At 54.1% G+C, this 52,256-nt stretch carries 36 protein-coding genes, 1 pseudogene and 2 riboswitches; of the genes and pseudogenes, 10 read left to right on the forward strand and 27 right to left on the reverse strand.

What is annotated here, in order from left to right; genetic code table 11:
* Nucleotides 1-389: pseudogene (locus M891_RS25820) on the forward strand (transposase); the annotation flags it as partial.
* 669 nt (nucleotides 390-1,058) lie between these two features.
* Here the strand turns inward: M891_RS25820 and M891_RS24675 are convergent.
* Together M891_RS24675 and M891_RS0113520 are read right to left on the reverse strand one after the other, a co-directional pair.
* A complete protein-coding gene (locus M891_RS24675; RefSeq protein ID WP_051416990.1) occupies nucleotides 1,059-2,768 on the reverse strand; it encodes a GDSL-type esterase/lipase family protein in 1,710 nt (569 codons plus the stop codon).
* 42 nt (nucleotides 2,769-2,810) lie between these two features.
* A complete protein-coding gene (locus M891_RS0113520; protein WP_028539222.1) occupies nucleotides 2,811-3,845 on the reverse strand; it encodes an AraC family transcriptional regulator in 1,035 nt (344 codons plus the stop codon).
* Nucleotides 3,846-4,001: 156 nt separating this feature from the next.
* Here M891_RS0113520 and M891_RS0113525 point away from each other — a divergent pair, with 156 nt between their 5' ends.
* Nucleotides 4,002-6,137 (forward strand): glycoside hydrolase family 52 protein, encoded by a 2,136-nt coding sequence (locus M891_RS0113525; protein ID WP_028539223.1) that lies wholly within the window; start codon nucleotides 4,002-4,004, stop codon nucleotides 6,135-6,137.
* 57 nt (nucleotides 6,138-6,194) lie between these two features.
* Here M891_RS0113525 and M891_RS0113530 read toward each other — a convergent pair whose 3' ends face one another.
* The 9 genes from M891_RS0113530 to M891_RS0113570 form a co-directional block, all read right to left on the reverse strand.
* Nucleotides 6,195-7,370 (reverse strand): GGDEF domain-containing protein, encoded by a 1,176-nt coding sequence (locus tag M891_RS0113530; RefSeq protein ID WP_176222386.1) that lies wholly within the window; start codon nucleotides 7,368-7,370, stop codon nucleotides 6,195-6,197.
* 167 nt (nucleotides 7,371-7,537) lie between these two features.
* A complete protein-coding gene (locus M891_RS0113535; protein WP_232228344.1) occupies nucleotides 7,538-8,554 on the reverse strand; it encodes a DMT family transporter in 1,017 nt (338 codons plus the stop codon).
* 134 nt (nucleotides 8,555-8,688) lie between these two features.
* Nucleotides 8,689-8,845, reverse strand: a riboswitch (FMN riboswitch).
* 106 nt (nucleotides 8,846-8,951) lie between these two features.
* Nucleotides 8,952-10,238, reverse strand: a complete 1,287-nt coding sequence (locus M891_RS0113540) for a LysM peptidoglycan-binding domain-containing protein (protein ID WP_028539226.1) — start codon at nucleotides 10,236-10,238, stop codon at nucleotides 8,952-8,954.
* A gap of 108 nt (nucleotides 10,239-10,346) precedes the next feature.
* Nucleotides 10,347-11,216 carry a MetQ/NlpA family ABC transporter substrate-binding protein gene (locus M891_RS0113545; protein ID WP_016313246.1) on the reverse strand — a complete coding sequence of 290 codons (870 nt, stop codon included), beginning with the start codon at nucleotides 11,214-11,216 and terminating at the stop codon, nucleotides 10,347-10,349.
* 17 nt (nucleotides 11,217-11,233) lie between these two features.
* A complete protein-coding gene (locus M891_RS0113550) occupies nucleotides 11,234-11,902 on the reverse strand; it encodes a methionine ABC transporter permease (RefSeq protein WP_036625446.1) in 669 nt (222 codons plus the stop codon).
* Nucleotides 11,903-11,919: 17 nt separating this feature from the next.
* Entirely contained in the window at nucleotides 11,920-12,684 is a 765-nt protein-coding gene (locus tag M891_RS23930) for a methionine ABC transporter ATP-binding protein (RefSeq protein ID WP_085278450.1), read from the reverse strand.
* Nucleotides 12,685-12,854: 170 nt separating this feature from the next.
* A complete protein-coding gene (locus tag M891_RS0113560) occupies nucleotides 12,855-13,730 on the reverse strand; it encodes a nucleotidyltransferase domain-containing protein (RefSeq protein WP_028539228.1) in 876 nt (291 codons plus the stop codon).
* Nucleotides 13,731-13,772: 42 nt separating this feature from the next.
* Nucleotides 13,773-14,537 (reverse strand): SDR family NAD(P)-dependent oxidoreductase, encoded by a 765-nt coding sequence (locus M891_RS0113565; RefSeq protein ID WP_028539229.1) that lies wholly within the window; start codon nucleotides 14,535-14,537, stop codon nucleotides 13,773-13,775.
* 58 nt (nucleotides 14,538-14,595) lie between these two features.
* The gene (locus tag M891_RS0113570; RefSeq protein ID WP_028539230.1) at nucleotides 14,596-14,940 is read right to left on the reverse strand and encodes an ArsR/SmtB family transcription factor; all 345 of its coding nucleotides are present in this window, start codon (nucleotides 14,938-14,940) and stop codon (nucleotides 14,596-14,598) included.
* Between the two features lie 139 nt (nucleotides 14,941-15,079).
* Between M891_RS0113570 and M891_RS0113575 the strand changes: the two genes are divergently transcribed.
* Nucleotides 15,080-16,486, forward strand: a complete 1,407-nt coding sequence (locus tag M891_RS0113575) for an MFS transporter (RefSeq protein WP_028539231.1) — start codon at nucleotides 15,080-15,082, stop codon at nucleotides 16,484-16,486.
* 238 nt (nucleotides 16,487-16,724) lie between these two features.
* Here M891_RS0113575 and sdaAA read toward each other — a convergent pair whose 3' ends face one another.
* Together sdaAA and sdaAB are read right to left on the reverse strand one after the other, a co-directional pair.
* Nucleotides 16,725-17,606 (reverse strand): L-serine ammonia-lyase, iron-sulfur-dependent, subunit alpha, encoded by an 882-nt coding sequence (gene sdaAA, locus M891_RS0113580; protein ID WP_028539232.1) that lies wholly within the window; start codon nucleotides 17,604-17,606, stop codon nucleotides 16,725-16,727.
* Between the two features lie 17 nt (nucleotides 17,607-17,623).
* The gene (gene sdaAB / locus M891_RS0113585) at nucleotides 17,624-18,295 is read right to left on the reverse strand and encodes an L-serine ammonia-lyase, iron-sulfur-dependent subunit beta (RefSeq protein WP_028539233.1); all 672 of its coding nucleotides are present in this window, start codon (nucleotides 18,293-18,295) and stop codon (nucleotides 17,624-17,626) included.
* A 163-nt stretch (nucleotides 18,296-18,458) separates the two neighbouring features.
* Nucleotides 18,459-18,585, reverse strand: a riboswitch (glycine riboswitch).
* 483 nt (nucleotides 18,586-19,068) lie between these two features.
* Between sdaAB and M891_RS0113590 the strand changes: the two genes are divergently transcribed.
* Nucleotides 19,069-24,552: a S8 family serine peptidase gene (locus M891_RS0113590; RefSeq protein ID WP_028539234.1), complete on the forward strand. Its 5,484-nt coding sequence runs from the start codon at nucleotides 19,069-19,071 to the stop codon at nucleotides 24,550-24,552.
* Between the two features lie 132 nt (nucleotides 24,553-24,684).
* On the opposite strand, the gene M891_RS0113595 is transcribed toward M891_RS0113590, so the two are convergent.
* From M891_RS0113595 to M891_RS0113615, 5 genes are all read right to left on the reverse strand, one after another.
* Nucleotides 24,685-26,793, reverse strand: a complete 2,109-nt coding sequence (locus M891_RS0113595) for an alpha-galactosidase (protein ID WP_028539235.1) — start codon at nucleotides 26,791-26,793, stop codon at nucleotides 24,685-24,687.
* Nucleotides 26,794-26,795: 2 nt separating this feature from the next.
* Nucleotides 26,796-28,895 carry an alpha-galactosidase gene (locus tag M891_RS0113600; protein ID WP_016313257.1) on the reverse strand — a complete coding sequence of 700 codons (2,100 nt, stop codon included), beginning with the start codon at nucleotides 28,893-28,895 and terminating at the stop codon, nucleotides 26,796-26,798.
* Between the two features lie 171 nt (nucleotides 28,896-29,066).
* Nucleotides 29,067-30,704 (reverse strand): ABC transporter substrate-binding protein, encoded by a 1,638-nt coding sequence (locus tag M891_RS0113605; protein WP_028539236.1) that lies wholly within the window; start codon nucleotides 30,702-30,704, stop codon nucleotides 29,067-29,069.
* A gap of 148 nt (nucleotides 30,705-30,852) precedes the next feature.
* On the reverse strand, nucleotides 30,853-32,679 hold the full coding sequence (locus M891_RS0113610; protein ID WP_028539237.1) for a cache domain-containing sensor histidine kinase: 1,827 nt from the start codon (nucleotides 32,677-32,679) through the stop codon (nucleotides 30,853-30,855).
* Nucleotides 32,657-34,264: a response regulator transcription factor gene (locus M891_RS0113615; RefSeq protein ID WP_028539238.1), complete on the reverse strand. Its 1,608-nt coding sequence runs from the start codon at nucleotides 34,262-34,264 to the stop codon at nucleotides 32,657-32,659. The genes M891_RS0113610 and M891_RS0113615 overlap by 23 nt, the downstream gene beginning before the upstream one ends.
* Nucleotides 34,265-34,534: 270 nt before the next feature.
* Between M891_RS0113615 and M891_RS0113620 the strand changes: the two genes are divergently transcribed.
* Together M891_RS0113620 and M891_RS0113625 are read left to right on the forward strand one after the other, a co-directional pair.
* Nucleotides 34,535-35,506 (forward strand): ABC transporter permease, encoded by a 972-nt coding sequence (locus M891_RS0113620; protein ID WP_028539239.1) that lies wholly within the window; start codon nucleotides 34,535-34,537, stop codon nucleotides 35,504-35,506.
* A 21-nt stretch (nucleotides 35,507-35,527) separates the two neighbouring features.
* Nucleotides 35,528-36,421 carry a carbohydrate ABC transporter permease gene (locus tag M891_RS0113625; protein ID WP_028539240.1) on the forward strand — a complete coding sequence of 298 codons (894 nt, stop codon included), beginning with the start codon at nucleotides 35,528-35,530 and terminating at the stop codon, nucleotides 36,419-36,421.
* Nucleotides 36,422-36,526: 105 nt separating this feature from the next.
* Here the strand turns inward: M891_RS0113625 and M891_RS0113630 are convergent, their stop codons facing one another.
* The 3 genes from M891_RS0113630 to M891_RS0113640 form a co-directional block, all read right to left on the reverse strand.
* Nucleotides 36,527-37,015 (reverse strand): low molecular weight protein-tyrosine-phosphatase, encoded by a 489-nt coding sequence (locus M891_RS0113630; protein WP_028539241.1) that lies wholly within the window; start codon nucleotides 37,013-37,015, stop codon nucleotides 36,527-36,529.
* Nucleotides 37,016-37,116: 101 nt separating this feature from the next.
* Nucleotides 37,117-37,992 carry an AraC family transcriptional regulator gene (locus tag M891_RS0113635; protein ID WP_028539242.1) on the reverse strand — a complete coding sequence of 292 codons (876 nt, stop codon included), beginning with the start codon at nucleotides 37,990-37,992 and terminating at the stop codon, nucleotides 37,117-37,119.
* 112 nt (nucleotides 37,993-38,104) lie between these two features.
* The gene (locus M891_RS0113640) at nucleotides 38,105-38,932 is read right to left on the reverse strand and encodes an AraC family transcriptional regulator (RefSeq protein ID WP_016313265.1); all 828 of its coding nucleotides are present in this window, start codon (nucleotides 38,930-38,932) and stop codon (nucleotides 38,105-38,107) included.
* Nucleotides 38,933-39,155: 223 nt separating this feature from the next.
* On the opposite strand from M891_RS0113640, the gene M891_RS0113645 reads away from it, so the two are divergent.
* The 4 genes from M891_RS0113645 to M891_RS0113660 all read left to right on the forward strand — a co-directional run bounded on the left by M891_RS0113645 (nucleotide 39,156) and on the right by M891_RS0113660 (nucleotide 43,474).
* The gene (locus tag M891_RS0113645; RefSeq protein ID WP_028539243.1) at nucleotides 39,156-40,322 is read left to right on the forward strand and encodes a Gfo/Idh/MocA family protein; all 1,167 of its coding nucleotides are present in this window, start codon (nucleotides 39,156-39,158) and stop codon (nucleotides 40,320-40,322) included.
* A 135-nt stretch (nucleotides 40,323-40,457) separates the two neighbouring features.
* On the forward strand, nucleotides 40,458-41,306 hold the full coding sequence (locus M891_RS0113650) for a sugar phosphate isomerase/epimerase family protein (RefSeq protein WP_028539244.1): 849 nt from the start codon (nucleotides 40,458-40,460) through the stop codon (nucleotides 41,304-41,306).
* A gap of 8 nt (nucleotides 41,307-41,314) precedes the next feature.
* Nucleotides 41,315-42,424, forward strand: coding sequence for a Gfo/Idh/MocA family protein (locus M891_RS0113655; RefSeq protein ID WP_051416992.1), 1,110 nt, complete (start codon nucleotides 41,315-41,317; stop codon nucleotides 42,422-42,424).
* A gap of 18 nt (nucleotides 42,425-42,442) precedes the next feature.
* Nucleotides 42,443-43,474, forward strand: coding sequence for a Gfo/Idh/MocA family protein (locus tag M891_RS0113660; RefSeq protein ID WP_028539246.1), 1,032 nt, complete (start codon nucleotides 42,443-42,445; stop codon nucleotides 43,472-43,474).
* A gap of 139 nt (nucleotides 43,475-43,613) precedes the next feature.
* Here M891_RS0113660 and M891_RS0113665 read toward each other — a convergent pair whose 3' ends face one another.
* From M891_RS0113665 to M891_RS0113690, 6 genes are all read right to left on the reverse strand, one after another.
* Nucleotides 43,614-43,805, reverse strand: a complete 192-nt coding sequence (locus M891_RS0113665; protein WP_016313270.1) for a hypothetical protein — start codon at nucleotides 43,803-43,805, stop codon at nucleotides 43,614-43,616.
* 268 nt (nucleotides 43,806-44,073) lie between these two features.
* Nucleotides 44,074-46,479, reverse strand: a complete 2,406-nt coding sequence (locus tag M891_RS23935) for a glycoside hydrolase family 65 protein (protein ID WP_051416994.1) — start codon at nucleotides 46,477-46,479, stop codon at nucleotides 44,074-44,076.
* Nucleotides 46,476-47,573, reverse strand: a complete 1,098-nt coding sequence (locus tag M891_RS0113675) for a carbohydrate ABC transporter permease (RefSeq protein ID WP_028539247.1) — start codon at nucleotides 47,571-47,573, stop codon at nucleotides 46,476-46,478. The genes M891_RS23935 and M891_RS0113675 overlap by 4 nt, the downstream gene beginning before the upstream one ends.
* Nucleotides 47,573-48,658: a carbohydrate ABC transporter permease gene (locus tag M891_RS0113680; protein WP_371859495.1), complete on the reverse strand. Its 1,086-nt coding sequence runs from the start codon at nucleotides 48,656-48,658 to the stop codon at nucleotides 47,573-47,575. Before M891_RS0113680 ends, M891_RS0113675 begins: the two co-directional genes overlap by 1 nt.
* Before the next feature lie 149 nt (nucleotides 48,659-48,807).
* Entirely contained in the window at nucleotides 48,808-50,229 is a 1,422-nt protein-coding gene (locus M891_RS0113685; protein WP_028539249.1) for an ABC transporter substrate-binding protein, read from the reverse strand.
* Nucleotides 50,230-50,581: 352 nt separating this feature from the next.
* On the reverse strand, nucleotides 50,582-51,610 hold the full coding sequence (locus M891_RS0113690) for a LacI family DNA-binding transcriptional regulator (RefSeq protein ID WP_028539250.1): 1,029 nt from the start codon (nucleotides 51,608-51,610) through the stop codon (nucleotides 50,582-50,584).
* Nucleotides 51,611-52,256 lie beyond the last annotated feature (646 nt).

Here is a 52,256-nt window from a genome sequence, read left to right on the forward strand (position 1 = left end):
TGATTCCGCACAAAAGAGGAGGGGGCGAGCAACAGGCTGACCGGAGCGATCTTGAGACATTCATCAACAAGTATGTCGATGGACAACATACCTCAACCAAGCGGTGGTTTCCTTTCGCTTATCGGATGTATCTGCCCTTGCGGANNGTCGTGAGACAAGCAAGAGACTCGATCCGACGCACGTATGTCTCGCTGGGAATAACGCATTTGCAGGCGTATTTGAATGAGTACACCGTCCGCCGTTACCTGCGCATGACTTGTTCCGAGGAAGAGATGCGCCAAAACCTGCTGCAAATGTGCTTGTCCATTCCTGCCATCCCTTACCGCCAGTTAATCGCCCATGGTCTGAACGCACGCCAGCGGAAGCCGTTCCTTGCAGGTGCAGCGTGAGGCTGCTAACTGAGGTACTATGCGATTTTTATTGAGAAAAGAAAGAATGCTGATCGGAATGCCAAACAACATGAAATCGCCCCTACCTTGACTTTCGAACACAGTTAATCGACTCATTTACAGCTATACCAATTTCAGCATTTCCGCTTCTTATTCAGTATTTTCCCTTTCAGCTCAACCGATTTAAGCTATACCCAAGTTCAATTTATCGTTTTTTTCACAATCTAATCTATATTAACTCAGTGAGTTGTAGCTCAAATGTTCCTACCCATCGGTTTTCTCACATCACTTTTTTATTACTGATCTTGCATACTACTACACTTGTTTATTACTGATCTTTCATACTACTACACTTGGATATTACTTGGATGCTACTTTCTGCCCCCTACTTCCTTCACATTCTCCACCGGCTGATTCAACGGGATAATCGTTAAAAAGGAGGACGAGAACGTATTCCTCCCTCTTGCACATATCCGTACTTATCGGTTTACCGGCATCTTGCTTCAATTTTGCATATCACACTTTCTTTCTCTTGTTTCCATTTCCTGATGCAACGGGATAATCGTTGAAAAGAACGCGGAAAGACTAGGTTTCCCTCCCCCCAAAGGAAGAAGTCTTCCAATTCGAAGCAAAAAACCGTCCGATATCCATCGGACGGTCTATAGGCAGCTATTGTACTCGGTTCGCAGCCGAAGAAAGGACAAACTGCACAATCGGAGTGATGTCGGGCAAGCTGTGCGGGTGATGGCCCCCGCCTGGCTTAAGAATGGTCATCACCGCTCCGCCACATGCCCGGTAGGTGCGCTCAAGCACCGCCCCGTTCTCCTCAAACGGCACGTCGAGATCGGCGTCACCGGAGATGAGCAGCACCGGCACGCCAGCGCTGGCCGGTGCGGTGAGCCCTGCGAGCAGGCGATCCGTCTCCTCGCCGGCGAGCCGGTTGGCCTCCGCCGGAGTGGCTGCTGACTTGGCGATGTCATACACCGCCAAGCAGTCGTGCCACTCCTCCGGCGCGCCCCGACCCGCACCCTGGCCCCCCGGCCAGCTGCGGATGTCCACCACCGGCGCGTCGAGATACAGCGCCGCGACGCGGTCCGGGTACAGCGCGGCGTACCGTAGCGCGTACAGGCTGCCCCGGCTGAAGCCGAACAACACCGGCTTCGGGGCGAGCTCATATTTCGCGGTCAGCCAGGCGCGAAATGCTTCCATCTGCCCGGCGGCGTACGGGCAGCCGTAGAGGTGGCTCAGCCGGCAGTAGGCCACGTGCCAGCCTTGCTCGAGCAGAGCCAGGTCGGCGTCCGCGAAGGCGCCGAAGAATTCGCTCCGCCAAACCCAAGGCCGGCCGGGCGCGGCCTCCCGCGGAGCGACTACCACGCATTCGCGGCCGCCGAAGTAGAAGTCGGTGCGCGCGAACCCCATCCATTCGCGCACCTCCGCGCTCTCTGTGCCGCCTTCCAGCGCAGCGGCACGCTCGATTGCTGGCAGCAGTGCCTCAGCCTGCTGCAGCGCCTCCGCCAGCGGCGGTGTCTCCAGCTTGTTCGGGTTCGTGTGCCCGACATGCTCTCGCCACGCCGCATTCAGCACGGCTCGCCGCTGGCCGACGAGCCGGATAAACTCGCTGTCGCCCCCGTCGACCTCAGCCCAGGCCGGTATCCGCTCCAGCTCCAAATGGAACACACGGCTCAGGATCGTCTGGGCGATTACCCAATGCCCGTCTTCGTTCGGATGGATGCCATCGCCGTAACGATAACCCGCGTCCGCCTCACGACGTTTACGAATCAGTTCACTCAACGGGCGGCGGAGATCTACCACCGTCAGCCCTTCTGCTTCGCCGTACTGCTGCACCCAAGCTGCGTAGCGTTCCAAGACTTCGTTATATTTGACATACGGCCGCTCAAACGAGTATTCATTCATATCCTTCCCGTCTGGCAGCGCCTCTCCGCCAATCGAAGCAACATCAAATGGCGGCGGCGTCATCAGGATGACGCGGGCTCCGACGCTTTGCACCTGTTCCACAGCTTGACGCAACCCATCGCGGTAGGCTTCAAAACGCGCCTCCCCAAACGGATGATAAATTCCGTCGTTCATTCCGTAGCAAATAAACACCCAATCCGGCCGGGTTTCGGCCAAAGCGCGCTCCAGGCGCTCATGCACGCAGGGACGGGGGAAGGGGTGATCTTTTTCGCTGGTTCCCGCTACAGTCTCGCTGCTGACCCCCAAATTGATCCACTCCAGTCGGTGTTCCGGCAGATGCTTCAGGAAAAAAGCCTCCAAGTTCCGGATATACGTACCGTTCTCCGTAATGCTGTCGCCAAAAAAGACAATTCGCTTGCTTCGCGGTACCGCTAACAAGTCAGCGCTTTCATTTTTAGTGATCAAAACAGCAAGCCCCTTTCAAAATAAAATGGATATGACTTCAAGTTAAATATGAAACCGCGCTCTAAACTTGCCGGGTGATTCTCCAGTCCAGCGTTTAAACTGACGGCTGAAATGGGCAATATCCTTGTAACCAAGTCGTATCGAAACGGCTTCCACCGATAACTCCGGCTCCAACAGCAGCAGCTTGGCCTTCTTAAGCTTCAGCGCCGATAAATACTGGCGCGGCGACATCCCGTACACGCTGCGGAAAATCCGATTGCAGGAGGACGCGCTGTACCCAAGTCCGGCAGTGACCGCCGCGACAGTCTCGCGTGATCGATCGGCGTCCAGAACGTCGACGGATCGACGACCGGAGGAGCCTTCATCACGGGAGACACTACCGCGACTAACATTACTGCTGATACCCTTTTCGCCGGTGATGCTGGAACTGCTGTTTCTGGAACTGCTGCTTATGGTGCTTGCGTTCCCTAATGTTGACACGTTCCACGCCGCCCCCGGCTCCTCGACGCTGCGCTCCAGCGCGGCGGCGATCTCCGCCGCGATCCGGTTCATCCGGCTGCTTGGCGCGCCGGCTTCCTGCTCGGCCAACCCTTCGCTCAGCCCTGCAAACAGCTCGAACAGCGCAGCCATCGTCCGCATCTTGTCCGCCACCTTCGTACCTGACCCGTCCGAAGTAAGCGCGATGAGCTTGTCCAAGCTTGGCCGAATAATTTGGGCCAGCGGTCCGTCTGCGGTGTAGAGCGGATTCTCGCCGCGGCACAGCAGCTCGCGAAGCACGGGCTCATCGACGTTAAAATGCAAGCAATAATACGTCATCGACTCTGTTCCCAGCGCCCGGCTTTCGTGCATGTCCTCGGGGCGCAGCAGCAGAAAATCGCCGGGCTGCTGCACATAACATTTACCGCCGACGAGCATCTCTTGACTGCCTGCCAGCAGCAAGTTCACCTCGAACAGCGGGTGGCTGTGGCGCGGATACGACCACTCCGGCGTGACCGTTCGCAAATGCGCGGCAAAGAGCTTAAACGTCGAATCCATATTTGGCAGCATATATTCGGTAACCTGATGTTCTCTAGCCACCCTTATCCCTCCGCTTCTCTTTAATCGCTTTCCCTGCCTCACCGCCGTGCACGTTTTGGATAAATCGATCGGCGGTTTGGACATGGGCGTTCCCCAAAAGCCTTGTTATAATCAAAACTAGCATAACCGCTGTGAATTGAACAGGAGGTAATTAACTTGGGTAAAAATATATTTTTTAACGCGCATCACTCTCCGATGGGAGCGTTTGCCAGCTTTACATTAGGTTATCCCGGCCAAAGCGGCGGCTTCGACCTAGAAATGGCCAGCCCGCCGAACCAAAACATCTATATTGGCCTGCAGGACGATGGGCAAGAGCATTACCGCGCTTTCCCGTTCTTTGGCGAAGGTCTGGACGAGCGTAATCGTTACACGACCGAAGAGAGCAATTCAGGCTCCAGCGAGCGACATTCCGTTCAGCAAGTAGAGGGCGGTCTCATCCTGCCGTACAATCGGAATGAAATCGTCCGCCGATTTGGGGCAGCCATCGACGAATGGCAAGCCGGCGATTTGACGTTCCGCTTAATCTCCCCGTTTGAAGGCGTACCTGATCCCGAGACAGCAACGGAAGAGCAGCTGCGTTTCGCGCTGATGCCGGCCGTGCTTGCCGAGATCACGGTGGACAATACCCGGGGAACGTCGACGCGCAAAGCCTTCTTTGGTATGCAAAACAACGACCCTGTCAGCGCCATTCGTCGCTTGGAGGACGTGACGAGCGGCCGCATTTGCGGCATTGGCCAAGGCCGCCATACCGCCATTGCGGCGAGCGATCCGCGGATTACCAGCGCTGGCTTTTTTACGATGGAATCGATTCTCAAACCAAAGGTTCCGGAAAATCTCCGGTTTGGCCTTGGCCCCGTGGGCGCACTGCTTATGGATACACCGGCTGGCGAGAAAGCCACTTACCGCTTTGCACTTTGCTTCTACCGCGCTGGTTACGTCACAACAGGGATAGATGCATCCTACTACTATACGCGGTATTTCGCGAACATCGAAGAAGTAGCCGAGTATGCGTTAGCACAATTTGACCGTAAGCTGGAGGTTGCCCGCCAAGGCGACGCGCTAGTGAACGACGCTAAGCTAAGCGAGGATCAGAAGTTTATGCTTGCGCATGCCATCCGCAGCTATTACGGTTCCACGGAGCTGCTGGAGCATGACGGCAAGCCGCTCTGGATCGTCAATGAAGGCGAATACCGGATGATGAATACGTTTGATTTGCTGGTTGACCAGTTGTTTTACGAGATCAAAATGAATCCATGGACGGTTAAAAACGAACTCGATTTCTACACCAGCCGCTACAGCTACCGGGATACGGTGCGGTTTCCGGGAGATTCAACCGAATATCCTGGCGGCATCAGCTTCACGCATGACATGGGCGTAAAGAACTCGTTTACCCTTCCTGGCTATTCGTCTTATGAGCTGCATGCGCTCGACGACTGCTTCTCTCACATGACGCAGGAGCAACTCGTCAACTGGGTGTTAAGCGCCACCGTTTACGTCCATCAAACGAACGATCGCGAATGGTTGAAGCAGAACCTGCCGATTCTGGAGCAATGCTTGGAAAGCATGGTGAACCGCGACCATCCTGATCCGTCGCAGCGTACCGGCATTATGGGCCTCGACAGTTCCCGTACAATGGGCGGAGCGGAAATCACCACCTATGACAGTCTGGACGTCTCGCTGGGGCAAGCGCGGAATAACATTTATTTGGCCGGCAAGAGCTGGGCAGCGTACGTTGCCTTAGAGAAGCTGCTTCGTGACAATGGCCGCGAAACGGCGGCTGCGCTGGCCGGACGCCAAGCCGATTTGTGTGCTGCCACGATTACTTCTCATATGCTGCCGGGCGGTTACATTCCAGCGGTCATTCAAGAGAACAATGACTCGAAGATCATCCCTGCGATCGAGGGTCTTATCTACCCGCTCTACACCGGCTGCGAAGAAGCGCTGGATCCAAACGGTCGATTCGGCGCATATATCGCAGCGCTGTCCACGCACCTGAACACAGTGCTGCAGCCGGGCATCTGCCTGTTCGAGGACGGCGGTTGGAAGTTGTCCTCAACGAGCAACAACTCCTGGCTAAGTAAAATTTATCTCTGCCAGTTCATCGCCCGCCGGATCTTGGGTCTTCCGTGGGACGAACGAGGTCAAGCTGCCGATGCAGCACATGTGGGCTGGCTGACTTCCGAGAAGAATGCCTACTGGAGCTGGAGCGACCAGATGATGGCCGGTGTCATCTGCGGAAGTCGGTATTATCCGCGCGGGGTTACAGCAATTTTGTGGCTGGACGAGAACTGATCCCGCTTGCACACAACCAAAAAAAGGCTGGTCCCTTATGGGCCCGGCCTTTCGCTGTTATGCTCCGCTACGTGCGGCCTGGTTACGGCCAGCATGCTTGGCTTGATACAATGCTTCATCGCTGGATTTAAACAACTCCTGCAACGGCACATCCGAGCCTGCGGGAACAGTGACCACACCAATGCTGATGGTATACTCGGGTCTAGTGTCCAGGCGCCCGCGATTTCTCTGACTCTCCAGCACAGCGGCACGCAGATTTTCAGCGAACTCATCCGAGGCCTGCTCGTCCGCTCCCGGAAGGAAGATCGCGAATTCATCTCCGCCATACCGCCCAAACAAATCCCCCTCCCGCAGTCGAGGATGGACCTTCCCGGCGAATTCCTGCAGCAGCTCGTCTCCGATATGATGACCAAAGGAGTCATTAATCGTCTTAAAATGGTCCACATCGATCAGAATAAACGAGGCCGGGATCCCCACCCTCCGGCATTGCCGCAAGGTCTGCTGGGTATGGTGCATAAAGGCCCGCCGGTTCAACGCACCAGTCAGATCGTCATAGCTGGCCAATCTCATCAACTCCCGGTCCGTCCGCTCCTTGGAGAGAAGGAAGAAGCCCATGTTCCCCAGCATTAAAAGCGCATACAAAGCCAGGAAGGTTAACGTTTGATAGACGCCGGGGTTCATCATGTCCACCAATCCGAGACTGAAGAAAGCCAGCGGGGTGCGAGCGGTCAAGACAATCGCGATTGTGAGGTACATGTAACCTATCAGCTGGGACAATGAGGAATTCAAGGACGATGACACTAACCGAACGGCAGGGATCGCCAGCATCACCGCGATAGAGAAGGAGACGACAGCAATGCGAAGTGAAGCGGTATTATGCAGGAGAACAACCAACAGGTAGGCTGTCATACCCGCTGCGGTCCAATATACGTAGAACCTCCTCGCTTTGGTGCTAAATCCGTCAGTCACTTGCAGCAATGCAACCATTTCAGAGGCAGCCCCCAGCAGTAAAAACAAATTCGCCGCTGTGAGCACGGCCATGCCCGGTGTATTTTCCGATAATATAAACAAACCCCAGGTTACAGCCTGCAGCCATTTGGCGGCATAAAACACGTCCATCACTGACTGTTTGGAATTACGGAACTTGTATGCACTAAAGAGAATGATGGTCAGAAGATGGCCCAATACGAGCAATACGAATTCCGTTCCCATATCTAATTTTAGATCCAACATGAAACTTTCCACCGTCTCCATCCCACGAAATAATCTTCATCCTTATTTGATACTTTTTCTTATCATATAACAAATTTCGCCAAAGAGGATGCAGAGAATGAAAAAAAACGAGGATTTCCTTCCTGTCAAACAGGAGGAGATCCCCGCTATTTCATCGTTTTGCAAAATTAGTGGTTGGTATCTCCCTGGCGGGAGATCAGGAATAACGTGCCCCATATCAGCACGAACCCACAGGCTTGGGCGACTGTAATCAATTGCTGGAACGCAATCCAGTTAATCAGAACGCCAACCATTGGGAAGCTTAGCTCCGCCAGAGTCGCGACCGACGCTTTGGTTGTGGTCAGCCCCTTGTAATAGACGAGCAAGCTTAGCAGGCCTGGCAACAACGCTTGTCCAAGCATATTGAGGGAAAATGCAGCAATTTGCGAGGTGCCGGTCGGCAGGCTCCATGCAGCCCCTTCATTCCAAGTGATCGCCAGCAACAGCGGCAACGCCAAAATAAACCGCAACGATGTCACTGTCTCATATTTCATCGTCCCGACCATCAACCGCCCCATTACCGTGGATCCGCCCCACAAGGCGGCTGCCCCTAATGAGAGCAGGCTGCCGATCTGCACGAAATCGCTCCAATGCCCAATCGGCATCGTAAACCCGAAGGTCAGCAAATACGTTCCAAGCAACGCGATAAGCAGATATCCGAAAAAGTGGCGCGGCAGCTTCTCTTTAAGCAGCAATCCGGCCAGCAAGATGGCAAACAGCGGCTGCATTTTTTGCAGCAGCAGGACTGCATTCAGGTCACCGCTTGACAAGGCCAACGTAAACAGAATCGTGGCGATGGCCGAACCGCCCCACGAAATAAATAGCAGCGCGCCCCCTTGACGCCAACCAAGCCCTTTAAGCTCGGTGCGGTTTTTCCATAAGACCGGGATGGCAAAAAGCGCGATAATCAGATGCTCAATCAATACGATTTGCGCCGAGGTCAGCGACTTCAGCAGGATCACCCGAAACAACGGGTCTACGCCCCACAATGCTGCACCCAACACGACAAGCCAGAAACCGCTGCGCGATTTGCGTGCTTGAGCCGTTCTGGGCGAGTGCTGAATCTGACCGGATGCGCCCGTAAGTGCCCCTGCATTCAATCCAGCAGAAATTTGGATACCACTGCTTACTTTGACTTTCTCCATGGTGTCTGTCCCCTTCTTGAATAGAGGGTCTACGTAGAAAACCCCCGCATCGACCTTCCTAAAGGCTTTGCGGGGGCTGACCAAATAAGCTTGGCAGGCGACCATGGCAGGTCCCTGATTCAAACTTCAGCTTCATTGATCTCCTCCCATCCGGACTTTACCGTCGGCCTTGGATTCTCACCAAGTCAGTCGCTTCGGGCCGTGAAGGCCATCTGCGAGTCGCGGGCTGCGGTTCCCTCTTGCCGAAACCTCACCGCCGGTCGGGAATTTCACCCTACCCCGAAGATCTCTATTCATTTAATTTTGGATTACTTAAGTTGTTTCTATCATAACGCAGGTTGTCAAGCGACTCTGTTGCAAAAATCACAAAGCCTGATCATGTCCCAACAATTCATCTTTATCCCCGCTTGACCACCTCGAAATTGTCTTCGAGCAGCAGCCAATTTTGCGGAAAACTTAAACCCAGCTTCCAATAACTCATTCCGCGCAGCCCTAACTCCTTGATCAGGTCAAACTTCGCTTGAATCGAGCGAGCATCCTCAAACCAAACTTCATGCTCCCGACCTTCCGCATCCCAATATTGGAAAAAAGGTGCCTGATCCCGCTCGCTGTATTGAATGGCGACGCCATGCCGCGCGGCAATTTGAATCGCCTGCTGCGGACTAATCGCCCTTGCGGAGCTTCCCTCCACAAATGGCAACGTCCAGTCATACCCGTATAGGTTTTGCCCCATCATGATCTTGGAGCCCGGCATTTCCGTCAGCGCATATTCAAGTACCCGGCGGACAGGACCAATCGGCGACACTGCCTGAGCCGGTCCACCGCTGTAGCCCCATTCATAGGTCATGATCACAACAAAATCGGCGATTTCACCGTGGGCCCGGTAATCATGCCCTTCATACCATTTCCCTTTCTGATCGGCACTGGTCTTTGGCGCTAAAGCAGTCGACATCAGCCAGCCCTGCTCCGCGAATCGCGCTTTGGCTTTACGCAAGAAGGCGTTGTATGCCTCGCGGTCTTCGGGCCGCAAAAACTCGAAATCGAAATGAATATCCCGAAATCCGTATCGGTTTGCGGTCGTGACGATGTTGTCCAGAAACCGATCTTGAATCGGGATATCATTGAGCAAGATCCGGCCAAGCTCATCGCTAAACTGGTCGTTCTCCTGATTCGTGATCACCATCATCAGGACAACCCGGTTTGCCCGAGCAATTTCCGGAAACTGATTGAGCGGCGGCTCTCGAAGCGAGCCGTCCCGTTGCGCTAGGAAGCTGAACGGAGCCAGGTAGGTCAGATATCGCGCGGTTTCCCGCGCACTTTCCTCCAGCGCTGCAGAGACCGTTCCGCCGCGCGGCTCTACATAAGCGTTAAACTCCGCTCTTCTTCGCGGCCGCGGCGGAATGTACAGCCGAAACCCGATCGAAAGGGGTTGATCTACGCTGATGGCATTCACGCGGGCCAACTCATGATAACTTAATCCAAATCGTTGAGCGATCGACCATAAGCTGTCCCCAGGCCGGACCCAATAATAGTTGCCGACGTTCGGGATGACCAAGGTTTGTCCAACCACGAGCCTCTCCGGATTCGGCAATTCATTAGCTTCAACGATATCTTCATAAGGTATGCCATAGGATTGTGCGATACGATATGTCGTTTGCCCCGGCTGGACGATATGAACCTGCATCGACTCCCCTCCTCCATATGGATCATGCTAACATCATCCTATGAGGAGGGAAGTTTGACCTATTCCGATCAGCAGGTACTATACCAAGATTCGTGCCAGGGCACTAAATTAAAACGCCGGAAGCGCAATCTCGTCGTAGTTGTCCTCGAGGAACTGCTTGACCTCTGGACTAGAAATCGCCTTTGCCAGCTTCTGAATCGGCTCGGAATCGCGGTTATCCTCACGAGCCACCAAAGTGATGGCAAATGCCGATTCGATGGTTTCCGTCAGCAAAGCATCCTTCTTCGGTGTAAGTCCCAGCGGGCTGGCATAAGCCGGTGTCATCAGCACCAAATCGGCATCGTCCAGCATCCGGGCCAACATGAGCAGGTCAACTTCCTCGAATTTATAGTTATGTTTGTTCTCTACGATATCTGCAACAGTCCCGTTAATCCCTACGCCTTCCTTCAATTTAATCACGCCGGCTTTGTCCAGCATGTCAAGGGAGCGTCCACCGTTAGACGCGTCATTGGCGATAACAATCGTTGCTCCATCCGGGAGCTCTTCCATCGATTTATACCGTTTGGAATAAGCGCCGTATACCGCATGATACACCGGCTGAACCGGTACGAGGTTCGCGTTTTTGTTTTTATTGTACTCCTCCATCCAAGGGACATGCTGGAAGAAGTTCGCATCCACTTCCTTGTTCGCCAGTGCATCATTGGGCTGCACATTGTCCGACAAGATCACAACTTCCAAGTTGATGCCCTCTTCCTTCAGCTGCGGTTTGATCAGTTCCAGAATGTCCGTCATCGGTGGAATCAGCGAAGCTACTTTCAGTGTGGTTTCTGTAGTTCCGTTCTCTGTCGTCTCCGTCTCTGCCGCTGCCGGTGCTTCCACACCTGTTCCGTTATTCGAGGTATTGCTGTTATTGCCGCAAGCGCTCAGCACCAACATCAGAACTACGAGCGACATGATCCATTTTCCTGTTTTTAGCATGGTTTCTCCCTCCATTGTCAGCGTTTATCCAACCATCGGGACAACGCATTTCCTATAAATTGAATTCCTTGTACCAAAATAACCATCAGCACAATCACCACAGCCATCAGCTCGGTTTCGAACCGTTGATAACCGTAACGGATGGCAAAATCGCCAACCCCTCCGCCGCCAACCACACCCATCACCGTCGAATAGGAAATGAAGCTGATCGTCGAGGAGGTTAATCCCAGCACCAGGCCGGAACGGGCTTCAACATACAAAAATTTCGTGATGATCTGCAGCTTGGACGCCCCCATCGACCGGGCCGATTCAATAACGCCGCGCGGCACCTCCAACAGCGATTGCTCAACGAATCGCGCATAGATGGCAATGGCCACAACGGCCAGCGGAATCGAGGCAGCCAGCGTTCCGATCGCCGTACCCACGATCAGGCGGGTGAGCGGAATCATAAACACCACCAGCAACAGGAACGGAAAGGAACGAACGACGTTCACGATCCCGTTCAGCAGAGCGTACCTCAGGGAGTGCTCATATAACTGGCCTTTACCGTTCAGATACAATGCTGTTCCCAGCGGTAAGCCAATTAGTAAGGCTGCCAGCAACGCGATCCCAACCATCATGAAGGTCTCGCCGATCGCTTCGCCAATTTGACTGCGGTACTGAACGAAGCCCTCCCACATCATCATGAGAAAATCCAACGCCTTTACACCTCCATCCCGCCAAGCAACTGCTCCCGGTACGAGGCGTGGTAACCGGTTCTTCCAGCAGTGCCAACTTCCGCCTCATTCCGCTGAAGCGTAAACGCATCGGTGATCCGCCCCTCTTCCATCACCGAAACCCCTTGGCAAATGCTGCGCACCACGTCCATCTCATGCGTGACGATCACGATCGTCACCCCTAAGGTCCGATGGATATGCAGCAGCACCTCGAGAATCTCTGCTGTGGTTTTCGGATCAAGCGAGGAGGTCGGCTCATCGCACAGCAGGATGCTAGGCTGACTTGCCAACGCCCGGGCAATGGCTACCCGCTGCTTCTGTCCCCCGCTGAGGGATGCCGGATATTGGTCAGCCTTGTCCTCCAGGCCAACGAAACGCAGACATTCCCCCACGCGTTCGGCGCGCTCCTTCTTCGGTAATCCGGCAAGCTCCAGCGGAACCGATACGTTCCCGCTGACCGTCCGGTTATTCAGCAAGTGGAACTGTTGAAAAATCATGCCGATCGAGCGCCGCACCTCACGCCGCGCTGTTTCAGGGAGCGCAGTGAGCTCCTGGCCCAGAACTGTCACTTTCCCTTGATCCGGCAGCTCCAGAGCATTCATCATTCGCAGCAACGTCGATTTCCCTGCTCCGCTAGGTCCGATAATGCCGTGGATGGTGCCTTCCGGGATCTGCAGGGAGACATTGCGCAACGCTTCAAATTGCCCGTTTTGCAAGCTGTACGTTTTGCTGACATGCTCCAACGTGATGATAAGCGTCCCCCCTCTCACTCCAGTGACTGTATTACTTATTTTTTTATTCTGTTACATTGTGCTTTCTTCCGTTGATTATAGACCATGTATGCATCTGTGTCACTAATTTTTGAAGTTTATTATAAAAGAGAAAAAAGAAAGAACCGCCTCAGCGGTCCTTTGAGTGGTTCTTACCTTATTCTCATCTTCCACACTTCCTGCAGAACGGAAATGAACATTTCATCCAGCATTTCAGACAAAGCCGAGCCCCTATTTCGACTCGGGGGCTCCAAGATCGATGCGAGCCGCTCGTATCCTTCTATTCGATCAGCTAAATAACCGTCCATATGCGAAAGACGGGATTTGGGCTCGAGGTGGGCTCCACCTCGCTTAAGCTTCAGCAGTAGGCCGATCTCTTCCCGAATCCCGTTATCCAAGTCCGGTAATGCAGCTTCAAGCAGCAGCTTTATGCTCACTGGCGGCGGGGTACCGTAGCGCTCGATCCAAGCACAAGCCAGCACAGGCCGGAGTACCGATAAGTATGCCTTCGGGGCAGCTTGCTTGCCCATGTGCTGGGGGCGCCAATTTTGCTTCGCCATATGCAAGTAATGGTACATCGCCGCTTTGGCAGAGAAAGCACGTTCTTCAAGCGACTGCAAGCGTTCCTTTAAGGAGTAGCCTTCGGTATAAATAATGGGGGAAGACAGCCACTCGAATAAAGAGGGATTGCCCTTCCCCAGCAGCGACAGCACCTTGCGCAGATCCCAGCCAACAAGATCGAGACTGCAGCTGTTCCCCAGCTGAGCCGGACCAAGTGAATCAACGCCAGCAGATTTCGTTCCTCCTGGTGGAGCATACTCGATAACGTCCCTTTTTTCTCGGAGCGACAAGTACCACTCCACCGGCCGAACATAAATGAACCTGATGTCGTAGTCGCTGGCAGGAGACGCAGTACCCCAGGCCCGGCTGCCCGCTTCGCAGGCATACAGAATCCGTACCCGCTCCGCCGCCTCTACCTGTCGTAAATGGCTCTGGATCAACGAATAACTTCCCTCCGCTGATTCCACATTGCCCGCCTCCTTCTTGTCCAGCCTAACTTAGCCAAGAGCTTAAATGGCCGGCATGACATTTCCGCCGGTCACCGGGAGGTACGCACCCGTGATAAAACCAGCCAAATCAGAAGCCAGGAACGCCACCGCATTGGCAATATCTTGATCTTCTCCCCGCCGCTTCAGCGGAACACCGGCGATATAAGCAGCATCATTCCGATCTGTCAGCTCGCGGTCGCGATCGCTGATCGTCCAGCCCGGAGCGACCTGATTTACAGTTATCCCGTACTCCCCAACCTCCTTAGCCAGAACGCGGTAAACGCCGTCCATGCCTCTTTTCCCTGCCGTATACGCCGACTGGTTGGGGAAGTTCTGCATGGCGCACTCAGTGTTAATTCCGATGAAGCGCCCTTTTCTTTTGTCCATCATCGCCGGAATAAATGCCTTGGCCAGGAACACACTCTGCAGAACGCAAGATTCAAACTGACTCACATAATCTTCCGCAGGTTGCTCCAGAACCGAAGTCCAGTTATACTGCACCACGGCATTGGCAACTACGATGTCCGGATCGCCAAGCTCGGCCGTGACCTTCGCTTGGATCGCTTGGATATCCGCTTCCTTTGTAATATCGCCTTGTACGATCATGGCCTCTCTTCCGGCCGCGGTGATCTCTTGAAATAATTCCCGGGCTTTGGCTTCGTTATTCACATAATGAATAACTACCTTTGCTCCGCAATCGGACAATGTCCGGGTGATCACCCGACCTAGCTGCCCGGTCGCTCCGGTAATCAGCGCAATTTGTCCTGAGAGATCCAAATTTAACATAAGGTAAGCTCCCCTTTGGCTTCGATTTCTCACTCAAGTCTCTACTAATTGGAACATCTTACTCCGATTTCGATTCGGTGTATTGCTCCTGCGATTGGGTTTTCTCATAAGCCTCCAGGATCGAGTTCAACAACCCGGGAAAGCGGGCTTCCAAATCCTCTTCCCGCACCGATATAAACCGCTGTGTGCCTTGGATCCGAGTCGTGATGATACCGGCTTCCCGCAGTGTCCGGATATGGTGCGATAACGTCGATTTGGCGATAGGAACCTCGAAATAATTACAAGGCCGTTCGCCGCAGCGCTTCATTTCCGCCACGACGCTAAGCCGAATCGGGTCACTTAAAGCATATAAGACGGAAGACAACTGAATATCATCCCGTTCGGGGTGGTATAGAACTTTCATAAGGAAAAACTCCTTTATTACTAAATTTCGTGATGAATTTTATTTTCCCCTCTTTACATCATAAGATAAGGCGTGTTATATTTCAAACGTTCGATAATATTCGAACAATAGAACAAGGAAAAGAGTGGAGGTAAAAATCATGCGTAACACTACCACCGGTCCTCAATCTTCCGGAACTCCAACTTCTTCGGAAGCACTCCAACGCGAAGGGCTGCTGACAGTGTTGCTTGCTATCGCTGTCGTTCTGGTTATCATGAATACAGCAATGTTTAACTTGGCATTGCCGGACGTCACCAAGACGTTCCAATTGTCGGCAACCACCACATCCCTAATCGTCACCGGCTATTCGATTATGTTCGCCATCTCGTCAATTACCTTCAGCCGGCTTTCCGATTTTCTGCCGATTCGGCGATTACTGGCAATTGGACTTACGATACTGGGACTTGCCGCCATTACCGGGATGTTCAGCCCCAACTTCTGGATCGTGCTCGCTGTTCGCGTTGTGCAAGCATCTGGTGCTGGGGCGGTCGTATCGTTATCCCTGGTTACGTTATCCCGTTACGTTCCCGTCGAGCGGCGCGGCAAAGCGATGGCCATGAACATGTCAGCCGTATCACTGGGTCTTGGTCTAGGGCCCGTTGTCGGCGGCGCGATTGTCGAATATTTTGGCTGGAGATACCTCTTTATCATCACGGCGTTAACTCTGATTCTGGTACCGCTGTTTCTTCGGTATATTCCAAAAGAACAACCCGTGCGGGGATCGTTTGATACTCTTGGTGCAATTTTCGTAGCTGTGGGAACAACAGGTTTGCTGCTGTACTTGACACAGCATTCCTTGTTGGCACTCGCCATTGGCGCAGTAGCGCTAGCGCTGTTCGTCTGGCGCATACGCACCTTTGCAGATCCGTTTGTTTCGCCCGCTTTATTTCGTAACGGGTCATATTTAGCATTGTCGATCGTAGGGATCACATCGTATTTGTGCAGCTTTGCCACTTTGTTTTTGCTGCCGCAAATTTTAGTGCATCAATACGAATTAACCGCCAGCCATGCCGGTATGATCATCTTCCCAGGCTCGATCCTTGCAATGGTGGCTTCCCGCAAGATAGGTTCAATCATTGACCATCATGGGAACGGTACGATCCTGCGGTACGTTCCGCTGCTCGTATTGATCTCTATGGCTTTGTTCGCGTTGTTTAGCGGGCAATCGTGGCTCGCCATCCTGTTTATCTATATTCTGATGAGCCTTGGATTTACGATAATCTCGAGCAGTGTATCTAATGAAATCTCCCGTGTTCTTCCGGCATCTCAGGTAGGTTCAGGAATGGGACTTTACCAGCTGTTGCAATTCTTTAGCGGTGCTTTCAGCGTCGCCATGGCATCCAGCGCAATGGAATGGCAGCACGATTTGCCGTTGTCCACGGCTTACTCGAACATTTTCTGGGGCTTGATGGTGATCGCGCTAGTTTCACTCGTCTCGTCGTTCGTCTATTTGCGTAAGGTTACTGTAAAAGTACGTACGCAGCAAAGCACCTCTTTGGAAGCATAACCCGATAAAAACATACAACCCCTGAGGGAGCATTCCATAGGTAATCCTATCGATGCCCCCGCAGGGGTTTTGTTATTTCGCTTATTCCGCAACCTACTCCGCAAAATTCACTCCACTTCCTGTAATCTCCACAATCGTTGCCCGCGACAGCCGGCACTAAAAAGACAAGATTACGATCAGAGCCATCGCGATATGCAGTGCAGGCAGCGGCGTTAAGATGAAGATAAGGGGTTCACATTCACTTCTTCCGACTGCGCAGCTCCTTCATGATCTTACGGCCGGTTGGCGTTTGTGCCAGCCCTCCTTGCGCAGTTTCGCGGTGGCGACTAGGCATCGCTGAGCCAACCTCCAGCATCACGTCGATCACTTCGTCCGACGGGATCGCGCTGCGCACACCGGCCAAGGCCATATCGGCGGCAGCCAGCGCATTGACCGCTCCAAAGCCGTTGCGCACGATGCAAGGGATTTCGACCAGACCGCCAACAGGATCGCAGATCAGGCCCAGCGTGTTCTTGAGCGCGAGGCCAACGGCGTGTACCGCTTGTTCCGGCGTCCCGCCGCGCAGCTCGACCATCGCCCCGGCCGCCATTCCGATCGCCGATCCAACCTCTGCCTGGCAACCGCCTTCCGCGCCAGAAATAAACGAGTTATTGGCGATCACATACCCGATGGCTCCAGCGCAAAACAGCCCGCGCACGAGATGCTCATCCTTCCAGCCGAAGCGCTCCTGTGCGCTGACAAACACGCCGGGGATGATGCCGCACGAGCCCGCCGTCGGTGTAGCGACGATGCGCCCCATCGAGGCGTTCACCTCGGAGACAGCTAGCGCATAAGCCATGGCCTGACATGCGATATCACCAACCGAAGTCTCACTGCGATTGCGGTAGGCCTCGACCCTTTTGGCATCGCCGCCGGTCAGCCCGCTTGTGGAGACGATGTCCTCAGTCAGCCCTTTATGTACCGCCGTTTTCATAATTTGGTAGTACTCGTTCATGGCAGCCACAATTTCTTCCTCCGTTTGCCCGCTCTCTTCCACCTGATCCTGAATCATGATGCTGGAGATCGTCTTGGATTCCCGTTCACAGAGTTCAACCAGCTCACGCAAATTTTTAAAACGCATCGTGCTCCCTCCTCGTTTTACTTCGTCAGATCAATGTAGGAGACTTGGCTGACATGCTCCAACGCACGGATCGCCTCCACTAATTCCGGCGGAATGGACGAGTCGGCTTCCACAACCGTCAGTGCCTCGGCGGTCCGCCCTTTCCGATCGGTAATAATGTAGCCGATATTCACATTCTCCCGGCTGAACAAAGCCGTAATTCCTGCCAGCACCCCTTGCCGGTCCGTGTGGGAGATGACCAGCGTCGGCAGCTCGCCAGAGCATTTCACCTCAAAACCGTTAATGCTGCGAATAACGATGGTCCCTCCGCCGATGGATGCGCCCATGACCTCGATTGAACTTCCGTCTTGGCAGGTCAGTTTTATTTTTACCGTATTCGGATGGGCCCCAGGCAGGACTCCAGTAGTAAACACCACTTCAATCCCCTGTTGTTCAGCGTTCTGTATCGACTGGCGGATTCGCTCATCGTCCGTACGGTAATCCAAAATGCCGCCAACGATGGCCAGATCGGTTCCGTGTCCGCTGTACGTTTCAGCAAAGGAGCCATAGAAGCAAATCTCCGCCTTAACCGGCGCGGTTCCGAGCAGCTGACGGGCAAATCGTCCAATCCGTACAGCCCCGGCCGTATGTGAACTGGAGGGCCCAATCATCGCTGGACCGATAATTGAAAATACGCTTTTAAATCGCATCGTACATCTCCCCATCATTTTTCTATGACGAAAAAGAGACAGAACAAAAAGGCTGCTGCCTTTCGCTCTGTCCCCGTTACCTGAAAGTTTAATGGTCCCGGTCCAAACCTCAAATCCGAGATCCATGTACCTCTTGGGTGGCTGTTCGCTCTCTCCAGAGCGGCGTCCGATCATGGTCCTTTGTACCTGAGAGATTCGGCTGCCGGCTGCAGGACCGGCCCTTGCTCCTTCGGTGCCGCTAAGCCGGTTCCATCTTCGGTTCAGCCCGCGGACTCTCCCATCATCCTCATTCGCCAATATGAATTTGTGCTTAATGTAAACCGAAGTTAGCAAGATGTCAAGATAACTCACATAAAATCCGATAATTTGCATCAAATTCTAGTTATTTTTTCCTATTTTTATAAGAAAATATGTATATTTTACACATCCACCTACTTGTGCACCTGATTTTACAGATATATACTGTCCGTAACAACCCCAGATATTACCTTATTTTATGAAATGTTGAGAAATAAGGTTCGCTCCGTGTTAACTTTTCTTCACTCTATGACCTCTACTAACCTAACGGTTCACTCCACGCCATTAGTTTTAACTCACATCCACCATAGTTTACTACTCCTGATTCCACTATTTTACATAAAGGAGGTGATGTACCCAAGAGGCAATTGATTCATTTTTTGTCAGTCATGCATCCGGACTCAGATCTTGTTACTCCGGACGGCCGTCACAGGATGGATGTTGGGCTTAAAACTTAATCAAAGGGAGTGAAGAAGTTGATAAGTCTCAAGAGATTTCGCAAACCTTTCTCGCTTGGCATGTCGATCCTTCTTGCATTAACTCTTGTTCCCGTCGCCTCCGCCAGCAGCAGCAGCGTATCGGGACAGAGCAGCTTGAGATCGTCCGCGCCCCAAGTGGCCGAAGCCAAAATTGACGCTAAATTGCAGACCCAGTTTAAGCAGGACGACTTCGTCACCTACCTTGTCAAACTCAAGGAGCAGACCGATACCACTTCGGTCGCCAAGCTGGCTCTTCAGAAAGCCCAGCTGGAGAAATCGACTCCTTCCGCCGCGAAGCTGTCCGTACGGACTTCCGTTGTCAGCGCTCTGCGCGAAACGGCCTCCCGCACCCAATTTAAGCTGGAGGAATACTTGCGGAAAGCCCAGCAATCCGGAGAAGTGAAAGACTACAAAAGCTACTTTATCGTAAATGCCATGGCGGTGACAAGCTCCAAAGAAGTGATGGAGCGAATCGCCCTTTTCCCCGAAGTCGAGAAAATTTTGCCGAATGAAAAACGTCATCTGCAAAAGGTTGAAATCGATAAAGATGCGGCTGTAGAGCCTGCCGTGAAGATGCCTGCTGTGAAACCGGCCGACGAGGTCTCCACTTCACTGGGCGATTCAAAGCAAGCGACCAAGGACGTTAACCCAAGCAGCGTTGAGTGGAATATTGCCCAAATCAACGCCCCTGAGGTGTGGAACATGGGCATCGATGGCACCGGCATCGTGGTCGCCAACCTCGATACCGGGGTAGACTACAACCATCCGGCGCTGCGGAGCAAATGGCGGGCCATTGATGCTTCGGGCAATATCGTGGATCCCGAGCTCAGCTGGTATGATCCGCACAGCCACGCTCCGCTGCCTGCCGATTCCCATGGCCACGGTACGCACACCATGGGAACGATGGTTGGTTCGGAACCAGACGGCTCGAACCAGATCGGCGTCGCGCCTGGTGCAAAATGGATCGCTGTCCGGATTTTTAACCCTGACACCACGGATGACATCATCCTGGATGGCGGCCAATGGCTGCTCGCGCCAGTGGATGCCGAAGGGAATCTGCATCCGGAGCTCGCTCCTGACGTGGTGAACAACTCCTGGGGGGGCGGTCCCGGCATCGATGAATGGTTCCGCCCGATCGTACAAGCTTGGAGAAGCGCGCAAATCTTCCCTGAGTTCTCCGCGGGCAACACCGATTTTGATAACCCCGGCGGTCCGGGTTCGGTAGCTGCGCCAGCGAACTATCCAGAAGCGTTCGCTACCGGCGCTACGGACATCAACGGGAATTTAGCGGATTTCTCTTTGCGTGGACCTTCCCCTTACGATGAAATTAAACCGGAGGTTTCCGCGCCAGGTGTTAACATTCGTTCCTCTGTTCCTGGCGGAGCTTATCAGGGCGGCTGGAACGGCACCTCGATGGCAGGTCCGCATACGACAGCCATCGCGGCCTTGCTGCTGCAGGCGAACCACTCGCTCACGGTAGACCAGCTCGAGGAAATCTTGACCAGCACGGCCACGCCGCGGACAGACGCTGAGTATGACACAGTACCTAATAACGGGTACGGATATGGCATCGTAAATGCATTGGATGCCGTAGGCTCCGTGCTCCAAGGTATCGGCACGGTCTCAGGTCGTGTGATCACGGCAGGGGAGGATTTAGAGGAACCGGTGCTGACACATACACCGCCTACTTTAATATATGAAGGCTTCGATGTGACGTTATCCGCTCAAGTAAGCGATGATGTTGCCGTCACATCCGTTGAATTTTACGCCAAAGAAGCGGGAACCAGCCATTATGTATACATTCCAGCTGTACGAGTGTCGGGGAACGAAAAAGACGGGGTATATGAAGCAACGATCCCCTCTTTCCTAATTAGTACTGCTGGGCTCGACTACTACATTCGAGTGAACGATTACGGTAACAACGGATTTGACAGCGACCCTTACTCCGTGAGCGTATCCGCCGGTGTTGTGCCCGGTTATTTGCAGGATTTCGAAACGGATATCACTGGGTTTGTTTCCGGCGGAGCCGGGAATACCTGGGCTTGGGGAACGCCGGTCAGCGGACCGGGCAGTGCTTATTCCGGCGAGAAGGTGTACGCTACCAATCTAACCGACAGTTATGAACCCCTTGCCAATTCCTATCTGCTGGCGCCTCCGATTGATTTAACGGACAGCCCGGAAGGAGCCATCCTCTCTTTCAAACATTGGTACGATCTTGAAGAGGGATTTGATGTCGGCACGTTGTACATGGCAACCTTGGATACCGATTATGCCTTTGTACCCGTGGCAGAGTATACCGGAACGAGCAACGGCTGGACCACGCAATATCTGGATCTGCGTGACTACGCCGGTCAGCAAGTGTACTTGCAATTTGGCTTAACGAGCGATGGTGTCGTGCAGAAAGCAGGATGGTATCTGGATGATCTCTCCCTGCAATTGCCTGATGACTCCGCTCCTGCGGCTCCTACGGATCTGAGCGGCTCCGCCACCCTCGTAGGCAGCGTTGAACTGACCTGGTCTCCTTCCGTTGACGAGGACGTAAAAGAGTACACCGTATACCGTTCCACAACTTCAGGATCCGGTTATGAAGAACTCATTACAACATCTTTGACGGAATATACCGACACCACAACCGAATCGGACATTACTTATTATTATGCGGTTACCGCAACGGACTATAGCGGTAACGAAAGCGCCAAGTCGGAAGAATTGGAGATCAACGTTGTTCGTCCGCTTATCATTTTCAGCGACAACTTTGACGGTGACAGCGATAACGGCTGGACGCACAGCGGCGCAGGGGATAAATGGGAACGCGGCACTCCGATGGAACCCGGTCCGACCAGCGCTGTATCCGAGCCAAACGTATGGGGAACCGATCTCGACAACAATTATGAGAATGGAGCAAATGCTTCGCTTGTCTCCCCAACGATCGATTTGAGCACCGTCGATAACGCGACCCTTGTGTTTGATCATTGGTTTGAAATTGAGAGCAACTTTGATTACGGTTATGTGGAAATCAGCTCCGACGGCGGAGCGACATGGAACGAGCTGGGGAGATTTTCGCATAACACCGAGGGCAAGGTTTGGAGCCCTGCTTATTACGATCTCGAGGATTACGTCGGAGAACAGGTACAGGTTCGCTTCCGATTAGCAACAGACGGCAGCGTTGTGAGGGCCGGCTGGTACATTGACAATGTTCAGGTGCTGAGCGTGAATACACCCGAAGATCGGGTGACGAAAGACGTGCTCGGCGACACCGGAACGAAAAAGGACAAGGTTGTAAAATCCGGACCGGCCTACAAACTGACGCGTACCAGCAAGGCTGAATTTGAGCGACAAGTGAAGGAAGCGAAGCCATCTGGTGACATCGGCATCAGCAGCCTGCCGGCCAGCGCAACGGTGACGGTGGTGGAAACCGGGCGTTCTGTCAAAACCGATCCAGCCACCGGACGCTACAGCTTCAATCATATGGCTGGGGATTACACGCTGAAAGCGGAAGCCTACGGCTATTATCCGGAAACGGCAAATGTGACCATCACCGATCAGGGGAATGCCAAGGTGAACTTCACCCTGGAGCCGATTCCGAAGGGCACGCTCACTGGTACGATCACGGATGAACGTACAGGTGAGCCGATCGAAGGTGCAACAGTATCCGTACTTGAAGATGCGATGGTTGCACCACAAATCACCGGGGCTGATGGCAGCTTCTCCTTAGAACTTCTGGAAGGGACCTATACGTTGTCGGTAATTGCAGCCGATTATTACGGCGATACGTTAACGGTGACAGTACCGCCGAACGGAACTGCTGACGGCTCGCTGGCACTCAAGCCGTTTGTGGGCTTGCCTGGCGAAATCGCCTACGATGACGGCACGCTGGAAAATGCGTGGGTCTTCAACAAAGCAGACAACGCCTGGGCGGTACGCATGACGCCGGAGGCCGGCGCGGTGCAAGTCACCGGTGCATTGATCCGTTTCATGAATACGGAATGGCCGGTTCCGGGCGGAACCGAAATCCAATACGCCGTTTACGATGCCTCCGGCCCGGACGGAGCACCAGGCCAGCAAATCGCCGGTCCTTTTGACGGCACTGCTTTGCGTAATGATGAATGGACCGTGCTTGAGCTGCCAGAGCCGGTTACAGTTGAAGGTGACTTCTACATCGTCTACATTCAAACCTTAGTCGGAACCAACGCTCCAGGGATTGGGACGGACGAATCCAGCCCGAACGCCGGTCGCAGCTGGAATCGCATCAACGGAGTGTGGAGCTTGGTTGATCAATCACAAGGCAACTTTATGATTCGCGCCGTCGTCCGTTATCCGGTGCATGCACCAGTGATTACGTCTCCAGAGGATGGATCTTATACGAATCAAGCCGCCTTTACCGTAACCGGAACCTCTATGGCGAACGGCGCTGAGGTGAAGGTATACAACGGCACCGAGCTGGCAGGAACAACGACGGTTGAAAACGGGCAATTCAGTCTGCCGATCGAGCTTCATGACGGAGCCAACGAGTTGACTGCCGAAGTCCTCGTGAACGGGAAGGCAACCGATCGCTCACTGCCTGCCACAATTACACTGGATACAGTTGCTCCGGAACTTGAAGTCGTTTCACCCGTGGACGGCTTCCGAACCAATTCAGAAGTATTGAATGTGACGGGTTCTATGTTCGATGAGTTCATCAACAAGTTAACCGTCAACGGGCAAGAGGTTCCGTTGGAAGGCAGCGGCGCGTTCGCATATCGTATGTTGATTAACGCCGGTGAGAATCTGATCACCGTGACCGCGACGGACCATGCCGGAAACGAAACGACGGTCACTCGGACGGTCTACGTGGATACCGAGCTGCCGGAGATCATGAATCTGACACCGGCAGAGGATGTTCATTTAACAGCAGGTGAAGCGCTGACGGTCTCCTTTGACAGCGTTCCAGGGCTGACGGCTTCGTTCCACATCGAATTGCCGTTATCGGTATCGAGCGCTTCGAGCAACGGTATTCCGTTAACGGAAACGGAACCAGGGCACTATGAAGGAACGTACACGATACCTGCCTCGCTTGTCTTGGAAGGCGGCGTGATCGTTGTCACTGTCCAAGATGCGGCTGGAAACAGCGGCGACTTCCAAGCACCGGGCCGCTTGTTTGTCAGCGCTCCGGGTGAAGATCCGGGAGAAGATCCAGGTGAGGATCCTGGTGAAGACCCTGGGGAGGATCCCGGGAATACGCCAAACGTCCTGCCGGTTGCTGTCATTCATGCCGTGGAACGTTCAGCCAAGAATAAGCAAGTTGAATTTGACGGATCCGCCTCCTCCGATGCCGACGGTCGTATCGTCCGCTACAGCTGGTCGTTTAGCGACGGCGGTACTGAGTTCGGCCCCAAAGTCAAACACCGCTTCTCCGCTGCTGGATCGTACACCGTCACCTTAACGGTGACTGATAACGCCGGCGCGGAAAACAGCGTGGTTCACAGAATCGTGATCCGGTAATTCCTTGGACACGATCTGAAAGCAAATCAGCCCCAAGCGGCACAAAACCGCTTGGGGCTGATTTTTTTATATCTAACCGAATCGACAGCCTTTTTTACCGTTAGACAAAAACTGTGGGGGCGTACGCCAACGTTACGCTTCGCGAATCCGGTACAGTACGCTGTCGAAGTCGCCGCGCAGGGACAACTCGATGCCGATTTGCATCAGGCTGCGGCCACTCCAGGCGCCGGACACCCCTTCGATGGCGTAGGTTTTGTCCGGCGCGAGGCCTTGCAGACGTAAGCGAGGCAGGCGGTCGCCCAGCCGTTGCGAATGCAGGAACGCCAGCAGCACGCTATCCCCGCGAGCGGCGTCCACGTACTGAACCGCCGTCACCCCCAGGTGGCTCAGCGCATTCAGCCGGTACTGGTCGCCGAACTGCACCAGCGGGCGGATCGTTTTGTAAAGCTGGACAAATCCGGCGGCCTCCTGCAGCTCCGCCTCGCTCCAATGGTTGAGGTTCGCGCCGATGCCCAGCGTTCCCATCATCGCGCTGTGGAACCGGTACGGCAACGACAGCACGCGGCGGTTCATCCCGGTAGGGGACTCCGTCACCCAGCAGGTCATCATTTTCGGCGCATACACATAGGAGAAGCCCTCCTGGATGCTCAGCCGGTCGAAGGCATCTGTATTATCGCTGGGCCAAGACTGATCCGCATATTGGAAAATGCCAAGATCAATCCGCGAGCCCCCGCCCGCACAAGTCTCAAACTCCACGTGCGGGAACCGCCGGCGCAGCTCGGCCCAGATCTCATATAGGCTTTGCACGTGCCGAATCCAAATCTCCTTCTGGCGATTCAGCGGATGATCCCTCATCCCTGGCTCCGTCACCGTCCGGTTCATGTCCCATTTAATGAACTTGATTTGGTGTTGGCTAAGCAGATCAGTCATGAACTCCAGGATGTAGTTTTTGACCTCCGGCTTGGAGATGTTTAAGAGCAGCTGGTTGCGCAGCTCCGTCCTTCCCCGAGTCGGAAAATGGTACACCCAATCCGGATGACTCCGGTACAGGTCGCTGTCCGGGTTCACCGCTTCCGGCTCCACCCAGATCCCGAAGTCCATGCCCAGCTCATGTACCCGATCGATCAGCTCGCTCAGCCCGTTCGGGAACTTCTCCCGGTTGACGACCCAGTCGCCCAGCCCGGCGCGATCATGGTTGCGCGCCCCAAACCAGCCGTCGTCAACAACGAACAGCTCCACACCAAGCTTGGCCGCGCGCTCCGCTAAAGCCATTTGGTCCTGCACGTTCACATCGAAGTACGTCGCTTCCCACGAATTGTACAGCACCTTGCGCGGCTCTCGGCTCGGCAGCACGTAATCGTGTTGATAGCGATGCAGCTTGCGGCTCATCTCGCCGAACCCGGCGCCGCTATACCCGCCGACAAACATCGGTGCGGTAAACGTCTCGCCGGGGCCAAGTAACCACGTACTGTCGAAATCGTGGATGCCTCCGATTACGCGAACGTGACGAAATGCAGTTTGTTCGGCGACGATTTTCCAGTTGCCGCTCCATGCCAGCGCCCCGAACCATACATCGCCGCGATCCTCCGCCGCCGTCCCGTCATCAACGGCAACCCACGGATTCGCATGGCCGTCGGTGAAGCCGCGGCGCGATTCCAGGACTTTTTTGCCTTCGGATAAGAAGGTACGTCGCAGTTGGAACTCGCCCGCCCACTTCCCTGTGACATGCGTCAACCGATAGTCCCGCAACACCGGCATCGTCCAAGCAGCCGATTGCATCGTCTCCAACAGCACCGGTTCACCGCCCAAATTCACAAAGCTGGCGGACCGCTCCAGCACATCATGTTCAGGAATCACCACATAGCTCAAGCGAACCTCAAACGGATACACCTCATCTTGAAAGGTAAGCGTCAGCGTATCTTTCCCGTTTGGCTGATCGACCCGGTACCCCGCATACTTCGGGCAAAAATCCCGCACCCCATCCGGCCAAGTCACTTTTAGCGACGGTTCAACATATCCTACACCGCCCCAGAAGCTGTACTCCTCCGCTTCCCGTTCAATCTCCGCGTCGAAGGAGCTATGCCCCCGCGTTCTCAACAGCGGCAACGCCTCGATCGGATCGATCGGCGCTCCCCAATATAGATGCTGCAGTCTGCCTTTCTCATTCAAGCCAAATACATAAGAGCTGCCGTTCGTTTGCAATGCAAAAATCTGATGTTGTTCATCCACCCAAATTGCCATGTTCAGATCACCGTCCGCTGAGTGAGTTTAAATAGTTTGGCTTCCGCCGGCTTCAGGTCGACAACCAGCTCGCCCGCGGTTTCCTGTTCCGTACCTTCCCACAAATCATCAACCCGGTACAGCACCTTCGGATTCAGACCCGCACGCGATAGAGATACCGTCTTCCGAGCCCCCTTCGTCCCATCAAAGTTAAACACGGCCATATACCACGCATCTCCGCCCTCAGGATTTGAAGCAGGAACCTCCAACACAAACACATCAGCTGCCCGATCACCAAAGCCCCCTTCCAACGGCCGGAAAGTTTGCCCCAATCGGGCGATGTCCATCACCGCGCGATTGCCCAGCCAAGCCTTGGCACGTTCTGCGGCGCCTTCCTTGCGGAAGTCATCGCCAAGCAATAGCAGTGTTCCGGCAATGACCGATGCCGTCAGGCGGCTCCGCCCTTCATGCCAGCCAGTCTCGTCCTGATTGAAGCTTTTGTAGAGTACCGTGTGGTCTGGATCGTTAAATCGGTACAAGCAGCCATTCATCCACCAGCCGTAAGTCAACGAGTTGAGCAAATATTCCGTATCTCCGATCTGTCCAAACACATCGCAGGAAATGCGGCGGCTATGGGCAAAAGCGTACGGAAACAGCGGCGCAATCGACAGATTGATAAAAAATGGCCGTCCAACCGCCTCCGGCGACAGCTTTGATGCCAAATAGGATAAGCCGTGGCGGTAAGCCGCGATGCCGGTCGTGATCGCAGGGTCATAATGCTTCCCTTCCAGCGCCCCGTGCGCCATGAAGTCGAGCTTCACGTATTCGAAGCCTTCGCGAATGATCTTCTCCGTAAACCAATCGATCCGCTGCAACGCCCCCGGATGTGTGGGATCAATCGCCAGACCGCCGGCGATATCGGCCACGATTTCCCCTTCCGCATCGCGAAGCAAGATCTCACCGTACGTATACTTGCCGCCCGTGCCCTCCACTTCCCGGCTGAATTGCTCAGGACTGCCCCAGAAGGCAAACGGCGTCCAATACGTTCCCGGCTTATGTCCATTCTCCCGCACCCGGCGCAGTGCATCCGCCATCTCTTCTGCCGTCAGCCGATCCCAGAAGGCATCGAAGTTGATGTAGAGTGTCTCTCCGCTCTCAAATCCCAGCGGCTGCACTTCACCTCTCAGAAAATCACTGGTTGACGTATACAGCTCGTAATCCAACGTGCTCATTGCCGCCGACCAGCTGTTCCAGCCAAACGGTACGCCGCCTTCCCACTTCAGCGGTGGCTCAACCGCCGCGTTGGCTTGGCCATATGCCTCCAGCCCCTCGCGGTAATCGTCATAATATCCCGCGAACACCAGCGGGGATTCGACCCGCGGCCCGTGCACATACCCGTGCGGCTGCGTATCCCGTGTCATCACGCCGGCTGCCCCGGCATACAGCTCGAACTCATCCAGCCTGCCAGCTCGTTCACTTCGGATGCGGATGCCCGTCTTCCAAACGTCGTGGGACACCGAGCCCGTCACAAAGCCCCGCCGGCTGCCCGGATAAAACAACGCGGCCGCTTCATAGCTTTCTGTCTCCCAAGGCAACGGCTGTGCAATGTAACGCACCCATTTATCGTTGTCGTAAGGGATGCGAAGAGCATGCAGTTGATCCTCCCCAGACGCCTCGTGACGCGAGGGAGCGTTTTCGATACTCAGCTTGGCGGACTGCAGCACCACAATCCGGTTTAACTTTAGTCCGCCTTCAGCTGCCACAACAACCCGGATCAAGAAGAAAGGTTGCTGCTCATAAAGGGAAAAATACTGCTCCACGATCGGCAACCCCGGTTTTTCGTGACGAATCCCCACCTGCAGGCCGCATCCAAACGCATCGCTAAGCTCCTTCGGCTCCCCGATCACTTCATGGCGCTCATACAGGCCGGTATGGTATTCCCTCCCCTGCCACCGAAACGCGCTGCGAATCTCGTGCCACACCAGCGCTTCGCGGCAGGTCCAGGCAAAGGTGCCGCCAGCCAAATCAAAGCTTAAGCGACCAAGCCCGTTATCCAAAAATTTAAGCGTATCTGATTCCACCCAGAAGCGGACTTTTTCCGTGATCGTTCCGTTAATCGTCATTCAACCCCACCCTTTCTCCGCTTATTCGCCCCCATTATAAGGTCGAACCTTATGAGGTTCCATGCAACGATGTTCCGATTGATAGCGGGATATGCCTTTTTTGATTAGCAGCTTCGTTCAAAAACAAAGCAGCGGAGGAACCCATTCCCCCGCCGCTTCAGTCACATCGTCTTATTTCCACAGTTCCATACGTTCTTGATACTTCTTGTTATACACATCTTCCAGTTTCGATAGGCCAGCAGCCTCCACTTGCTTCATCATGGTGTCGTACAACGTCACCACGTCTTGCTCGCTAGGAGCCAAGGCCATCTTCAGGAAGTACTCGTTAATCGTCTCGTTCACCTTCGTCTCCATAATGGCTTCCGGTGTGCCACCGTCCGGGCCAAGGCTATCGTAAGGCGCCGTATCAAACGACGTATCCGCCAAGTTCTTGATCGCCAGATCCGTCGTCGGATCGCTCATCCCACGGCCAATCAAGTCATATGGCGTGCCGTCAGAGCCCGGTCCGTTCTTGATCGTCCAAGTCCATTTGCGGATCCCGGTCGTGCGGGAGGCTTCTGCCCAATCCTTCTTGAAGGCGTCCAGTACTTCTTGACGCGGCACGTGCTTGCCATCCTTCATATCCCAATGCTCGCCTTCCACGCCCCACATCATCAAATACTGCCCTTCCTCGCTGGCGAGGAAATCCAGGAACTTGATCGTGCGAACCGGGTCCTTGTTCGTCTTGGTGATGGAGATGCCGTCCCAACCAAGCGAGCTCTTTGGCCCGTACGTCGTTTGGTCTGGTCCGATGCCCGGTGCCAGCACTTTATATTGATAGAACTGTCTTTCCTCCGCCTTCGCGGGGTCCGGAGCATCTGCCTTCAACAGACCGTTGGCTCCGCCTACGTTCCAACCTGCATCCGCGGTAGCAAAAACGTTCCCAGCTGCCAGCTTCTGTTCATACTGCTTCGTCTTCATCGTTACCCACTCTTTGTCGAGTAGACCTTGGCGATACAATGAGTTCATATATTTCATCATTTCCAAATACCGCGGATCGCGGATATCCTTCAGCAGCTTGCCGTCTTTCTCGTAATACGGCATAATGCCATACATTCCTTTAAACGTACCGGTGACCCCGCTCATGTTGTCGCCATTTAACGTCATCGGAATGGTTTCCTTGCCATCGATTGTTGGGTACTTCTCCTTAAACGCCTTTAGCAGGTTCTCGAACTCTTCGGCGGTAAACGGCTCGCCGTTGTTCACCTTATCCCCAACACCCAGCTCCTTCATCAAATCCATCCGCATCAGGAAGCCGAATACCGGATACTGCTCCAGACCGTACCAGTTAGCCAGATAGTAGTTCTTCCCGTCCGCACTGCGCGTCTTCTTCAGCGTATCCCCATACATCTTCTTGATGTTCGGGCCGTATTGCTCGATCAGATCGTCCAGCGGGATCACGGCTCCCGAGGAGATATACTTGTTCATGATGTCGCTTCCGCGGCTCATCAGCACGATGTCCGGCAAATCGTTACTTGCCAGCATCAGGTTCAGCTTCTCCGCTGGATTCCCGGTGGGCTGCTGGATTTCTACCGTCACGCCCGTTTTTTCTGTAATCGCTTTCGCTACAGGGTTTGTAAATGGATCCCCGGTGTTCTGGTCAAACAACGTCAGCGTGATCGGCGACTTGTCATCCGCCGGTGCCTCTCCGGTTGTTCCGCTCGCCGCAGGAGAATTGCCTCCCGCCGACGGGGTGTTCCCGGACCCGCAGCCTGCGAGCAAGGCCAGGACCAACATAGAGGATACCATGAATAGCAGCTTTTTCTTCATTCGCGTAAACCCCTCTCTTGAACTTTTGCGCTTGGACCTCAAGCTCACCTCAATTGTAAAAAGCGCCCCCCGGGATATCTATAACGTAAAGTTACTATTCATAATGGAAAACGACTTTCATCGACTTCCCTCCGTTAGAACCCCTATATCAGCCTATATTCAGCCGCGTTTCCAGCTCGGACGCATTCGGATTTAACGGCAGGCGAATCGTCACATTCGTCCCGATGCCAAGCCGGCTGAAAATTTCCACCCCGTATCGCTCCCCATAAGCCAGTTTGATCCGGTCATCTACATTTTTGATCCCATAGCCGGATTGATTGCTCGCTTTGTTAAACGCCTCCTCCAGCCGCTGGCGGGTCATGCCTTGTCCGTCGTCGATGACCTGCAGCAGAAGATCTTCTCCTTCCGCCTTGAGCTTGACGATAATGTTGATGCCGGACTCACTCCAAATCGCGTGATTGATGCAGTTCTCGATAAATGGCTGCAAAATCAACTTGATCACCGTGCGGTTAAACAACGACTCGTCCAAATCGTAGTGCATATGCAGCATCCCGCGGAACCGAATCGCCTGGATGGAAACGTAGTTTTTGACCAACTGGATTTCTTGTTCCAGCAACACCACCCGTTTGCCCTTGTTCAACGAGATTCGATAATATTTCGATAAATGGTTAACCATCTGGTACACCTGCATACTGCCTTCCTTCAATGCCAGCGAAGAGATCGAGGACAACGTATTGTATAAAAAATGCGGATTAATCTGCGCCTGCAGCGTCGTTAGCTCCGAATCTTTGACGGCGATTTCCTTCACGTATACCTCATTAATCAGTTCCTGAATACGCGCCGCCATCTTCTGGAACGCGTACGACAGCTGCCCGATTTCATCGTTGCCCATCGGCATGCGTTGCACCTGAAAGTTCCCCCGCTCTACCTTGCGGATTTGCTGCAGCAGCCCCTCGATCCGTTTCGTAATCACCTTGGCTGTCACAAAAATAAGCAGGGCGGCAACCGCAATCACAGTGACCGATACCCAGACAATTCGTTTGGTCGCTTTATTCGTATTGGCGAGCAGCTCGTCATAGGGAACGGTGATGACCGTCGTCCATCCGTTACGTAACTTTTTGTAGGTAAAAAACAATTCCTGTCCGTCAATCCGCTTATCGAACTTCCCGCTGGACAACGTTATATCCCCTTGAATCGGATAGAGGTCGAACAGCTGATTGCCCTTCATCGCCGCATCACCGGAACTGATCACGCGGCCGTTCTCGTCGATGATGTAGACGCTCTTGTTGACGTTCTCTTTTTCGATCAGGGAGTAGATTTCCTTGTCGTCGATATTGATCGTTAGAATGCCATACGGTTGCGATAAGCTGAAGTAGCTCAGCGAACGGGCCAGTGTGACATAGGACGACCCGGTCTGCGGATCTTCGATATGGGTGTAGACCGGACTTCCGGCCGCGTCCAGCGCCTGTTGCTTCACCCTTTCCGGGAGTTCCTCGGTGTAGCGGATGTACTGCTTATCGGAATAGAGCGTCTTGTTATCGATGTAAATGGTGATGCCCTGAAGATTAGAATTGGAAATCATCATGGAGGACATCGTCCGATTGATATAGCGGAAGGCATCAATATAATAAAAGGCCTGCTCATAATCATTGGACAGGTAATTCCGCAGCTGCGCATCCATATACAAAATATTGGTCAGCTGCTCGTAATACCCCAGCCGGTTCTCCAAGTTCGTATTGATCTGATTTAACGTCCCGCTTAACGAAGCGTACGTCTGCTCCGTAATCGTGTCCCGCGTAGAAGTGTAGGAATAATAAATCAGCACGGAGCACGGGATAAAGGACACGAGAAGGAAAATAATAAACAGCTTATTGCGCAGCCGAAGGTTGGCGAACCAATGGGGCCTGAACAGGAACAATCGCCGAGTGATCGGGTTCATGCCTTTCGTCCTTTTAGAGATTTTTTCGATATTCATTTGGCGTGACTCCTTGGTTTTTCACGAATAAGGAAATGAAATAGGACGTGCTCTCGTAACCGATTTTCTGGGCGATATCCTGTACCTTCAGCGATGGATCTGCCAGCATCTCCTTGGCTTTCTCCAGGCGGATGCGAGTCAGATAGTCATGAATCGTCATCCCGGTTTTGTCCCGGAAGATCGAGCGCAGATAGTTCGGTGACAAATACACTTGGCTGGATAAGCTTTGAATTGTGATCGGCTCATGATACGTATTGTCGATGATCTGGCAGACCTGATGTACCAGCTTGGCGTTCTTGTCCGTGGACCGCTCCATCAGCAACTCCAAGTAATGGGCTGCCGCCCGCCAAATCGCCGCTTCAATCTCCTGCAACGTTTGGCAGTCGTACACCGATTGGTACAAGGCGGCACGTTTGACCGGCTCGGCTTGGCAATTTAGGCTCGGAGTGTGAATCTGTTCCTCCAAGCGGTCCAACAAATCGATCGCCCACTCGTACACAAGCGATTTATCGATCCGCAGCTGGCGAACGTTCATGAGATAATCACGCAATATCGCTTCTGCCTCTTCACTGCGCTGTTGCTGCAGCACCTCCATCCACGCCTGCTCTGAGAAGGGCGGCAGCTCTCCATAGCGGTACCCCGGTTTGACGTCACCGACAAATAAAATCTGCCCCGGCCCAAGGAAGAAGCGTTCGTCCCTTAAGCTGCACACCCGTTCATACAGCTGAGCGATACCGGCAAGTTCGGCTGCTTCGTTGCTGATGGCGAGCGTGACTGACAGCCCCAGCAATCCTCGGACCGTCTGTTGCAGTGTCCCCCACTGCTCTCGTGTCATAGCGGGTTGGCTTCCTCTCTCAGGTTCAGCTGCGATAAAGATCGCCAGCTCCCCTTCCTGCAGCGTAGCCACCATCGCGTCTTTACGAATCGCGTGAAAATAATCCTCCAACACTTCCGGCAGACGGGAGATCGCCGTTTCCAACGACCCCGCCTCCCCTCTGACGTCGGTCTCCCCGCGGTTGATACTTCCGCTTGCGCAGCGGTCCACACTGCAGAGCGCCAATGTGTAGGAAGCAGCGGATGCTCCCCTCCCCCGTTCCAACTTTCCTAGCTCGACGGTGAGTTGCTCTTGCCGAACTAGAGATTTTTCGTGAAGCAGCTCCTTCAACAACTTGGCTTTGGTCATCTGGACCGATTTATATTTTAAACGCACCTCTTCGCACTTTTGCTTCACCTGCGCAATCACACCGGAAATTTCCTCCAGATCCAGCGGCTTCAGCAAATAACCTACTGCTCCGACGTGCAAGGCTGATTTCACGTAACTAAACTCGTCATGACCGGTCAGAAACACGATCTGCATCCAGTCATACTGCTCCCTGACCCACTTGGCCAACTTCAGGCCGTCCATGAAGGGCATCTGAACGTCTGTCAGCACGATGTCGGGCTGAATGGCTTGGATTTTCTCCTGAGCGTCCTTCCCATTGATGCCGACGCCAGCGACGTAAATCCCCATCTCTTCCCAACGGATGATGTCCCGCATCATTTCCAATTCCAATTCCTCGTCGTCCACCAGAAAAATGCTGTACATGTCCGCAAGCCCCCTTCGTTTGTCTTTCTATGCCTGATAACCGTCCTGGGAGGACGGTTCTTTCAACTTGTAACTTCGTGCGTCCACTTCAATTATAGCGCTTACATCTCCGGGAGCTGAATCCTCCTTACGCATGAAAGTTATTTTCAAGCATGATTCGATGTTTTGCTTTATCGACATGGATTTTTCGGGAGTCTTATAATTTTTTTAAGCCATAGGCTGGACGTCCTGACTTGAACTTGAACTAGAAAACCAATGCGAGGTGCCGCTATGCAAACCGACTTGAAGCTTCGTGAAGGCACGGACCTAAACCTCCCGCGCCGGAAAGTTTGGCCCGTCTTCAAACAACAAAAATACCTGTTTCTCCTCATGCTGCCGGCGCTGATCTGGGCGATCCTGTTCGCTTATGCGCCAATGGCCGGGTTGTATATGTCGTTCGTGAACTACCAGCCCACGCTCGGCCGTTTCTGGTACAGTCTGTTCCACAGTGAATTCGTAGGCCTGCAGTGGTTTCGTTATTTTTTCAATAATGGCGATTTCCTGATCATCATGCGCAACACCTTGGCTTCGACGTTAATCACACTCCTGTTCTCATTCCCGATGCCAATCCTGATCGCGCTGGCGATTAACGAAATCAAGAACGTCCAATTCAAAAAAATCGTGCAAACGTCATCCTATTTGCCGTATTTCATCTCCTGGGTTATCGCGGCCAACATTATCGTAACGCTGCTGTCTTCGGATGGTGCCGTGAACGCGTTGCTGAAGTTCTTCCATCTCACCGATGAGAGCATCCTGTTCCTGCAGAACGGGAAGTATTTCTGGTGGATTGTTGCCTTGGGCAATACTTGGAAGGATATGGGCTACAGCTCGATCATGTATTTGGCAGCGATCTCTTCGATCAACCCGGAATTGTACGAAGCGGCCAAGGTGGATGGGGCCAACCGGTTTAAGCAAATCCGCTATATCACGTTCCCGCATCTGAAGCCGACGATTGTCATCCTGCTGATTCTGGCTATGGGCGGCATTCTGAACGCAGGGTTCGACCAGCACTTCCTGCTCGGGAACGATCTGACGAAGGATTACTCTGACGTGCTCTCCACCTACTCATTCCGCTATGGGATCCAGAACGGGATGTTCTCTTACGCTTCCGCTGTCGGCATGTTCAGCTCGGTGGTCGCTTTTATTATCGTGGTGATCGTCAACCAAATCGCGAAAAAAATCAACGGCCAGTCCTTATTCTGAACCTGGCATGGAGGGAACTGCATGAAAAACCAAAAAACGCTGACCGAGCATCTGTTTGACGCGGCCTTGTACCTGTTCCTGACGTGCATTTTTCTCGTCACGTTCTATCCGTTCTGGAACATTCTCATCATCTCGCTGAATGACGCAACGGACTCGCTGCGCGGCAACCTGTATTTCTGGCCGCGGGAGTTTACGACCGCCAGCTATATTACGATCTTCCGCAACCCTGAAATCTGGAGTGCGCTGCAGGTGACGGCGCTGCGAACGGGAATCGGGACCGCGATGTCGATCATTTGCATCTCCATGCTGGCTTACTCTTTAAGTAAACGGTATTTGCTTGGCTGGAAGTATTTTTCGTTCTTCTTTGTGTTTACGATGTACTTTGGAGGCGGCTTGATTCCAACGTATATGGTGATCAAGGCGTTGGGGTTAATTGATTCGTTTTGGGTGTTTATTTTCCCGGGGCTGATCGGGGTGTTCCTGATGATCCTCGTACGTACCTTCATCGAGCAGCTGCCCGGTGAAATCGAGGAATCCGCCAAAATCGACGGCGCCAACGATTTGCAGGTGTTCGTCCGCATCGTGCTCCCGCTGTGCGTCCCGGTACTGGCGACCATCGGCTTGTTCCTGGCTATCGGCCACTGGAACGCTTGGTACGATTCCTACATCTATACGTATAAACCGGAGCTCAAGACGCTGCAGGCCGTTCTGGTCAAGATCCTGAACCAGTTCCAGACCGGCGCGATGATGACCGATGCCCAGCAACTGGCGCAAAACGCCAAGCGCATCCCGGTCTCCAGCGAAAGCATCCGGATGGCGGTTACGATGGTAGCGACGCTGCCGATCATCATGGTGTACCCGTTCGTGCAAAAATATTTCGTCAAAGGGATTATGATGGGCGCGATCAAAAGCTAACTATATTTAATGAAGAAACCCGTCGCGGCGTTTTGCCGGACGGGTTATTGTGTTATAGGATCGGCTCTGAAGCTTATGCTGTTCTAGGCCTAGGCCTATCTGGGCTTAGCCCAGCACGTGCTCCTGCCGAATCAAGTCCAGCAAAGCACGGCAGCCCTTCTGCACTAGGCCATAAACCTCTTCAAAGTTCCCGGTGTAATACGGATCGGGAACCTCCTTCAACTGCGAGTCCGGCACCAGATCCAAGAGCTTCACGATCCGGGCATCGGCCTCACGGGCCAGCGCCTTCAAATCGCGTTCATTCTGGTTATCCATCGCAATGATATAGTCGAATTTGGCAAAATCGTCCTGCGCCACCTGCCGCGCTTTCAGCCCTTCATAGGAAATGCCGTACTGATCCAAAATGCGGCGCGTGCCGTGATGCGGAGGATTGCCTGTATGCCAGTTACCGGTTCCCGCCGAATCGATCACAAATCGTTCGCCGTATCCGGCTTCGTTCACCAGATGCCGAAAGACGGCTTCCGCCATGGGCGAACGGCAAATGTTCCCCAGGCATACAAACAACACTCCCACTTTGCTTTTCTCGTTATCCATGGTTCTCCTTCTTCCTTCCTGTATAGCCTATCTGTTCAACACTCTCTTAGCAGATAGTACTATAGGTTAAGCCGAAGGACAACCGCAGCCCGGTCGAAGCTTCAGCCTTTGCGTACCACGGGAATCCAGATTTCGCTTCGGTAATTGGACAGCGACGTGTCCGGGCTCTCGTTCCATAGAAGCTCCGGTCCTTCGGCCAACTCGTAATGAGCAGACGGGAACCACTCGGAATAAATCTGTCCCCAAACGTTCTGCAGCGTCTCCGGGAACGGGCCGACGGCAGTGAATACCGCCCACGTCGAAGCAGCCACCTCCAGCGAAGCATAGCCGTCCGGGCCAGGCTGCGTTGTCGCCACACCCAAGTAATGATCCAGTTCCCCTTGCTCCTCCATGCGTCCATCCGAGAAATTGATCGATGCGTTGACGATCCCGGTTGGTTCGATATTGGACAACCCTTTCAACTCAGCGATTTTCTCCGGGGTTAACTGCTGTGCCATTTCTGCGATATGCGGGTTCACCCCGTGAAATTGGATCGGCACCCGCTTATGCAGACCAACGATCCGAAACGCATCCTTATCTACGATCCGATAATTCATTTCGTTTCCTCCTTGTATGGTGAGTTGGAAGGACATCCGAGGATAAGCTTTTAGCGGCGCTCCCGGATCTCTGGCCTCCGACGGCGTGATGCCATGCATGGCTTGAAACGCTCGGGTAAAAGCATCCGCGGAACCGTAGCCATACTTCACCGCGAGGTCGATGACCCGCACCGGCCCTTGCTGCAGCTCGAAAGCAGCCAGCGTTAATCTACGGCGGCGGATATATTCCGTCAACGGAATCCCGGCCAGGAACGAGAACATCCGTTTAAAATGGTACTCCGAACAAACCGCGATCCGGGCAACCTCTCCATAATCGATCTCCTCCGTTAAATTCCGCTCGATGTAGCCTAGCGCATCGTTCATGTTTTTAAGCGTATCCATCGTTTGCACCTCCTCTGGTTCCCATCATACTAAGAGTTCTCTGGCCCCTTCCGACTTTCCGTGCACCAACTTTGCAGGGGATCTGGTTGTCGAAGCCGTTCAATGGAGCAAATTACCGCGTGCAAGCCCGATAAGCCGTGGGTGATATCCCGGCATGACTCTTAAACTGGCGGGAAAAATGCGCCAGCTGCATGCCCAGCCGGTCAGCGATGTCGGCGATGCTGTCATCCGTATAGGTCAACAGCCGTTTGGCTTCCTCCATCCGTTTGCGCTGCACATAGTGCATCGGGGTAACTCCCATGATTTTTTTGAAATAAGGAATAAAATAGTTCGGATGCAAATGCACCAGGTCAGCCAAAGTCTCGATTTCGATCGGCTCGTGCAGATGCTCCTGGATGTATCTCAACACGTCGTTCAGCTTGTTTCGTTCTGTAAACTGCATATAGTCCTTCAAATAATCATGATAACCGCCTTCCTCCAGGCAGCAGGCCAGCAGATTCAGCAGACAAGCTTGCATTCGCAACCCGGCAAAGGGCCCTCCGGACTGAAACTGGTGAATGAGCTCCTCGAAGGTCGCTTGGACCTCCTCGGGATTGCCGGCATCGCTGATATACAACTTGCTGCTGGCATGAAACAGCGGCCATTCCCCCACCTGAGCATCGAAGTGACAGAAATATCGGGTATAAGGATTTTCCGGGTTCGTAAACGTCGTTTGACTGCTTCCCGCCGGCATGATCATCAGCTGCCCTGGCCGGGGATAATACGTCTCCCCGTTGATGATGACTGACCCTTCCCCCTCGGCGATAAAATACAGCCGATTAAAGCTGGGGGCCAGCTCCGTCCGGTTCCAACCAGGAAAGCCGCTTCTCAGCTGCGCATGCGTCACGGTGACGGTTAAGCTCTCGGGCAAACGCCCTGCCAACTGGTCTATTTCATTCATCGCCTTCTTCCTCCTCCCCTCCGTCTCACTGTAAGCCTTTTCAATTCGAAAGATTCTTATCCTATTGTATCAGCGTTATTTATCGAATACACCTTAATTTTGTGCAAAACCGCCTTAATTCGTGCCATTCTCAACCCTTCCGATTCAAGCTAAGCTAAGAGCGACAGGACTACCTAGAAGCTGACAGAACAGGAGTTTAATGAAGGTAAAAAGGGAGGATTACATGGACAAAGTACGTTTCGCGATCATTGGCATCGGCAATATGGGAACGTCCCATGCACTCAACCTCAGCAGCGGCGAGATTCGGGGGGCGGAATTGACCGCCGTATGCGACACGAACCCCGACCGCTTGAAGTGGGCGAAGGAGCATCTGCCGGAGACGGTACAGACCTTCGATACCCCGGAAGCGCTGTTGGCTTCGGGCGCGATGGATACCGTGCTGATCGCTACGCCGCATTATGATCATCCGACACTGGCGGTGCAAGCTTTTGAGAGCGGTTACCATGTGCTGGTGGAGAAGCCCGCCGGCGTGTATACCAGAGCGGTTCGCGAGATGAATGAAGCGGCGGCGAAGTCTGGGAAGCAGTTCGGCATTATGTACAATCAGCGTACGAATCCGCTGTACGCAAAGCTGCGGGACCTTGTATTGTCCGGGGAGCTGGGGACGATCCGCCGCACGAACTGGATCATCACGAACTGGTACCGCTCGCAAAGCTATTACGACTCCGGCGGTTGGCGCGCCACTTGGGCTGGAGAAGGCGGCGGCGTGCTGCTGAATCAGGACCCGCACCAGCTTGATCTTTGGCAGTGGACGACCGGGATGATGCCGAAGCGGGTACGTGCGTTTTGCCACTTCGGCAAATACCGCAATATCGAAGTCGAGGACGATGTGACCGCTTATGTAGAATACGAAAACGGCGCCACCGGCCTGTTCGTCACCACAACCGGCGAAGCCCCGGGGACGAACCGCTTCGAGCTGACCGGCGACAACGGCAAAATCGTCGTGGAGGATGGCAAGCTCACGTTCTGGCGGTTGCGCGTGCCTGAGCCGAAGTTTAACGCGGAATATACCGGCGGTTTCGGACAGCCGGAATGCTGGAAATGCGAAATCCCGGTCAGCGGCGGCGATGGCCCGCAGCATAAGGGGATTTTGCAGAACTTCACGAACGCGTTGCTGTACGGTGAGAAGCTGCTTGCCCCTGGTGAGGATGGCATCCTCGGCCTGACGCTCTCCAACGCCATGCACCTGTCGGCCTGGACGGACGACTGGGTGGAGCTGCCGCTGGACGAGGATCTGTTCTACGCCAAGCTCCAGGAGAAGATCCGCACCTCCTCGTTCCGCAAGGAAGGCGGCAGCGGCAAGGTGCTGGACGTGTCGGGCACGCACTAAGGCGGTGCGGAGTTACATCGGCACGTTTCCGGAACGCTCTGAGGCTGCATGTCAGCGCCATGGGACGTATCGGGGCGCTGTAATCTGGCGCTGGAGCGAACAAGCAATCAGGAATTTCAAGGAGGAGCGATACCCATGAAATTGTCCGTATTTACCGTGTCTACCCCGGATTTGACGCCGGAGGAGCTGGTGCAGGCCGCGCGCGAAGCCGGGCTCCACGGCGTAGAGTGGCGTTTCAAGGAGGTTCCCGCCGAAGTCGCTGGCGAAAAACCCTCGTACTGGCGCAACAATTTGTGCTCGATCGATCCGTCTTCCTCCGAAGAGCAGCTGCTCCGTTTCAAACGGATCACCGAAGCTGAAGGACTGGAGGTCGCCAGCATCACACCTTATTTAAACTCGCTGGATCTGGAGGAGACGGAGCGGGTGTTCTCTGTCGCCCGTCTGCTCGGCGCCAAAATGATCCGCGTCGGCGCGGCCGGATATGACGGCACCACCCCCTATCCCGAGTTATACGAGAAGACCGTGCGCTACCTGAAGGAAGCCGAGCGCCTAGCTAAGCAATACGGTGTCAAAGGGGTTGTGGAAACGCATCATCTGACGATCGCACCGAGCGCCAGTCTGGCCTATCGTCTGGTCAGCCACTGCCATCCTGATCAGATCGGCGTCCTGTATGATCCAGGCAACATGGTGCACGAAGGGTATGAGCAATTCAAAATGGGACTGGAGCTGCTAGGCCCCTATCTCGCCCATGTTCACGTCAAGAACGCCGCCTGGTCACAGACCGGCAAACGCGAAGACGGCACTGCAGCATGGCGCTGCGAGTGGTCACCTCTGGCGGGCGGCGTGGTCGATTACCGCCGTCTGCTCCAAGACCTGAAATCCGTTGGCTACGACGGCTACCTCGGAATCGAGGATTTCAGCGGTCACTACGAGTCGAAGGAAATGCTCCGCCAGTTTGCCGAGTTTATCCACGAAAGGATGTAAGGCTAACGATGAATGCACAACAACAGACACCTTCTTTTCAAGCGAAAGACGGAATGAACTATGCGCCAAAGGGACGTCCCAATGCCGTCGTGAAACCCGGTGAATTCATCTTTGCTGCGGTGCACCTCGATCACGGGCATATTTACGGCATGACCGGCGGCTTGATCGAAGCCGGTGCGACCTTAAAGTGGGTGTACGATCCCGACCCGGCCAAAGTCCAAGCGTTCGTGGAGCAGTACCCGCAAGCTGCCCGGGCAGACAGTCTAGAGCAGATCCTCTCCGATCCCGAAGTGCGGCTCGTCGCTGCAGCAGCGGTGCCGTCGGAACGTGGTCCGCTCGGGCTCAGGGTGATGGACGCCGGGAAGGATTATTTTACCGATAAGACCCCGTTCACCCGCCTGGACCAGCTGGAAGCGGCGCGTCAGAAGGTACGCGAAACCAGACGCAAACATATGGTCTATTACAGCGAACGCCTCCACGTGGAATCCGCCGTGTATGCCGGTCAGCTCGTACAGCAAGGAGCAATTGGGCGCGTACTGCAGGTAACCGGGTTTGGTCCGCACCGGCTGAATGCGGGTTCGCGGCCGGAGTGGTTTTTTCAGAAGGAAAAATATGGAGGAATCCTTTGCGACATCGGCAGCCATCAAATCGAGCAGTTTCTGTTCTACACCGGGTGCAAGGATGCCCAAGTGTTACACAGCAAGGTAGCCAACTACCACCATCCCGAATACCCCGAGCTGGAGGATTTCGGCGACGCGACATTGGTTGGGGATAACGGGGCGACGCAATATTTTCGCGTGGACTGGTTTACCCCGGACGGCCTCAGCACCTGGGGAGACGGGCGGACGTTCATCTTGGGCACCGAAGGATATATCGAGCTGCGCAAATACGTCGACCTGGCCCGGGATGCGGAAGGCGACCATGTCTACCTGGTGAATCAGGACGGGGAGCAGCATTTTGCCGTCCGCGGGCAAGTCGGCTATCCGTTCTTTGGCGAGCTGATTCTGGATTGCCTGAACCGCACAGAAAATGCCATGACCCAGGAGCACGCCTTCAAAGCCGCAGAGCTGTGTCTGAAAGCTCAACAGCAGGCACTTCGTGTCACCCCAACATACTAGGACAGGAAGGGACCATACATGACGATGCAAGAACCGATCGGCGCGGCGATTATTGGCTGCGGTGCGATTTTCCCGCTGCATGCCGAGGCGTTACAGCAACTTGACGGCGTGAAGCTGAAAATGGTTGTCGACCGCGATCCCGCCAAGGCAGAGCAGGCCGCAGCGACATTTTCCTGTGAAGCTGCAAGTGATTACCTGACCTTGCTGGAACGTGACGATATTCAAGTCGTCCACCTCTGTACACCTCACCACCTGCATGCGGAAATGGCGACGCAGCTGCTCCGCGCCGGCAAACATGTGCTGACGGAAAAACCGCTCGCCCACGCTTTGCAAGCGGCGGAGAACCTGGTGGCAGAAGCTCGGCGCAGCGAGGCGCAGCTGGGCGTTGTTTTTCAGAATCGTTATAATGCCTCGTCCCAAAAAATCCGCGAATTCCTGGAATCAAACACGCTGGGCCGGCTCATCTGTCTGAAGGGCATCGTCACCTGGCAGCGGGACGAAGCCTATTACACCGACAGCCCATGGCGAGGCCGCTGGTCGACGGAAGGCGGCGGTGTGTTGATCAACCAGGCGATCCATACGCTTGACCTGCTCCAATGGTTCGGCGGTGAAGTTCTCTCCATCCAGGGCAGCGTCACCGCCGACGCCCTTGGGGATGTGATCGAAGTGGAGGATACGGCGCATGCCCGACTCCTGTTTGCGAACGGTGTTCGCGGGTTGTTTTACGCCACCAACGCGTATCTCACCAATTCCCCGGTTGAACTGGAGCTGGTGTTTGAAGGCGGCACGCTGCGGCAGCGGGACGATTGCCTGTATTTAACCCAGGGCGGTCGGGAGAGCCTGGTGTGCGAACCGCCGACGAACCTGAATGACTCAGGACAAATCATCGGTAAATCCTACTGGGGCTCCAGCCATCGGTTGTTAATTGCCGACTTTTACGACCGCGTCCGAACAGGAACTCGCTTTGCGATTGACGGCGAAGAAGGCCTCAAGTCGCTGCGGCTCATCACAGAGCTATATCAGTCCTCTCGGACGCGGAAATCCAGATGAACACTAGTAACGTCAGAACCGGGAACTTACGACATACACCAACGGATAATTAGATAAAAACGTTGCGAAGCGAAGGACCGTTCCTTACGAGGGGCGGCCTTTTCTAAAATGGGGGACTTGTCGGAGGGAGGGTTCGAGGTTACAGCCGCTTTCTCATCCTGGTGAGGATGGTAACCAGTACCGAGTTGAAACCTATGGGGACTTTGGTCCGCTCATTTTTGGGCTTCTCCCGCTCCCTGCGCCGGATTTGCTCAGCCAGCAAGCAACGATCCAACTCCTGACTAAGGTCCCGAATATGCTGCTTCGCAATGTCTAAATTGTTGAGATACATCGTGCTCCACCTCCTATTCATCATGAGTTAAAGATCTCCAACATTGGATCAACCCTTCCAGCTTGATCCTTCCCTATCATAACGCCGCAGTTATCGCTGCGTCAGGGTACAAAACACCTTAAGTTCTTTTTTCCTCCCTTCTGCCATGCAAAATAAAAGCGGCCACCTTTGTTTTATGCAAAGGGGTCGCTTATGTTCACGGCGTTTCCACACGCCAGCGATTTTATTGAGCTAAATGCCGAATTCAATCGGTAGATTTGACGCTCCGTTAACTGACCAGGTGGCCGCCAGAGGAGGGATGATTCGCCGCCAACGTACGTCGAACAGCTTCTCCGGAGTGAATCGACATCGGTTCTCCTTCGTGCCGAATCACAAGCCCCTCTCCTTCGCGCAGCGTGTACACGACCTGTTCCCGGTCGAAGAATACTTCCAACAGCTGCCCCCGATACATCACTTTAAACCGGCAGCTGCTCCATGGCGGTGGCAACACTGGATGAAAGCTTAACTCGCCGCCAACTAACCGCATCCCGCCAAACCCGTTCACCACCGCCATCCATGAACCCGCCATCGCTGCGGTATGCAAGCCGTCTTTGGCATTGCCGTTCACGTCATCGAGATCCATCCGCACCGTCCGGCTGAAGTAGTCGTAAGCCGCCTTCAGATCGCCAATCTCGGCGGCAACGATGCTATGGATGCATGGCGACAGCGACGAATCATGCGTGGTCAGCGGTTCGTAATACCGATAGTTGCGGATTTTCTCCTCGGTCGAAAACTGCTCGCTCAGCAAAAACAACACCATCACCAGATCCGCCTGCTTCAGCACCTGATGGCGGTAAATCACAAGCGGGTGATAGTGGAGCAGCAATGGATATTTTTCGGGTGGCGTGCCAGCGAAATCCCATTTCTGCTTGGACAAAAATGTATCATCCTGCGCGTATATCCCCAATTCCGAATCATACGGGACGTACATCTTGTCCGCCGCCCGCTGCCACTCGCGGAGTTCCTCCTCGGTAAGACCGATCTTCCGCGCCAGCCGGGCGTATTCCATAGGGTATCGCTCGCGCAGCAGCTTCGCCGTCTCACAGGCATACCGCAGGTGCTCGCGGGCCATGAGATTTGTATAGGCGTTGTTGTTCACCAACGCGGTATACTCATCCGGCCCGGTCACGCCGTCGATGCAGAAGGCGCCGCCACGGGCCGGGTTATAATGGCCCAGATCCACCCAGAACCGCGACGTCTCGAACAGGATTTCCGCGCCTTGGCGCACGAGAAAATCCTCGTCCCCCGTCGCCTGGACGTATTGGCGGATGCCGTACGCGATATCGGCGTTAATATGCGCCTGGGCGGTGCCCGCCGGGAAATAGGCGGAGTTCTCTTCGCCGCCGATTGTTCGCCACGGATACAGCGCGCCCCGCTGCGACATCACCTGCGCCCGCTGCCGCGCTTGCTCCAGCGTGCGGTAACGGAACTCCAGCAAGGCCCGGCCGATCTCCGGCGTCGTGAAAGTGAAGAAGGGCAACACGTACATTTCAGTATCCCAGAAATAATGCCCTTCGTACCCTTCGCCGGTGAGCCCCTTCGCGGCCATGCTGGTTCTGCCGTCGCGACCGGCCGACTGCAGCAGGCCAAACGCGTTAAACCGCAGCCCCTGCTGGAGCGCGGGATCGCCGGCAATTTCCACGTCGGCGCGGTGCCAGAACGTGTCCAGGTAAGCGCGCTGCTCCTTGGCCAGTCCGTCAAAGCCGCGGCTGACGGCCAAGCGCAGCTCTTCCGCGCTTCGCATCCGCAGCTCTTCCTCCCGGGTATCCCGGGACGTATGAACGCTGATGAACTTGCTCAGCGACACCTTCTCCCCTTGGCGCAGCGACACGTCGTACTGCACCGAAAACCACGGCCCGTCTTGCTGCTCCGACAGGCCGAACGCGGCTGACGGCGGCAGCTCCAGCTGATGGCTCACCGCCGTCAGCAGCGCGAAGCGGCTGCGCCGCGTGCGCTGCTTCAGCCAGCCGCCGCCGCGCCCGTCGCTCCCCGCCTCCTCGAACAGGAGGCTGGGCTCCGTGCGGCGCGCCCCCAGGCGGGGGTCCCCGCCCCGGTCCTCCGCCCCTTCCGCCTCGGCGATGTCTCCGTCCATCGCCGAGCAGATCGAGACGGTGCCGGCGAAGTTTAGCGCCGTCACCTCATAGTGGATCGCCGCCAGGTGCCGATGAGTTAACGACACCAGGCGGTGGATCTCAATCCGCACGCGGTGTCCGGCTGGGGATTCCCATTCCACCAGCCTGTGCAACACACCGTTTTGCATATCCAACACTCTTCGGTAAACCTGCACCTGTCCCCGGTTCAGATGAAAAGATTCGCCTTCCACAGTCAGCCGGATAATCCCGGCGTCCGTCACATTCAGCATTGCCTGGCCTTCGGTCGGATACCCGTACGCCCCCTCCGGATAATGGATCGGTGCGGTATCATAAAATCCGTTCACATAGTTGCCCCGCACCGAGGCTCCTTTCTTACCGTGGTACCCCTCCTCAAAATAACCGCGCATTCCAAAATATCCATTGCCTAAGGAAAACAAGCTCTCCATGCGCTGATTGTCTTTCTCGTCGTAAGCCTCCTCGACCAGATTCCACTCCGGATCGGGAGACAGATTCTCCGTAAGCTCATTTGACTGCTCGTTCATCCTTTCACCGAGCCTCCCATCAGCCCTCTAACAAAGTACTTCTGCAGGAGGAAGAAGATCGCGAGCGGCATCAGCATTGAAATAAACGCGGCGGACGTCAGCAAATGCCAGTCGTTGCCTCTTGAACCTACGAGATCTGCGATCTTCATCGACATCACCTGTACGCTCGGCTGGTTGCCGATAAAAATCAGCGATACCAGATAGTCGTTCCAGACCCACAGGAACTGGAAGATCCCGATCGAAGCGAGCGCCGGCACCGACAACGGCAGGATGAGCCGGGAGAAGATCGTAAAATGACTCGCCCCATCGATAAAGGCCGACTCAAACAAATCTTTGGGCAACTGGCTGATAAAGTTATACATAAAGTACGTGACAAGCGGTAAACCAAAGGCGGTATGTGCCAGCCAGATCCCCAAATAGCTCCCGTTTAAGCCCAGCGCAGTATAATCCTTCAGCACCGGGATCAGCGCAACCTGCAGCGGAATGACCAGCATCGCGATGATCACCACAAACAGGGTTTTGCGGCCAGGGAATCTCAGCCAAGCAAACGCATAGGCGGCAAATGAAGCGATTAGCACCGGAATCACCGTGGCCGGAACGGCAATCGTCAGCGTGTTCCAGAATGCCTGGGACAATCCGGTCCCTCTCTGAATCGATTCGCTGCCGTCGGCGAGCTTCAGCTTGTATTCCTTACCGGACAGCACGTTTTTATAGTTCTCCAACGTCAACGCCGGTTTGAACTCCCAGCCCTGCTCCTGGACGTTAATCGTACGGGCCCGGCGATTTTCCCAGATCATCCGTTGTCCGTCTTTCACAACCCCGGCTTTCAGTTCATCGTCGCTGTAGGTTTCCCCGTTCACTTCAATCGGTTCACGCAAATCGATATCTTTGGAAAGCTGAATCGTCTCCGCGTTCGTCCATGCCTTGTGCGGGAATACGTTCCACCAACCGGTTTGCAAGATGTCTGCCGCCGGACGGAAAGATGAGATCAGCAATCCCAGCGTCGGGATGAGCCACACCAAGCAGATGAGGCCGAGAACGAGATTAACGATCGTTTTACCGCGTTTGCGCTTACGCAATTTCGTACCCGCCATTAGAATCCCCCCTGCTTGCGGATCTGCCGCAGATTAAAGAAGATGACCGGTGTGACAGCAATCAGCAAGACGATCGCCAGCGTGGACCCGTACCCGAAGTTACGGTACATGAAGAATTGCCGATAGAACTGCGTGGCCACCACTTCAGTCCCGTATTGTCCGCCCGTCATGACCATGACTACGTCGAAAATTTTGAGCGTAAACACGATGATGGTTGTCGTCACCGTCAAGATCGTCACTGAGATATACGGGATGATGATTTGGAAAAAGATTTTAATCTCACCGGCCCCGTCTACTCGCGCCGCTTCCAAAATATCCTCCGGAACGCCTTTGATCGCCGCAGAGAAAATCACCATGGCGAACCCGGTTTGCATCCAGATCAGGATCAGAATAAGAAACAGGTTGTTCCACGGCTGCAGCATGCTGGTCCAGGCTTGTGCTTCTCCTCCGAAAGCAGTGACGATAGCGTTAAGCAGACCAATTTGCTGGTCACCGGGCTGATAATAATAAACGAACTTCCAGATGACGCCCGCTGCCACAAACGAGATCGCCATCGGCATAAAAATAATCGACTTGGCAATCTTCTCGTAGCTGCTGCGGTCGGCAAGGATGGCAATCAACAGCCCAAGCGTGACGCAAGCAAGCGTGCCGAGGAATACCCACAACAGGTTGTTGCGCAGCGCCGTCCCCATCAGCTTATCGGTGAAGATCGCCGCATAGTTGGCGAGCCCAACGAATTTCTCCGACGAAGCGTTAAAGAAGCTCAGATACAACGTCCGTACGGCGGGCAGCACCAACAGCCATCCCAGCAAAATTACGGCCGGACCGATGAAAATATACGGCAACACCTTCCGCCGCACTTGCTCCGGATACTGCTCCACCGCCCAGTTAAAGGTATAAAATAGCAAATACACGCCGAGCACGCCCCATAAAACAGCGAAGATCGCGGTCAGCAGCGGATTCAGCGTCGAGTCGCGGAAGAAGCGGAAGATCAGGCCGTGTCCGGCAGCATTCGCAACCAGGACAATCAGGGTGAAGAGCACGGCCCTCAGGCTGACGATTCGCTTGGCCTCTGAACTCATCATGACCCCTCCTAAATGGTTTGTGAGCGTTACATCTTGAACCAGCTTAATGGATGAAAAAGGAAAGGGCGTGTGTGCCGGAACCCACGTTTCGGCTCGCGCGCCCCTCCGCGGTGCTTCAGTTATCGTTTAGATCGCAGTTCAGAATTGACTTAGTTGTTCCAGCCTTCCTGAATTTGCGCCAACGCTTCATCCAGTGTGGACGTACCGCTCACGTAGTCGGTCATGCCTTTCCAGAAGGTACCGGCACCTACTTTACCCGGCATCAGGTCAGAGCCGTCAAAACGCAGCGTTGTCGCTTCTTGCACAAGTTGAGCCATACGACGATCGGCCTCGGAAGTATACCAGTCAAGCGAAGCATCGTTCATCGGAGCGATGACGCCGCCGGATTGTACCCATGATTTGATCGATTCACCCGTTGTAAAGAATTCCATCACCGCACGAACCTCAGGACGATCGTTGAACATCGCGTAGATATCGCCAGCTACCAGCACCGGCTTCCCGTATTGCTCGTCGATCGGCGGCAGGTAGAACCAGTCGTAGTCTTCATCGATCTTCGCCGTTTCCGGGAAGAAGCTAGTGATAAAGTTCGCTTGACGATGCAGCCAAATTTTCGGCGGGTTGTCGAACATCGGCAACGCCGAATCCCCAAATGCGGTCGTGACGATCGACTTCGTGCCGCCGTATACGTAATCTGGATTCATCCAGATTTCTGACATCACTTCAACAGCATGCTTCACTTCAGGGGAAGTGAACGGCAGTTCGCCGCTAACCCATTTATCATAGTTTTCCGGCGAAGTCGTACGGAGCATGATGTCTTCTACCCAGTCGGTAGCCGGCCAGCCTGTTGCCGCACCACTTTCAATACCAATCCCCCAAGCGGTGTCGCCATCCTTAGCGATTTGCTCCGTTAGTGCCATCAGCTCATCCCAAGTTTGCGGAATCGTATAGCCCGCTTCCTCAAATTGCTTCTTCGGATACCATACCAGGCTCTTTACGTTACTGCGGTTCCAAACGCCCGCCATGATTTGCTTGCCATCCTTATCTTCCATCGTCGCCATGTCGAGCCAGCTTTGGTTGTAGTTCGCCTTCAGCTTCTCCTGGTCGAGAATGTTGTTCAGATCGATGACCTTACCGGTCTTGGCCACGGCAGCCAGCAGACCCGGTTGCGGGAAGTCCGCGATGTCAGGGGCGTTGCCGCCGTCTACACGGACGTTAATGGTCGCTTCGAACTCTTTGGAGCCCTCGTATTGAATATCGATCCCTGTTTTCTCTTCAAACTCTTTGATGCTGGTCTCGAACTTCACTTGGTCAGCATCTACGAACGGGCCAAACATCGTCACTTTCGTCCCTTTATATTCACCTTTCAACGCCAGCTCGAGCGGAGAGCCAGTGGAAGAACTGTCATTGGTTGCGGCAGTATCATTTGTATTCTGTTCCGTGTTCCCCGTATTCGCCGGAGCTGTCGGTTCATTGTTTGCCGCATTGTTCCCTCCGCCGCAGGCGCTGAGGAGAAGTGTGAACGATAACCCGCTCACGAGCAATAAAGAACTCCATTTTGATCTTTTTTTCATTGACCCTTTCATCCCCTTCGATATGATTTAGGAACAACCATCTTAGGTCTGACTGACCCTTATTCGCTTTCGGCGAATCACCCCCTTAATCAAGCCTTTCAACAACAATCAACGATAAAAATAGGCATGTATCCGTTTTCATTTTGGTATAAATGTATGACCTGCCCAGCCGGAATGTTCCGTTTTTTTGAAAAGCTTTTCATAATTCTGTTCAACTATTGTTCATGGTGATGGTGTTGGAATGTGTGAGTAGTTTCTATTACGTGTGTTGTGTTGCGTTGTGTGAGTTGTATTGCGTTGTGAGTATGTTGTAACGTTGTGTGTTTGTTGCGTTGTGTGTGTAATTACTTGGTTAAATCGTGGCTCTTTCCCGCGAGGATTCTCTGACGATCAGCTTGTGTTGGAGAATCTCTCTGGGCACCGCCACACTCCCGGTAGTTAGCAGTTCATGCAGCTTCTCTGCGGCACGGTGGCCAAGATCATAGATAGGTTGGGATATCGTGGTCAGCTTAGGAATATACATGCTTGCCATTCGGTGATTGTCAAAGCCAATGACGGACACCTGCCCCGGGACGAGAATGTGTCGGTCTCGAAGATACGAAATCGTCCCCATGGCAAATTCGTCGGCTACGCAGAACACCGCGGTCAAATCAGGATGCTCAGTAAACAGCTCGTGTGCCGCCTGATACGCATGCTCAAAATAGTGACTGGCAAATTTCACGTGTTCAATATTCGATGTCAGTCCGTATTCCCTCATGGCCCGAACAAACCCGGCGAATCGCGGCGGGCCAGAAATGGAATTGTCGTGATTAAAGCCAATCATACCGATTTGGCGATGACCAAGCTCGATAAGGTAAACGGCTGCGTCATAAGCTGCAGCCTCATCGTCAACTTCGACGCACGGAATATCGTATTCGTCCGAATGGGATGACACCATGACACAAGGGATGCGGCAACCGAGCAGTTTCTCGTAGTACTCCGGAAACATTTTGTCGCTCGCAAATACGATCCCATCCACCTGCTTCTCATGAAACGTATCGATATACGACAACATCCGCTCCTTATCACGGTCCGTGTTGCAGATCATCAGGCTGTACCCCAGTTTGTTGCAGGCATCCTGCATTCCCCGGATCATTCCCGCGTAATACATGTTCTCAATATCGGGAATTAACAATCCTAAGGTAAAAGACTTCTTGTAAATCAGTCCGCGGGCAAAAGCGTTCGGCTGGTAATTCAATTCCTGGATCGCCGCCAGCACGCGCTTTCGCTTGCTCTCCACCACTGTAGCCGGCGCGTTCATGACGCGCGAAACCGTACTGATGGAGACCCCCGCCTTTTTAGCAACATCACGGATCGTTGGTTTGCTTTTGTTTTTGTTCATCGTTGGCATCCTCGGTTTGAAAAGCTTTTCAATGCGATTATAACAAGGGACTTTGGGGATGACAAGAGTTTTTTGAAGCGCTTACAACCCTAGGGTGACAAAAGCCTGTACTGCCCCTTTTCCACCATTATCCCGTTGAGTCACCAGCCCGTACGTCGTACCCTTCTCGCCATTATCCCGTTGAATCCACCATCCGTACGTCCGCCTCTTCTCTCGCCATTATCCCGTTAAGTCCGGCTGGTGCTGTTAGCAGTAGCACTCCCCCAATGAGCTTTTTTTCAACGGGTGGGGGGAAAGTGATATGTCTTCGGGATTGCTTTGCTGGGACTATTGGATCTCCCTCGTTTGTGTTCTAACGGAACCAGATGACGCTAAAGTTCATTTCCCGCGAGATTTCCCAGCCTAACGGAACGTGAGGCCGTTATTGGACATAAAATCCCCCCGTACTAGCCGATTCGAGCCATATAACGTCATCTGATTCCGTTGCTATGAACGTTTTTGTCAAGCCCTCGGTTTTAANTCTGCCTGAGCACGTGGCGCGAGAGCAAAAATGCGAGCGACGGTCGGCACGCTGCTATCCGTGGGTTGGTTACCACATGTTATGCCTTCGTCAGGGAGAGCCCTTGCAAGCTAGAAACGCACGTTC

This window comes from Paenibacillus sp. J14 (assembly GCF_000518465.1).
In the GTDB taxonomy this organism is placed as follows: Bacteria; Bacillota; Bacilli; order Paenibacillales; family Paenibacillaceae; genus Fontibacillus; species Fontibacillus barengoltzii.

Coding starts and splice junctions, on each gene's coding strand:
- M891_RS23935 (WP_051416994.1), bottom strand. CDS start 46,479: ATGAACGAGCAGTCAAATGAGCTTACGGAGAATCTGTCTCCCGATCCG.
- M891_RS0113600 (WP_016313257.1), bottom strand. CDS start 28,895: ATGACGATTAACGGAACGATCACGGAAAAAGTCCGCTTCTGGGTGGAA.
- M891_RS0113665 (WP_016313270.1), bottom strand. CDS start 43,805: ATGTATCTCAACAATTTAGACATTGCGAAGCAGCATATTCGGGACCTT.
- M891_RS0113645 (WP_028539243.1), top strand. CDS start 39,156: ATGGACAAAGTACGTTTCGCGATCATTGGCATCGGCAATATGGGAACG.
- M891_RS0113535 (WP_232228344.1), bottom strand. CDS start 8,554: ATGGAGAAAGTCAAAGTAAGCAGTGGTATCCAAATTTCTGCTGGATTG.
- M891_RS0113630 (WP_028539241.1), bottom strand. CDS start 37,015: ATGGATAACGAGAAAAGCAAAGTGGGAGTGTTGTTTGTATGCCTGGGG.
- M891_RS0113575 (WP_028539231.1), top strand. CDS start 15,080: ATGCGTAACACTACCACCGGTCCTCAATCTTCCGGAACTCCAACTTCT.
- M891_RS0113620 (WP_028539239.1), top strand. CDS start 34,535: ATGCAAACCGACTTGAAGCTTCGTGAAGGCACGGACCTAAACCTCCCG.
- sdaAB (WP_028539233.1), bottom strand. CDS start 18,295: ATGCGATTTAAAAGCGTATTTTCAATTATCGGTCCAGCGATGATTGGG.
- M891_RS0113650 (WP_028539244.1), top strand. CDS start 40,458: ATGAAATTGTCCGTATTTACCGTGTCTACCCCGGATTTGACGCCGGAG.
- M891_RS0113545 (WP_016313246.1), bottom strand. CDS start 11,216: ATGCTAAAAACAGGAAAATGGATCATGTCGCTCGTAGTTCTGATGTTG.
- M891_RS0113680 (WP_371859495.1), bottom strand. CDS start 48,658: ATGATGAGTTCAGAGGCCAAGCGAATCGTCAGCCTGAGGGCCGTGCTC.
- M891_RS0113540 (WP_028539226.1), bottom strand. CDS start 10,238: ATGCAGGTTCATATCGTCCAGCCGGGGCAAACGACATATCGTATCGCA.
- M891_RS0113550 (WP_036625446.1), bottom strand. CDS start 11,902: ATGATGATGTGGGAGGGCTTCGTTCAGTACCGCAGTCAAATTGGCGAA.
- M891_RS0113605 (WP_028539236.1), bottom strand. CDS start 30,704: ATGAAGAAAAAGCTGCTATTCATGGTATCCTCTATGTTGGTCCTGGCC.
- M891_RS0113690 (WP_028539250.1), bottom strand. CDS start 51,610: ATGAACAAAAACAAAAGCAAACCAACGATCCGTGATGTTGCTAAAAAG.
- M891_RS0113655 (WP_051416992.1), top strand. CDS start 41,315: ATGAATGCACAACAACAGACACCTTCTTTTCAAGCGAAAGACGGAATG.
- sdaAA (WP_028539232.1), bottom strand. CDS start 17,606: ATGCGTTTTAAAAATTTGCGTGAGCTGGTTGAACTCTGTGAACGGGAA.
- M891_RS0113565 (WP_028539229.1), bottom strand. CDS start 14,537: ATGTTAAATTTGGATCTCTCAGGACAAATTGCGCTGATTACCGGAGCG.
- M891_RS0113660 (WP_028539246.1), top strand. CDS start 42,443: ATGACGATGCAAGAACCGATCGGCGCGGCGATTATTGGCTGCGGTGCG.
- M891_RS0113610 (WP_028539237.1), bottom strand. CDS start 32,679: ATGAATATCGAAAAAATCTCTAAAAGGACGAAAGGCATGAACCCGATC.
- M891_RS0113570 (WP_028539230.1), bottom strand. CDS start 14,940: ATGAAAGTTCTATACCACCCCGAACGGGATGATATTCAGTTGTCTTCC.
- M891_RS0113595 (WP_028539235.1), bottom strand. CDS start 26,793: ATGGCAATTTGGGTGGATGAACAACATCAGATTTTTGCATTGCAAACG.
- M891_RS0113530 (WP_176222386.1), bottom strand. CDS start 7,370: ATGTTGGATCTAAAATTAGATATGGGAACGGAATTCGTATTGCTCGTA.
- M891_RS0113685 (WP_028539249.1), bottom strand. CDS start 50,229: ATGAAAAAAAGATCAAAATGGAGTTCTTTATTGCTCGTGAGCGGGTTA.
- M891_RS0113615 (WP_028539238.1), bottom strand. CDS start 34,264: ATGTACAGCATTTTTCTGGTGGACGACGAGGAATTGGAATTGGAAATG.
- M891_RS0113640 (WP_016313265.1), bottom strand. CDS start 38,932: ATGAATGAAATAGACCAGTTGGCAGGGCGTTTGCCCGAGAGCTTAACC.
- M891_RS0113675 (WP_028539247.1), bottom strand. CDS start 47,573: ATGGCGGGTACGAAATTGCGTAAGCGCAAACGCGGTAAAACGATCGTT.
- M891_RS0113635 (WP_028539242.1), bottom strand. CDS start 37,992: ATGGATACGCTTAAAAACATGAACGATGCGCTAGGCTACATCGAGCGG.
- M891_RS0113625 (WP_028539240.1), top strand. CDS start 35,528: ATGAAAAACCAAAAAACGCTGACCGAGCATCTGTTTGACGCGGCCTTG.